The organism is Pseudomonas sp. UBA6699 (assembly GCF_002454615.1).
Classification (GTDB): domain Bacteria; phylum Pseudomonadota; class Gammaproteobacteria; order Pseudomonadales; family Pseudomonadaceae; genus Aquipseudomonas; species Aquipseudomonas juntendi.
Genome location: NZ_DKJF01000010.1, coordinates 1 through 55,528 on the forward strand (window position 1 = coordinate 1; position 55,528 = coordinate 55,528).

At 62.6% G+C, this 55,528-nt stretch carries 53 protein-coding genes and 1 pseudogene (1 of these 54 cut by a window edge); 29 read left to right on the plus strand and 25 right to left on the minus strand.

Annotated features, from left to right (window positions below; all coding sequences use genetic code 11):
* Positions 1 to 405 precede the first annotated feature (405 nt).
* Positions 406 to 1,302, plus strand: coding sequence for a formate/nitrite transporter family protein (locus B3361_RS01450; RefSeq protein ID WP_154211879.1), 897 nt, complete (start codon positions 406 to 408; stop codon positions 1,300 to 1,302).
* A gap of 2 nt (positions 1,303 to 1,304) precedes the next feature.
* Here the strand turns inward: B3361_RS01450 and B3361_RS01455 are convergent, their stop codons facing one another.
* Entirely contained in the window at positions 1,305 to 2,396 is a 1,092-nt protein-coding gene (locus tag B3361_RS01455; RefSeq protein WP_286920043.1) for an MBL fold metallo-hydrolase, read from the minus strand.
* A 129-nt stretch (positions 2,397 to 2,525) separates the two neighbouring features.
* On the opposite strand from B3361_RS01455, the gene B3361_RS01460 reads away from it, so the two are divergent.
* A complete protein-coding gene (locus tag B3361_RS01460) occupies positions 2,526 to 3,599 on the plus strand; it encodes a diguanylate cyclase (RefSeq protein WP_033690737.1) in 1,074 nt (357 codons plus the stop codon).
* 51 nt (positions 3,600 to 3,650) lie between these two features.
* Positions 3,651 to 6,215 carry a bifunctional diguanylate cyclase/phosphodiesterase gene (locus tag B3361_RS01465; protein ID WP_154211878.1) on the plus strand — a complete coding sequence of 855 codons (2,565 nt, stop codon included), beginning with the start codon at positions 3,651 to 3,653 and terminating at the stop codon, positions 6,213 to 6,215.
* 70 nt (positions 6,216 to 6,285) lie between these two features.
* Here the strand turns inward: B3361_RS01465 and B3361_RS01470 are convergent, their stop codons facing one another.
* Positions 6,286 to 6,615, minus strand: a complete 330-nt coding sequence (locus B3361_RS01470) for a DUF2025 family protein (RefSeq protein ID WP_029885164.1) — start codon at positions 6,613 to 6,615, stop codon at positions 6,286 to 6,288.
* 125 nt (positions 6,616 to 6,740) lie between these two features.
* Positions 6,741 to 6,968, minus strand: a pseudogene (locus B3361_RS01475) (LysR substrate-binding domain-containing protein); the annotation flags it as partial.
* A 23-nt stretch (positions 6,969 to 6,991) separates the two neighbouring features.
* Between B3361_RS01475 and B3361_RS01480 the strand changes: the two are divergent.
* Positions 6,992 to 7,750 (plus strand): SDR family NAD(P)-dependent oxidoreductase, encoded by a 759-nt coding sequence (locus B3361_RS01480; RefSeq protein ID WP_029885162.1) that lies wholly within the window; start codon positions 6,992 to 6,994, stop codon positions 7,748 to 7,750.
* Positions 7,751 to 7,772: 22 nt separating this feature from the next.
* On the opposite strand, the gene B3361_RS01485 is transcribed toward B3361_RS01480, so the two are convergent.
* The 7 genes from B3361_RS01485 to B3361_RS01515 all read right to left on the minus strand — a co-directional run bounded on the left by B3361_RS01485 (position 7,773) and on the right by B3361_RS01515 (position 12,638).
* The gene (locus B3361_RS01485) at positions 7,773 to 8,630 is read right to left on the minus strand and encodes an HlyD family secretion protein (RefSeq protein ID WP_054904089.1); all 858 of its coding nucleotides are present in this window, start codon (positions 8,628 to 8,630) and stop codon (positions 7,773 to 7,775) included.
* A gap of 12 nt (positions 8,631 to 8,642) precedes the next feature.
* Entirely contained in the window at positions 8,643 to 8,849 is a 207-nt protein-coding gene (locus B3361_RS01490) for a DUF1656 domain-containing protein (protein ID WP_009684629.1), read from the minus strand.
* A complete protein-coding gene (locus B3361_RS01495; protein WP_178126198.1) occupies positions 8,836 to 10,824 on the minus strand; it encodes an FUSC family protein in 1,989 nt (662 codons plus the stop codon). The genes B3361_RS01490 and B3361_RS01495 overlap by 14 nt, the downstream gene beginning before the upstream one ends.
* A gap of 244 nt (positions 10,825 to 11,068) precedes the next feature.
* Positions 11,069 to 11,185, minus strand: coding sequence for a cytochrome c oxidase subunit CcoM (gene ccoM, locus B3361_RS01500; protein ID WP_003254862.1), 117 nt, complete (start codon positions 11,183 to 11,185; stop codon positions 11,069 to 11,071).
* Positions 11,186 to 11,320: 135 nt separating this feature from the next.
* Entirely contained in the window at positions 11,321 to 11,482 is a 162-nt protein-coding gene (locus B3361_RS01505) for a hypothetical protein (RefSeq protein ID WP_009684626.1), read from the minus strand.
* Positions 11,483 to 11,549: 67 nt separating this feature from the next.
* A complete protein-coding gene (locus B3361_RS01510) occupies positions 11,550 to 11,879 on the minus strand; it encodes a hypothetical protein (protein ID WP_029885159.1) in 330 nt (109 codons plus the stop codon).
* Positions 11,880 to 11,942: 63 nt separating this feature from the next.
* Entirely contained in the window at positions 11,943 to 12,638 is a 696-nt protein-coding gene (locus tag B3361_RS01515) for a M949_RS01915 family surface polysaccharide biosynthesis protein (RefSeq protein WP_054904087.1), read from the minus strand.
* 151 nt (positions 12,639 to 12,789) lie between these two features.
* On the opposite strand from B3361_RS01515, the gene rapA reads away from it, so the two are divergent.
* Together rapA and B3361_RS01525 are read left to right on the plus strand one after the other, a co-directional pair.
* Positions 12,790 to 15,636, plus strand: a complete 2,847-nt coding sequence (gene rapA, locus B3361_RS01520) for an RNA polymerase-associated protein RapA (RefSeq protein ID WP_054904086.1) — start codon at positions 12,790 to 12,792, stop codon at positions 15,634 to 15,636.
* 266 nt (positions 15,637 to 15,902) lie between these two features.
* Positions 15,903 to 18,167 carry a putative bifunctional diguanylate cyclase/phosphodiesterase gene (locus B3361_RS01525; protein ID WP_286920044.1) on the plus strand — a complete coding sequence of 755 codons (2,265 nt, stop codon included), beginning with the start codon at positions 15,903 to 15,905 and terminating at the stop codon, positions 18,165 to 18,167.
* On the opposite strand, the gene B3361_RS01530 is transcribed toward B3361_RS01525, so the two are convergent.
* Both B3361_RS01530 and B3361_RS01535 read right to left on the minus strand, forming a co-directional pair.
* On the minus strand, positions 18,067 to 18,954 hold the full coding sequence (locus B3361_RS01530) for an NAD(P)-dependent oxidoreductase (protein WP_054904084.1): 888 nt from the start codon (positions 18,952 to 18,954) through the stop codon (positions 18,067 to 18,069). The two genes, B3361_RS01525 and B3361_RS01530, sit on opposite strands and share 101 nt — an antisense overlap.
* A 165-nt stretch (positions 18,955 to 19,119) precedes the next feature.
* On the minus strand, positions 19,120 to 19,431 hold the full coding sequence (locus tag B3361_RS01535; protein WP_009684620.1) for a DUF2288 domain-containing protein: 312 nt from the start codon (positions 19,429 to 19,431) through the stop codon (positions 19,120 to 19,122).
* A gap of 359 nt (positions 19,432 to 19,790) precedes the next feature.
* On the opposite strand from B3361_RS01535, the gene B3361_RS01540 reads away from it, so the two are divergent.
* The 7 genes from B3361_RS01540 (at position 19,791) to B3361_RS01570 (ending at position 27,329) form a co-directional block, all read left to right on the plus strand.
* Positions 19,791 to 20,906: a branched-chain amino acid ABC transporter substrate-binding protein gene (locus B3361_RS01540; protein WP_009684619.1), complete on the plus strand. Its 1,116-nt coding sequence runs from the start codon at positions 19,791 to 19,793 to the stop codon at positions 20,904 to 20,906.
* Positions 20,907 to 21,091: 185 nt separating this feature from the next.
* On the plus strand, positions 21,092 to 22,015 hold the full coding sequence (gene livH / locus B3361_RS01545; protein WP_008097482.1) for a high-affinity branched-chain amino acid ABC transporter permease LivH: 924 nt from the start codon (positions 21,092 to 21,094) through the stop codon (positions 22,013 to 22,015).
* A complete protein-coding gene (locus tag B3361_RS01550; RefSeq protein WP_009684618.1) occupies positions 22,012 to 23,268 on the plus strand; it encodes a high-affinity branched-chain amino acid ABC transporter permease LivM in 1,257 nt (418 codons plus the stop codon). The genes livH and B3361_RS01550 overlap by 4 nt, the downstream gene beginning before the upstream one ends.
* Positions 23,265 to 24,032, plus strand: coding sequence for a high-affinity branched-chain amino acid ABC transporter ATP-binding protein LivG (gene livG, locus B3361_RS01555; RefSeq protein WP_009684617.1), 768 nt, complete (start codon positions 23,265 to 23,267; stop codon positions 24,030 to 24,032). Before B3361_RS01550 ends, livG begins: the two co-directional genes overlap by 4 nt.
* Positions 24,033 to 24,734, plus strand: a complete 702-nt coding sequence (locus tag B3361_RS01560; RefSeq protein ID WP_054904083.1) for an ABC transporter ATP-binding protein — start codon at positions 24,033 to 24,035, stop codon at positions 24,732 to 24,734.
* A 209-nt stretch (positions 24,735 to 24,943) separates the two neighbouring features.
* Positions 24,944 to 25,618, plus strand: a complete 675-nt coding sequence (locus B3361_RS01565) for a COG3650 family protein (RefSeq protein WP_154211086.1) — start codon at positions 24,944 to 24,946, stop codon at positions 25,616 to 25,618.
* A 103-nt stretch (positions 25,619 to 25,721) separates the two neighbouring features.
* Positions 25,722 to 27,329, plus strand: a complete 1,608-nt coding sequence (locus tag B3361_RS01570; protein WP_009684614.1) for an NAD(P)/FAD-dependent oxidoreductase — start codon at positions 25,722 to 25,724, stop codon at positions 27,327 to 27,329.
* Between the two features lie 111 nt (positions 27,330 to 27,440).
* On the opposite strand, the gene B3361_RS01575 is transcribed toward B3361_RS01570, so the two are convergent.
* Positions 27,441 to 27,905: a glycine zipper 2TM domain-containing protein gene (locus B3361_RS01575; RefSeq protein ID WP_009684613.1), complete on the minus strand. Its 465-nt coding sequence runs from the start codon at positions 27,903 to 27,905 to the stop codon at positions 27,441 to 27,443.
* 146 nt (positions 27,906 to 28,051) lie between these two features.
* Here B3361_RS01575 and B3361_RS01580 point away from each other — a divergent pair, with 146 nt between their 5' ends.
* The gene (locus B3361_RS01580) at positions 28,052 to 28,291 is read left to right on the plus strand and encodes a hypothetical protein (RefSeq protein WP_054904081.1); all 240 of its coding nucleotides are present in this window, start codon (positions 28,052 to 28,054) and stop codon (positions 28,289 to 28,291) included.
* A gap of 112 nt (positions 28,292 to 28,403) precedes the next feature.
* Here the strand turns inward: B3361_RS01580 and pdxH are convergent, their stop codons facing one another.
* From pdxH to dinG, 5 genes are all read right to left on the minus strand, one after another.
* Positions 28,404 to 29,051: a pyridoxamine 5'-phosphate oxidase gene (pdxH, locus tag B3361_RS01585; protein WP_009684611.1), complete on the minus strand. Its 648-nt coding sequence runs from the start codon at positions 29,049 to 29,051 to the stop codon at positions 28,404 to 28,406.
* 18 nt (positions 29,052 to 29,069) lie between these two features.
* Positions 29,070 to 30,047 carry an OmpA family protein gene (locus B3361_RS01590; protein WP_054904080.1) on the minus strand — a complete coding sequence of 326 codons (978 nt, stop codon included), beginning with the start codon at positions 30,045 to 30,047 and terminating at the stop codon, positions 29,070 to 29,072.
* A gap of 99 nt (positions 30,048 to 30,146) precedes the next feature.
* The gene (locus B3361_RS01595; RefSeq protein WP_029887506.1) at positions 30,147 to 31,292 is read right to left on the minus strand and encodes an EstA family serine hydrolase; all 1,146 of its coding nucleotides are present in this window, start codon (positions 31,290 to 31,292) and stop codon (positions 30,147 to 30,149) included.
* A gap of 118 nt (positions 31,293 to 31,410) precedes the next feature.
* A complete protein-coding gene (locus tag B3361_RS01600) occupies positions 31,411 to 33,648 on the minus strand; it encodes a beta-galactosidase (RefSeq protein ID WP_054904079.1) in 2,238 nt (745 codons plus the stop codon).
* A gap of 79 nt (positions 33,649 to 33,727) precedes the next feature.
* Positions 33,728 to 35,872: an ATP-dependent DNA helicase DinG gene (gene dinG, locus B3361_RS01605; protein WP_029887504.1), complete on the minus strand. Its 2,145-nt coding sequence runs from the start codon at positions 35,870 to 35,872 to the stop codon at positions 33,728 to 33,730.
* A gap of 98 nt (positions 35,873 to 35,970) precedes the next feature.
* On the opposite strand from dinG, the gene B3361_RS01610 reads away from it, so the two are divergent.
* Entirely contained in the window at positions 35,971 to 36,435 is a 465-nt protein-coding gene (locus B3361_RS01610) for a CopD family protein (protein ID WP_029887503.1), read from the plus strand.
* Positions 36,436 to 36,526: 91 nt separating this feature from the next.
* On the opposite strand, the gene B3361_RS01615 is transcribed toward B3361_RS01610, so the two are convergent.
* From B3361_RS01615 to B3361_RS01625, 3 genes are all read right to left on the minus strand, one after another.
* The gene (locus B3361_RS01615; RefSeq protein ID WP_029887502.1) at positions 36,527 to 37,285 is read right to left on the minus strand and encodes a collagen-like triple helix repeat-containing protein; all 759 of its coding nucleotides are present in this window, start codon (positions 37,283 to 37,285) and stop codon (positions 36,527 to 36,529) included.
* Positions 37,278 to 37,553, minus strand: coding sequence for a DUF1145 domain-containing protein (locus B3361_RS01620; protein WP_009684602.1), 276 nt, complete (start codon positions 37,551 to 37,553; stop codon positions 37,278 to 37,280). The genes B3361_RS01615 and B3361_RS01620 overlap by 8 nt, the downstream gene beginning before the upstream one ends.
* A gap of 212 nt (positions 37,554 to 37,765) precedes the next feature.
* Positions 37,766 to 38,461: an OmpA family protein gene (locus tag B3361_RS01625; protein ID WP_009684601.1), complete on the minus strand. Its 696-nt coding sequence runs from the start codon at positions 38,459 to 38,461 to the stop codon at positions 37,766 to 37,768.
* A gap of 159 nt (positions 38,462 to 38,620) precedes the next feature.
* On the opposite strand from B3361_RS01625, the gene B3361_RS01630 reads away from it, so the two are divergent.
* From B3361_RS01630 to B3361_RS01680, 11 genes are all read left to right on the plus strand, one after another.
* Positions 38,621 to 39,115, plus strand: coding sequence for a DUF6231 family protein (locus tag B3361_RS01630; protein WP_054904078.1), 495 nt, complete (start codon positions 38,621 to 38,623; stop codon positions 39,113 to 39,115).
* 227 nt (positions 39,116 to 39,342) lie between these two features.
* The gene (locus tag B3361_RS01635; protein WP_174713060.1) at positions 39,343 to 40,617 is read left to right on the plus strand and encodes a site-specific integrase; all 1,275 of its coding nucleotides are present in this window, start codon (positions 39,343 to 39,345) and stop codon (positions 40,615 to 40,617) included.
* 54 nt (positions 40,618 to 40,671) lie between these two features.
* On the plus strand, positions 40,672 to 41,118 hold the full coding sequence (locus B3361_RS01640) for a BRO-N domain-containing protein (RefSeq protein WP_174713059.1): 447 nt from the start codon (positions 40,672 to 40,674) through the stop codon (positions 41,116 to 41,118).
* A 70-nt stretch (positions 41,119 to 41,188) separates the two neighbouring features.
* Complete coding sequence (locus B3361_RS01645) at positions 41,189 to 41,698, plus strand: HNH endonuclease (protein WP_174713058.1); 510 nt, start codon at positions 41,189 to 41,191, stop codon at positions 41,696 to 41,698.
* 490 nt (positions 41,699 to 42,188) lie between these two features.
* Complete coding sequence (locus tag B3361_RS01650) at positions 42,189 to 42,479, plus strand: hypothetical protein (RefSeq protein ID WP_286920046.1); 291 nt, start codon at positions 42,189 to 42,191, stop codon at positions 42,477 to 42,479.
* 200 nt (positions 42,480 to 42,679) lie between these two features.
* The gene (locus B3361_RS01655; RefSeq protein WP_034112190.1) at positions 42,680 to 43,081 is read left to right on the plus strand and encodes a hypothetical protein; all 402 of its coding nucleotides are present in this window, start codon (positions 42,680 to 42,682) and stop codon (positions 43,079 to 43,081) included.
* Positions 43,082 to 43,131: 50 nt separating this feature from the next.
* Positions 43,132 to 44,139, plus strand: a complete 1,008-nt coding sequence (locus B3361_RS01660; RefSeq protein ID WP_182369116.1) for a hypothetical protein — start codon at positions 43,132 to 43,134, stop codon at positions 44,137 to 44,139.
* Between the two features lie 249 nt (positions 44,140 to 44,388).
* Complete coding sequence (locus B3361_RS01665; protein WP_061304825.1) at positions 44,389 to 44,919, plus strand: hypothetical protein; 531 nt, start codon at positions 44,389 to 44,391, stop codon at positions 44,917 to 44,919.
* A 659-nt stretch (positions 44,920 to 45,578) separates the two neighbouring features.
* The gene (locus B3361_RS01670) at positions 45,579 to 46,061 is read left to right on the plus strand and encodes a YchJ family protein (protein ID WP_009684592.1); all 483 of its coding nucleotides are present in this window, start codon (positions 45,579 to 45,581) and stop codon (positions 46,059 to 46,061) included.
* Positions 46,058 to 46,534, plus strand: coding sequence for an LEA type 2 family protein (locus tag B3361_RS01675; RefSeq protein WP_009684591.1), 477 nt, complete (start codon positions 46,058 to 46,060; stop codon positions 46,532 to 46,534). Before B3361_RS01670 ends, B3361_RS01675 begins: the two co-directional genes overlap by 4 nt.
* Before the next feature lie 7 nt (positions 46,535 to 46,541).
* The gene (locus B3361_RS01680) at positions 46,542 to 46,739 is read left to right on the plus strand and encodes an SEC-C metal-binding domain-containing protein (protein ID WP_009684590.1); all 198 of its coding nucleotides are present in this window, start codon (positions 46,542 to 46,544) and stop codon (positions 46,737 to 46,739) included.
* 84 nt (positions 46,740 to 46,823) lie between these two features.
* On the opposite strand, the gene B3361_RS01685 is transcribed toward B3361_RS01680, so the two are convergent.
* The 4 genes from B3361_RS01685 to B3361_RS01700 are packed head-to-tail and all read right to left on the minus strand — an operon-like array spanning position 46,824 to position 50,420.
* Complete coding sequence (locus B3361_RS01685) at positions 46,824 to 47,726, minus strand: pyridoxal-phosphate dependent enzyme (protein ID WP_054904068.1); 903 nt, start codon at positions 47,724 to 47,726, stop codon at positions 46,824 to 46,826.
* A complete protein-coding gene (locus B3361_RS01690) occupies positions 47,723 to 48,934 on the minus strand; it encodes an MFS transporter (RefSeq protein WP_054904067.1) in 1,212 nt (403 codons plus the stop codon). Before B3361_RS01690 ends, B3361_RS01685 begins: the two co-directional genes overlap by 4 nt.
* Positions 48,931 to 49,719, minus strand: coding sequence for an alanyl-tRNA editing protein (locus B3361_RS01695; RefSeq protein WP_054904066.1), 789 nt, complete (start codon positions 49,717 to 49,719; stop codon positions 48,931 to 48,933). Before B3361_RS01695 ends, B3361_RS01690 begins: the two co-directional genes overlap by 4 nt.
* A complete protein-coding gene (locus B3361_RS01700) occupies positions 49,716 to 50,420 on the minus strand; it encodes a serine O-acetyltransferase (protein ID WP_054904065.1) in 705 nt (234 codons plus the stop codon). Before B3361_RS01700 ends, B3361_RS01695 begins: the two co-directional genes overlap by 4 nt.
* A 180-nt stretch (positions 50,421 to 50,600) precedes the next feature.
* Here B3361_RS01700 and B3361_RS01705 point away from each other — a divergent pair, with 180 nt between their 5' ends.
* The 3 genes from B3361_RS01705 to B3361_RS01715 all read left to right on the plus strand — a co-directional run.
* A complete protein-coding gene (locus tag B3361_RS01705; protein WP_054904064.1) occupies positions 50,601 to 51,941 on the plus strand; it encodes a PLP-dependent aminotransferase family protein in 1,341 nt (446 codons plus the stop codon).
* Between the two features lie 103 nt (positions 51,942 to 52,044).
* On the plus strand, positions 52,045 to 54,486 hold the full coding sequence (locus tag B3361_RS01710; protein WP_054904063.1) for a penicillin acylase family protein: 2,442 nt from the start codon (positions 52,045 to 52,047) through the stop codon (positions 54,484 to 54,486).
* A gap of 108 nt (positions 54,487 to 54,594) precedes the next feature.
* Positions 54,595 to 55,528, plus strand: partial view of a ligase-associated DNA damage response exonuclease gene (locus B3361_RS01715; RefSeq protein ID WP_009684579.1) — the 5' portion only. It continues 83 nt past the right edge of the window; 934 of the gene's 1,017 nt are visible here — the first part of the coding sequence; it begins with the start codon at positions 54,595 to 54,597; its stop codon lies off the right edge, out of view.

Sequence of the window (55,528 nt, forward strand, 5' to 3'; positions counted from 1 at the left end):
TGACTATGTGATTTCTCGCATGGTCACTTGTGATGCTGATAATCTTTTTGACTATCAGTCCGTACTCACAAGCACCCACACGAATTGCTTGATTCGATTTGTTAAAGAGCGGTTGGTTAAGAGCGTTTCGTCTCAACCGAGGCGCGCATTCTACGCCTTCCTCATTTGCTGTCAAGCGTTTATTTTGAAGTTTTTTACCGCTGCTTTCTTTCGAAAGCCAACAACTTCAACAACTTACCGCTTGCCTCGAAGCGTTGATCGCTGCGAGGAGGCGAATAATACGCGCTTTGAATTCAGAGTCAACACCTTGTTCCAAAAACTTTTCTCAGCCGTTTCGCCTGCCCCCCGGCAACTAATGAAATCGCCACGAATCTGTAGAGAACCCCACCACGGAGCGAAACGGCCATGAGTGTCGAGCAAAGCGAGAAAACCCCAGGGCTTTCGGCAGATGAAGAGCAGGAAGTCAGCCACAACCAACCGCCACGAGCGGCAGTGCTGCACGAGACCATTCGCTACCAGGGCGATCAGGAACTGGAACGGACCCTCGCCGCCTTGTGGTGGTCGGCTGTCGCCGCCGGTTTGTCGATGGGCTTGTCCCTGATGGCCATGGGACTGTTCTATGCCCGCCTGCCAGAAGGTGAAAGCGCCCAGGTAGTCGCCAGCATCGGCTACAGCGCCGGCTTCCTTGCCGTGATCCTGGCCCGCCAGCAACTGTTTACCGAGAACACCCTGACTGCGGTGCTGCCGGTCATGACCAGCCCTACCCTTGCCAACTTCGGCCGCCTTCTGCGGCTTTGGGGCGTAGTGCTGCTGGGCAACCTGGCGGGTACCCTGCTGGTGGCCTGGGTGATGCTCGAGCTGCCGATCTTCGACAGCAAGACCGACATGGCGTTTCTGGAGATCGGCCACAAGGTCATGAGCAACGACATCAGCCAGATGTTCGCCAAGGGCATCGTCTCGGGCTGGATGATCGCCACCATGGTATGGATGATCCCCTCGATGGAGAACGCCAAGATCTGGATCATCCTGATGATCACCTACCTGATGGCCATTGGCGACTTCACCCATATAGTAGTGGGCTCGGTCGAGGTGTCCTACCTGGTGTGGGCCGGCGAAGAAACCTGGCGCAGCTTCTGGCTGGAGTTTGCCTTGCCGACACTGGCCGGCAACATCATCGGCGGTAGTTTCATTTTCGCGCTCATCAGCCACGCTCAGGTGCGCAGTGACAGTGGCAAGGCACCCTCGCGGCTGTTGGAGCACGAGCGGGCGCAACGCCAGCGCGGCAAAGACGACACCAAGTGACACTAGCGCGCCGCAACGCTTCGCTCATACTTCAGGCTGCGCTGGCGCACCGGGCGGGGCTGCCACCAGTTCTGCCCGGCATGCGGCGAGTCGAGGCTCACCCGCTCGCCCATCTGCGGCGTACTGAGCCGTACCTGGGCCTGGTTTGCCAACGCCAGGATGCGCTCGAAGGGTTCCTGCCAGCCGTGGGTGGACAAGTCGAACGTGCCATTATGGATCGGCAGCAACCAGCGCCCGCGTAAATCCAGGTGGGCCTGCAGGCTCTGCTCTGGCTGCATGTGCACATCAGGCCAGGCGAGATTGTAGGCGCCGGTCTCGACCAGGGTCAGGTCAAACGGCCCAAAGCGCTCGCCAATCAGCTTGAACCCGTTGAAATAGCCCGTATCGCCACTGAAGAACACCCGCACGCCTTGGTCGATGATCACCCACGACGCCCACAAGGTGCGATTGCTGTCCAACAGCCCACGCCCGGAGAAGTGCTGGGCCGGGGTAGCAATGAAACGCACACCCTGCACTTCGCTTTCCTGCCACCAGTCCAGCTGACGCACCTTCGCTGGCGCAACGCCCCAACTGATCAGCAGCTCACCCACGCCAAGCGGGGCCAGGAAAACCCCGGTACGCGAGGCAAGCTGGCGGATTGCCTGCTCGTCGAGGTGATCGAAATGGTCGTGCGACAACACCACCGCCGCCAGTGGCGGCAGCTGGTCAAGCCCCAGCGGGGGCGCATGGAACCGCTGCGGGCCGGCCCACTGCACCGGTGAGGCGCGTTCGGCGAATACCGGGTCGGTAATGAAGAAGCGCCCCCGCAACTTCAGCAATACCGTGGAATGGCCCAGCCGCCACAAACTGCGGTCTGGCGCATCGAGCACCTGCTGGCGGGTCATCGGTTGCAGGCTGACCGGCGTGGTTGGCCGGGTATTCGGCGGTTTGCGCAGGAACAGGTACTTCAGACCGATGCGCAGCTTCTTCAGCACGCCATCTTTCGGTAGCTGCGCCTGATTGTGAAAACGCCCGTCACGCTGGGGCGCCGGGTCACCGGCAGCATTGGCCAAAGGAACCATCAGCAACACTCCTAGCAACAGGAAAGTCCGCATGTTACCCCACAGTGATCGCATCAACCGTGAATTGGCTTGTAAGGTCATTTTTCAGTGGGACGACACTGTTCGACAATATTCATGCGATTTATGCGATAAACGGTACCCCGGTAGAAGAACATGAGCATGATGCACAACCGCAGCGGCAAAGGCCTTTCGTTCGTCAAGCGCATCTACCCGCCACGTGTGGTGGGCATGGGCATCGGCCTGTTCAGCGTCATGGCTGGCGTGGCTCCGCAATCCCCGCCCACCTGGGTGTGGGGCCTGATGCTGTTCAATGGCCTGTTGTGGCCCCACGTCGCCTACTTGTGGGCGAGCCGGTCGGCAACCCCGTACCGGGCCGAGCAACGCAACCTGTTGCTGGACTCGCTGCTGGGCGGTTTCTGGGCCGCCGCCATGCACTTCAACCCGCTGCCGACCGTGACCGTGCTGTCGATGATGACCATGAACAACGTGGCCGCCGGGGGCCGGCAATTGGTGCTCAAAGGGGCTGTTGCGCAACTGGCCGGGATTCTGGTCGGCACCCTCCTGCTCGCCCCAGGCCTGCAATTGAATGCCACTGCACTGCAGATATACGCCTGCCTGCCCATGCTGACGCTGTACCCCCTGGCCCTGGGCTGGGTGTGCTACCGGCTGGCAATCCAGCTGGGCGACCATAAACGCCGGCTCAGCGCCCTGAGCCTCACGGATAGCCTCACCGGGTTGCTCAACCACGGCGCCTGGAAAGACCTGTTGCTCGTCAAATACCAAAAATGCAAACAGCAAAAGGCACACGCGGTGATCGCCTTGATCGACATCGATCATTTCAAGACCATCAACGACACCTTTGGCCACGTGGTTGGCGACTGCGTACTGCGCCAGCTCAGCGCCGAGCTGCGCCGCAACCTGCGCGAGTGCGACCAGGCCGGGCGCTACGGTGGCGACGAATTCTGCGTGATCCTGCCGGGTACCAGCGAAGCCCAGGCCTGCCAGATCATGGAACGCCTGCGTGAGCAGGTTTCCGGGTATCGCAACGCGCAGCTCCCTCACCTGCGCATCAGCCTGAGTATTGGCCTGTCGCCTTTCAATGCCAGCCTGGAGTCACCGGAACATTGGCTGCAAGAGGCAGACAAGGCGCTATACACTGCCAAGCACGCTGGCCGCGACCGGGTGAATTTTGCCGGTGGCGCAGCTACCGCACTGAAGCTGGCCTATCCTGATTGAACCTGCTGCCTCACTGCCTGGCAGGAGGTTTCCTGAAGGAGCCGCTCGCGCATGGCCAGGACTGCCAACCTCCTACCCGCCAGCCCTACCCCACGTTTCCAAGTGCGTAACCTGATCGCCGGCTTCAGCACCGTTTACGGTCTGGCTTGCATGGTCATTCTCGGCGCACTGTTCAACATCGCCGCAACCCTCGACCAGCAAGAGCGCGAACGCAGCGCCTTCCATGCCAATCAAGCGCTGGAGCAACGGTTACTGGCGTCGCGCCAATTCCTGTCCAGTTATGCCGTATGGGAGGACGCCTTGCAGCACTTGTCTGGCGAAGCCGACTGGCAGTGGGCCTATGATGAAAAGAACATAGGTGAATCGCTGTACAGCGCCAGCGGCTATGAAGGCGTGTTCGTCGTGGAAAACGGCCGCACCACCTATGCCCTGTTCAAAGGCCAGCCCAGCCCCGCAGGCGTAGGCACGTACATAGATGCCCCTGTCCAGCCGATCATCGACCAGGCCCGAGCGGCGGCCATTGCCCGCGATCAGATCACCCGCTTCGTGCTGTTCAATGGCTGGCCGGCCGTGCTCACCGCCGCGGCCATACGGCCAGATCGCGATGTCACTGAAGGCGAAGTGAGCCAGGCGCCGGTCTTGCTGTTCGTCGACCAGCTGACCGAGGCCAAACTGGCGCAGCTGGGGAAGCGTGCAGGCCTGGCCGGCATACGCGTTGAGAAGGAAGACGCACAAGCCCACCACCACCTGCGCATCAACCTGGGCGACACCGGCTACCATCTGTCGTGGAACAGCGTGTTGCCTGGGCGCCAGCTGCTAGGGGCGGTATTGCCTGCCCTGCTCAGCGCCCTGCTGATCCTTGGGCTGGTCATGCTCTACCTGTGCCGCCATGCGTGGCGCAGCTCCCGGGCCATCGGCTTGACGCTTGCCCACCTGCAGCATAGCAACCTGGCGCTGGAGGCCAGCGAGCAACGTTTTCGCGCGGTGGCCGAGTCGGCATCGGACTGGATCTGGGAGACCGATCGGCACCACCGCCTGACCTACTTGTCGCAACGCTTTGCCAGCGTGACGGGCTACCCGGTCGAAGACTGGCTCGGCCAACCGCTCAACCAGTTGCTGGCCTGCGACACCACGCCCTTGTCGCCCTGGCTGGATGCCCTGGCTACCGCTGACCCACAGCAGCTGGCCAATCTGCGCTGCACCTACCGCGACCAGAATGGCCAGAACCGCTATTGTCGGATTTCCGCCCGCGCCATCTGGCACCAGGACACGGCCGTGGGTTTGCGCGGCACTGCCAGCGATATCACCGACGAAGTCGACGCCCATGCGCGTATTCAGCACCTGTCCTTGCACGACCCACTGACCGGCCTGGCCAACCGCAACAAACTGGCCCGGCACCTGGAACAGGCCCTGCTGCGCGGCACAGACTCACCGCCGTTGACCCTGTTGCTGCTTGACCTGGACAACTTCAAGCCGATCAACGACTCACTCGGCTATGCGGCTGGCGATGCGGTACTGCAGGAAGTGGCAGCCCGCCTGCGCGACACCACCCGCGACGGTGACCTGGTGGCGCGGTTGGGCGGGGACGAGTTCATCGTGGTACTTGGCGGCATGGACAACCGCCAGGAGATCGACCGCTTCTGCGCGCGCCTGATCGGCTTGCTGCAACAACCGGTCATGTTCGACAGCCAACCCCTGCACATTGGCGCCAGCATCGGCATCGCCCAGACCCGCACCCAGGGCTTCGACGCCGGCGAGCTGATTCGCTGTGCCGACATTGCCCTGTACCAGGCCAAGGCAGACGGCAAGAGCACCTGGCGCTACTTCGCCAGCGAAATGAACCAGCAGATCCAGTACCGGCGGCAACTGGAGAACGACCTGCGCCGCGCCCTGCGCAACCAGGAGTTCGAGTTTTACTATCAGCCGCGCTACCGCCTCAGCGACCTGCGCGTGGTCGCGGTCGAGGCGCTGATACGCTGGCAGCACCCCCAGGAAGGGCTGCTGGGGCCGGATACCTTCATCCCGCTGGCCGAACAGAGCGATATCATTGTCGCGCTGGGCCGCTGGGTGCTGCACGAGGCCTGCCGCACCGCCCTTGACTGGCCTGCAGACATCCTGGTGTCGGTCAACCTGTCACCGGCGCAGTTCCTGCGCAGCGATGTGGTACAAGACGTGCGGGAAATCCTGCTGGGCACGGCATTCCCGGCGCAACGCCTGGAACTGGAGATCACCGAGAACGTGATGCTCAACGACATCGAGGGCGCGCTGGGGACCATGCTGTCGCTCAAAGAACTGGGCGTGTGCCTGAACATGGACGACTTCGGTACCGGCTATTCATCGCTGGGTTACCTGCGAACGTATCCTTTCGACAGCCTCAAGATCGACAAGCGCTTCATCAGTGGCCTGAGCACCAACGGCGGCAGCGACCGTGCGGTGGTCCAGGCCATCATCAACCTGGGCAAGGCAATGGGGCTGACCGTGACGGCCGAGGGCGTGGAAACCGAACAGCAACTAGCCATGCTGCGAATGGACCGCTGCCATGAAGTACAGGGCTATTACCTGAGCCGGCCACTGGATACCGCGGCCATGCGGGCGTTGTTGCAGCGCCCCCGGTAGGCGCGGGTCGAGCCGCCCCTGCACGGTTGCGCGGCAACGCCTCGATCAACCCAACGGGCGCGAGCGGGCCTCAGCCAGTAGGCTGCACACGCCGCTCGGCGATGATTTCCGGCAAGTCGCCGCGGCGCAGGTAGATGCGCAGCGGCTCTGCGATGTTCAAGCGGTCATCCACGTGCTGGTCCAGCAACAGTGCCAGGCGCTCCCGGCACAGGGCCATGCGCTGCCCCTGCTCGGGGCGCCAGACAAACTCGCTGCAGGGGGTGATGCTGGCGTCAGCGACATCCATACCGAACGCGTCTTCGGAAAAACGCACGATATGAACGCCGCGCTTGTCATGAAAGCCGACGAAGCCTTTGAGCTGGTCAGCTGCGTTGCAGATGTCCTGGGAAGTAATGGCCATGGCGTAACCTCGTGATGAAATCGGAAGATACGCACGCTGGGCAGCACAGGGTCGCCTCTGCCGGGCGCCTCGCCAGTCCAAGCCTAATGCAAGCAGCCGTGCGTGCGCCATGACCCGGCTCAACTTCACGCCGTAGCATCGACCTCGCTGCGAAGCACCTCTGCCAGCCATTGCATGAACGCTTGCACCCGGCGGGGGACATGCCGTTGCCGCGCATACAGCAGTGACACGGGCATGGCCGGCGCCTGCCAGGCCGGCAGCAGTGCGACCAGTTCGCCGCGCTGCAGGTGTTCGGCCACCCCCACCGCCGGTACCTGTATCAGCCCCAGCCCGGCCAGGCAGGCTGCCGAGTAGGGCCCATCACGAGGTTCTTACCATGACCCGCAAGATTGCCCTGATCACCGGCGCAAGCCGCGGCCTTGGCCGTAACACCGCCGAGCATCTGGCCGCCCGTGGCATCCACATCATCGGCACCTACAACAGCAAGGCGCAAGAAGCACAGGCCGTGGCGGCCACGCTGGAGCAGGCAGGTGTGAAGGCGACCATGCTGCAACTGGATGTGGGTGACGCCAGCAGCTTTGCCGGCTTTGCCGAGCGGCTGGCGGCTGCCTTGCAGCAGCACCACGGTCGCCAGCGTTTCGACTTTCTGGTGAACAATGCCGGCATCGGATTGAACGTGCCGTATACCGAAACCAGCGAGGCGCAGTTCGACCAACTGCTGAACATTCAGCTCAAAGGCCCGTTCTTCCTCACCCAACGCCTGTTGCCACTGCTGGTCGATAACGGCCGGATAATCAACATTTCGACCGGGCTGGCACGGTTTGCCCTACCAGGGTACGCCGCCTATGCCGCCATGAAAGGCGCGATGGAAGTGCTGACCCGCTACCAGGCCAAGGAACTGGGCGCCCGGGGCATTCGCGTGAACATCCTGGCGCCGGGGGCCATCGAGACCGATTTTGGCGGGGGCGTAGTGCGGGACAACCCGCAGGTGAATGACTACATTGCAGGCAACACCGCGCTGGGACGGGTGGGTTTGCCGGATGACATCGGCGCGGCGATCGCCTTGTTGCTGGAAGACGGTAATGGCTGGATCACCGGGCAGCGCCTGGAGGTTTCGGGCGGCATGTTCCTGTAGTGGCGGGTGCATGGGCCCAGGCTCACGGCTCATGCACTTGCACACTCGCAGTCATCCCCGCACTCAGGGTCACGCCGTCCGGCACCTGGTCCAGGCGGATTCTCACCGGTATCCGCTGGGCCAGGCGCACCCAGTTGAAGGTCGGCTCAACCTCCGGCAGCAGCTGGCTGTCCGGGTTGCTGTTGCTGTCGGTGATGCCGCGGCTGATGCTTTCTACATGCCCCTGCATGGGTTCACCCGCACCCATCAGCCAGACCTTTACCGCGTCACCCACGCGAATGCGCGGCAGCTTGGTTTCCTCGAAGTAGGCCTGGATATAGAACGTCGAATCGTCCACCAAGGCCATCACCGACTGGCCGGTGTTCACGTAGTTGCCTTCGGCCAGGCGCAGGTTGGTGATATGCCCGCTGCGCGGCGCACGCACTTCACTGCGCGCCAGGTTGATTTTCGCCACCTGCAGCTGCGCCTGGGCTTCCTGCAACTCGCCACGGGCGATGGCAGCATTGATCTGCGCGTTCTCCCGGAGTTCGGCACTGATCGCCTCGGGCCCCAAGGCGGTACGCCGGGCTGCTTCACTCTCGCGCAGGCGCAGCTGCTGGGCGCGGGTTTGCGTCACCGCACTGGCCTGGTCGAACGCGGCCTGGAAGCGCTCGCGGTCGATGCTCATCAACAGCTCACCCGCCTTGACCTGCTGGTTGTCATGCACCTTGAGCTGGCGCACCCAGCCGGAAACGTCAGGTGCAATCACCACCACATCGGCGCGCACACGGGCATCCCGGGTCCAGGGGGTAAGCATGTAGTACTGCCACAGTTGGTAGCCGGCCAACACGGCCAGGGCCACCACACACAGGGTTACAAGAGTACGTACGGCCGCACGCATCGAAACACTCCTTTAAAAAGCTCCCAGCAGGCGTACCACCAGGAACAGCACACAAACGAAAACCGCCGCATCGAACAGCGCTTCATGCCAGATCCAGCGCGCCAACGGTGTGGCCTGCACCAGCAGGCGCAGCAGGCCGGTAAGCACCAGCGCCAGCAACACATAAAGCAAAAACGGGCTGAGCAGCACGCCCCCCACTTCCCATTCACGCAACCCCATGGGCTTCCTCCTGCCAGCGGCACCACTTGCCCCAGCTTTTCTGCAATTGCAGCACCGCGCCCTCGGCCAACCGCAGCGGGTCGCTCGCAGGCTGGCGGTGCAACGCAGCAATGAACCGTTCGCTGGCACTGTCCAGCTGTTGCCCGCGCCCGGCGGCAGGCCCTTTGGCCAGTACCGCCTCCACTTGCTGCAGGTACTCCCGCTCGGCGCCGCCCAGTGGCGCCTGCGCGACCGCCAGGCACATGCGCAGGTGCACCAGTTCATCACCGATATCCAGCCCGTGCAGGCCATCGTCCCAGCGCTTGCGCTCGCCCTCGGGCAACTCGCTGGCATGCCGCGCCAACTGCATCAGGCGGTCGGCCATGCGCCCGCCGAACCAGGTATCGGCCCCGCGCAGGTCACGCCGGGTCAGGCGCACCAGGTCACTCTGGGTTGCAGCACGCAGGCGCCGCCCAAGCCAGGCCGGGTGACGGAACACCAACAAGCGAAACGCCATGACCGCTGCCGACACCCCTACCAGCATGGCCAAGGCACTGTTGAGCATGGTCGCCACGCTGAACTGCATGGCATTCACCGGCGACACCAGTACGATGAAGTGCAGGCAATAAGAGGTGGCAGTGGCGCCGGTACGCGGGTGGGCCATGCCCAGCGCGCCGAACAACAGCGGCACGCCCATGCCCAGGCAAAGCAGCGCGAAGCTGCTCCATTGCGGCAGCAGAATCTGCCCGACCAGGAACGCTGCCGGTATGGCCAGGCAGATCCCGCGCAGGAAACTCAAGCCAATCTGCGCGCCATTCTCGCGGCTGGCGAACAGGCTGCAGACCACACAGGTCAGCACCAGGCCGCCCGGTGCCGAAGGCCAGGCGGTGGCCAGCCAGAAAGCGCTCATCACCAGAAACGCCAGTGCGCTACGCGAACCGAACAGCAAGGCCAGCGACCAATCGCGGTGCACGGCCAGGCCTTGGCCGACATCCTTCGGCGCCGTGCCCGTTTCCACAGCCTCCAGCGCCTGGCCGGCGGCCATTGCGTAATCCAGCAGCAGGGCCATGCGCGCCAGGCAGTAATGCTCAACCGAACTTATATGCTCATCGTGCGCGGCATCCCAGACGCGCTGGCGCAGCAACAACAGGCTGGGCTGGTCGGGCTTGTCCAGCAGCGCCCGAACTTCAGACAACCAGGGGGCCAGGTGTTCCGCCTGCTGCTCATCCAGTTGCCGCCACTGCCGGCGCACCGACCGGGAAATACGCAGCAGCACCATCAGCTTCTGGCTTAGCCCCCGAATGGCACGGGCACGCTGACGCCCGCGGGTGCCTTCGAACCAGGCATGCTCGCGCTGGCTGTCGATGGCAACGATGCGCCCCAGGCTCTCCAGCAAGCCCCTGCGTGCATCGTCCTCGCCACCCAGCATCGCACTGGCGGCCTGCAGACCGTTCTGCCAGGCCTGACGCGCCTGGCCGCCAAGCTGCTGCTCGACCCGCATCGGCCAGAGCAAGGCACTGCTGGCCGTGGCGCAGAAAATACCCAGGCTGATCTCGGTGCAGCGGGCCACCGCCTGGTCGAACACCTGCAGCGGGTGGTCGATGGCCGGCAAGGTGATGATCGCTGCCGTGTAGCCGGCCAGCACGAAGGCATAGGCCCAGGCACTGCGCAACTGGGTAGAGGCGGCGGTGCACAAGGCCAGCCACAAGGCCAGGGCAATCAGAAACAGCCCCGGGGTCTGGGCGAACAGGCCCAGCAGCACCACCGCCATGACCGTACCGACAAAGGTCCCGGCCAACCGCGCCAGGCCTTTCTGCACCACCATGCCAGACAGCGGCTGGGCAACGATAAACGCCGTCATCAATGCCCAGGACGGCTGCTCCAGGCCCCAACGCATTGCCAGCCACAACGCCAGGCCACCACCGAGCAGGGTTTTGATGGCGAACTTGATGGCGAGGGGGGTGGGGGCGAACAGGGCCTGAAGCGTGATGGGCACTGGGCGAACCTTGCGGGGAGGGTAGTAGTGAAAAGATAGACAATGGCGCAGAGAATAAAGTGAAAATGAATAATTAGCTAGCTACTCATCTTCATTGCAATCCAACTGCTGGGCCAGCGCACGCCACGCTGCGCGATAGCTGGCTTGAGCCCTGCGGCCCAGCAGGCAACACGCAAATGCCAGGCAAAAAAAATGGGCGACCGAAGTCGCCCTAAATGCCTTGCGTGCTCGTGTACCCGGAAGGTCAGCGCGGCTTGCGCTTGTTCGAGTCCTTCCAGATGAAAATGCCCAGACCGGCAAAGAAAGCAACCATCAGCCCGACCGTTACCACACCGGCGATAACCACATTGTCGAAGAACATGCTGGCCTCCCCACTCGTTTGCCGTTGTCCGATGGGAGAACGTTAACCAATGTCGGGCGAGGGAAAATTGATCAGGGTCAATGGTGCCCGGGCCCGGGCACACGAGGCAGGTGCAGGGTTGACCTGCGTCAAGTTTCAGCGCTTCTTCGGCTTGCCCTTGGGCTTCTTTTTCTTGCCGGTGTTCAACGGCAGGGCTTGTTCGAATGCATTGCGCATCTCGTTCAGGCGCTTTTCCTTGAGGTCATGCACGCGCTTGGCGCGTTCAGCATCGAAATCGATAAGGTTGTCTTGGCTCATGGGTGGGCTCGACGATCAACGGAGACTTGCATGATGAAGCCCGACGCAGGCGCTGACCAGCCCCGTGTCAGACTTCGATGTCCACCAGCAGCCCTTGGCGGTTGGGCTCGTCCATCAATGGCACGACCGGGACAGTATTGTCGGCGTTGACCTCGTCGCCAGGCTCGGGGTTGTAGCGCCCTTCCCCACGCTGCTGGCGCCGTTGCTGCTGGCGGCGCTGCTCATCACGCAACAGCAGTGCCTGCTCCTGTGGATCACGCTGCTGCTTGAGGTCGATGGCAGTTTCGCCGGACGCAGGCTGCGCCGGTACCACCGGCTTGATGTCGGGGGTAGGTTTGACCGGGTCCTGTTGCGAGGTCACCGGGGCGGCACTGAGCGGTATGATCGGCGGCAGCATGGGCGTTCTCCTATGCCCGCTGTATCGGCAGGCGCGGCATTACCTTGATCTCAGGCCCAGCCTTTACTCCACAACATCGTCAGGCTCGTCGTCACTGGGCGGGCTGGCTTCGCTCCAGGGGCGCTTGTAGACCTGCTGCCAGACCGCATCCATGTGGTCACGCAACACTTGCGGGGCGTTCTTGAGCGAAGCGCTGTCGGTGCGCTCGCCCCCCACCGGGTCCTCGCCTGCGGGGCTGATCAGCGACTGCCCGGTAATGGTGTAGCTGGCCTGCCCTTCACGCATTTCGATGGCGATGTCGTGGGGGTCGATACCCCCGCCGCAAAAGGCGTGACTGGCAACTGTCACTTCGGCCACGCCATCTTTGTTCAGGTCGCTGACGTCACTGACATCCGTATAGAAGTCGACATCCAGGTCCAGGCCGGGGCACGTGGTTTCCTGCTCGATCTGCCAGCGGGCCTTGAACGCATCGCTTTGCGCCGTGCGCCCGTACAAGGTGGCCTTGAGCACCACCTTGTCGACCTCCTGCTCGCTTTCCGGGTCGCTGGCCTGGCCATCGCTGCGGCTCAATACCAGCAGCCCTTCGCCATCGCGGTCGCGAAAATGCACGCTCTTGATCGGCGCCTGCACGCCCAGCACTTCAAGCTGATCGGTGGGAATGGGGGCCAAAGGCTCGAAGGTTTTCTGCTCGCAGGCACTGAGCAGCAACAGGCTGCCCAGGGCGATGAAAGCGCTGATCCAGCTGTGCTTGGCAGACATGTTGGTGCGTGGCCCTCGTCGGCGGTGCGGTACAGAGCGGTGAAACGGCTAGACTGATGGCTTTCGGCACCATTAGGTGCGCTCGGCACTTTGGTCTCACCGGCCGATCCGTTAACATAATCGGCTTTTTCATCGCGGGAGTTCAGGCAGTATGGCGCAGCAGTATCAACCGGGGCAACGCTGGATCAGCGACAGCGAAGCAGAGCTCGGCCTGGGTACCATCCTGGCGCAGGATGGCCGCCTGTTGACCGTGCTCTACCCGGCCACTGGCGACACGCGCCAGTATTCCCTGCGCAATGCGCCGCTGACTCGCGTGCGCTTCGCGCCAGGTGACCAGATCACCCACTTCGAAGGCTGGAAGCTGACCGTACGCGAGGTCGAGGACATCGACGGGCTGATGGTCTACCACGGCCTCGACGGGCAGAACCAGCCGCGCACCTTGCCGGAAACCCAGCTGTCGAACTTCATTCAGTTCCGCCTGGCCAGCGACCGCCTGTTTGCCGGGCAGATCGACCCTTTGGCGTGGTTCAGCCTGCGCTACAACACACTGCAGCACACCAGCAAGCAGATGCAGTCGGCGCTGTGGGGGCTGGGCGGTTGCCGCGCTCAGCCAATCGCTCACCAGTTGCACATTGCCCGCGAAGTCGCCGACCGCAGCGCGCCGCGGGTACTGCTGGCCGACGAAGTGGGCCTGGGCAAGACCATCGAGGCTGGCCTGGTCATTCACCGCCAGTTGCTGACGGGCCGGGCCAGCCGAGTACTGATCCTGGTGCCGGAGAACCTTCAGCACCAGTGGCTGGTAGAAATGCGCCGGCGCTTCAACTTGCAGGTGGCGCTGTTCGACGCCGAACGTTTCATCGAAAGCGACGCCAGCAACCCGTTCGATGACGCCCAGTTGGCACTGGTGGCCCTGGAGTGGCTGGTAGAGGACGAGAAGGCCCAGGATGCGCTGTTTGCCGCCGGCTGGGACCTGATGGTTGTCGATGAGGCTCACCACCTGGTCTGGCACGAGGACCAGGTCAGCGCCGAATACGCCCTGGTCGAGCAACTGGCCCAGGTGATTCCTGGCGTACTGCTGCTTACCGCTACCCCCGAACAGCTTGGCCAGGACAGCCACTTCGCTCGCCTGCGCCTGCTCGACCCCAACCGTTTCCACGACCTGGCCGCCTTCCGCGCCGAAAGCGATCACTACCGCCCGGTCGCCGAAGCCGTGCAAGAGCTGCTCGACGAAGGCCGCCTGTCGCCGAAGGCACACGCCACCATCCAGGGCTTCCTGGGGGCTGAGGGCGAAGCGCTGCTGGCCGCGGTCAGCGATGGCGATACCCAGGCCAGCGCGCGGCTGATCCGTGAGCTGCTCGACCGCCACGGCACCGGCCGAGTGCTGTTCCGTAACACCCGCGCGGCGGTCCAGGGCTTCCCGGAGCGCCAACTGCACCCTTACCCGGTGGCCATGCCCGAGCAATACCGCGAGCTGCCGCCAGGCGAGAAAGCCGAGCTGTACCCGGAGGTCGCCTTCCAGGCACAGGGTGACAGCACCGACGACGAGCGCTGGTGGCGTTTCGACCCAAGGGTCGACTGGTTGATCGACACCCTGAAAATGCTCAAGCGCACCAAGGTGCTGGTCATCTGTGCCCACGCCGAAACCGCCATGGACCTGGAAGACGCCCTGCGCGTGCGCTCCGGCATTCCGGCCTCGGTGTTCCATGAGGGCATGAGCATTCTGGAGCGCGACCGGGCAGCCGCCTACTTTGCCGATGAGGAGTTCGGCGCCCAGGTGCTGATCTGCTCCGAGATCGGCAGCGAAGGCCGCAACTTCCAGTTTTCGCACCACTTGGTGATGTTCGACCTGCCGGCCCACCCGGACCTGCTGGAACAACGTATCGGCCGTCTGGACCGTATCGGCCAGAAGCACACCATCCAGTTGCATGTTCCCTACCTGCAGGGCAGCCCGCAGGAACGCCTGTTCCAGTGGTACCACGAAGCGCTCAACGCGTTCCTCAACACCTGCCCGACCGGCAACGCCCTGCAGCACCAGTTCGGCCCACGCCTGCTGCCGCTGCTCGAAGGCGGCGACAGCAAGGCCTGGGACAGCCTGGTGGCCGACGCCCGTCACGAACGCGAGCGCCTGGAAGCCGAACTGCACACCGGCCGCGATCGCTTGCTGGAGCTGAACTCGGGCGGCGCGGGTGAAGGCGAGGCGCTGGTTGAAGCCATCCTCGAGCAGGACGACCAGTTCGCCCTGCCGATCTACATGGAAACGCTGTTCGACGCCTTTGGCATCGACAGCGAAGACCACTCCGAGAACGCCCTCATCCTCAAGCCGAGCGAAAAAATGCTCGACGCCAGCTTTCCGCTGGGCGACGACGAAGGTGTGACCATTACCTACGACCGCGCCCAGGCGCTGTCGCGCGAAGACATGCAGTTCCTGACCTGGGAACACCCGATGGTGCAAGGCGGCATGGACCTGGTGCTGTCTGGCTCCATGGGCAATACGGCCGTCGCCCTGATCAAGAACAAGGCGCTCAAGCCCGGTACCGTGCTGCTCGAACTGCTGTTCGTCAGCGAGGTGGTGGCACCGCGAAGCTTGCAACTGGGGCGTTACCTGCCCCCTGCGGCACTGCGCTGCCTGCTCGATGCCAACGGCAACGACCTGGCCTCGCGCGTGGCCTTCGAAACGCTCAACGACCAGCTTGAAAGCGTGCCACGGGCCAGTGCCAACAAGTTTGTCCAGGCGCAGCGCGACGTGTTGGCCAAGCGCATCAGCGGTGGCGAAGAGAAGATCCTGCCGACCCACGTCGAGCGTGTGGCCGAAGCCCAACGCCGCCTGGCAGCGGAGGCCGACGAAGAACTGGCGCGCCTGCTCGCCTTGCAAGCGGTGAACCCAAGCGTGCGTGACAGCGAAATCGACGCCCTGCGCAAGCAGCGCGAAGAGGGCCTGGCAATGCTGGAAAAAGCTGCCCTGCGCCTGGAAGCCATTCGTGTACTAGTCGCCGGCTGACGCCATACCAGCACCCCTCCCCCTGGGCAGCGCAGGTACCCGCGAAAACCGGCGTAGCCGGTGCCTGGCATCGTGCCAGGCACATAGCGGGCACGCTGCCCTTGGGTGGGGGCCATATTTCCGACAGCGATTAGGTTGATAACCAAATCGTAGAAATCAATGTGCCATTATCCAGGAAGGCTTAAACACTTGTTCCTATACTGCCTCTGGGCAGTCTGCACAGGGTTGTAGCGCAGACGAGTGAAAACTCGATCGAGAGGCATTCCATGGAGTGGCTGGGCCTGCAACTGTTCGCCGACTTGCCGGCAACCGGACGTATCCTGCTCGATTGTCGGCATGAGCCGCTGCTGGTTCTACTCGCCTACGTAGTAGCCTGCGCAGCCTGTTTCGCCACCCTCGACATGGCCGAGCGCCAGTCCCACAGCGAGGACCCTACCGCCCACCGGCAATGGAACGTACTTGGCGCCTGCTGCCTGGCCGGCGGCATATCGGCCATGCATTTCATCAGCATGCTGGCCTTTCAGGCATCCGTCGAAGTGCACTACGACCTGCCGTTGACCATCCTTTCCCTGCTCATTGCCCTGGCGGTTGCCTGGCTGGCCATGCGCAGCCTCGATCGCAAGGACATGCGCACGCCACACATCGTCCAAAGCGCGGTACTGATCGGCATGGGTATCGTCCTCATGCACTTTGTCGGCATGGCCGCGATGCAAACCGGCGCCCGGCAGTACTACCAGACCGGCCCGCTGCTGGGTGCTGCCATCATCGCCCCGCTCACCAGCCTGCTGGCATTGTACCTGGCGCGCAACTTTCGCAATGGCAGCGGCACCCTGTACCAGGCCGCGAAGTACGGCGCCAGCCTGCTGATCGCCGCGGGCATGGTGGCTTCCCATTTCACGGCGATGTCGGCGATGACCCTGGTCATCCCCAGCGATACCGCACTGCGCTTGCCGTCTGGGGATAACAGCCTGCAACTGGCGCTGGGCATCGGTTTCATCACCTTGCTGATCAGCGGTGCCAGCATCAGTGCGGCCCTGGCCGACAAGAAGCTGCAAAGCAAGGAGCATGACTTGCGCCGGGTCAGCGTGCTGCTCAGCGAACTGGACCAGGCCCGCGCGTCACTGCAGCAGGCAGCGCACTACGATGCACTGACCAACCTGGTCAACCGCCGTGGTTTCAACCAACTGTTCGCCGAACGCCTGGCCGAGCACCTGGCCAGCGAAAGCCGCCTGGCGGTGATGTTCCTGGATATCGACCATTTCAAACGCATCAATGACAGCCTTGGCCACCACGCTGGCGATGAATTGCTCAAGGTCATTGCCAACCATATCAAGGCCGCGACCCGCAGCCAGGACCTGGTGGCACGCTTTGGTGGCGATGAGTTCTGCGTGGTCACCAGCCTCAACAGCCGCGACGAAGCCCGCCACCTGGCCCAGCGCATCATGCAACGCATGAAAGACCCCATCGAGCTTTGCGGCAGGCGCATGGTGATGACCACCAGTATTGGGGTGAGTATCTTTCCGGATGATGGCAGCAGCGCCGAAGAGCTGCTCAAGCATGCGGACCTGGCCCTTTACCAGTCCAAGGACAACGGCCGCAACAGCCTGAATTTTTTCAATGACAGTCTCAAGGCACGCGCCTCGATTGCCCTGCAACTGGAAGAAGAGTTGCGACTGGCGCTGCTGGAAGAGCGCGGCCTGTGCGTGCATTACCAGCCGATCTTCGACCAGCGCACTGGGCGGGTGGCCAAGCTGGAAGCCCTCGTACGCTGGCAGCACCCCCAGCATGGGCTGCTTGGGCCCGACCGGTTCATCGGCATAGCCGAAACCAACGGCCTGATCGTCGACCTCGACTTGTGGGTGTTGCGGCACGCCTGCGCCGACCTGGCCCTGCTGCAGCGCGGCGGCCACGGCGACCTCAAGGTAACGGTCAACTGCTCGGCGGTGACCCTCAGCCATGACGAACTGCCCAACGAGGTGGAGACGGCCTTGTTCCACGCCGGGGTCTCAGCGCACCAGCTGGAGCTGGAAGTGACCGAAAACGCCTTGATGGGGGATATCCAGCGCACGGTCAACCTGCTGAAACGGGTCCGCGCCCTGGGCGTCGCCCTGTCGATCGACGACTTCGGCACCGGCTACTCGTCCTTGGCCTACCTCAAGCACCTGCCCCTGGATGTGCTGAAGATCGACCGCACCTTCCTGCAAGGCGTGCCGGCCAGCCAGAAAGACCGTGAAATTGTCCAGGCAATCATCGTGATGGCGCATACCCTGCACTTGCAAGTGGTCAGCGAAGGCGTGGAAACCGAGGAACAGCGAGCGTTTCTCGCAGACCACGCCTGCGACTACCTGCAAGGCTTTCTGCTCGGGCGGCCAATGCCCTGGGCCGAGCTGCAGCCCATGTTGGGCCGGCTGCAGCGCACCCTCGTGGTGTTTACCCCTTGCTGCGATACAGCGTTACCAGGGTCGCCGGATCTTTATGCAGGTACCCCTGGCTACCGTGCAGGCGCATCAGTTGCGCGGCGAGGCCACTGAGCGGTGTTGCCGAACCTTGCTCGCGCGCGAACTTGACCGCGCCGTCCAGGTCCTTGAGCAAGGTGCGCACGTGCCATTTGACCGGCTCGAAGCGGCTCTCGGCCATTTGCGGTGCCAGGATCTGCAACGGCCTGGAATCGGCAAAACCACCGGCCAGCGCCTCGGCCAGCAGCGTGGCGTCCACCCCGGCCTGCTCGGCCAGGGCCACCACTTCGGCAATCACCAGCGCATTGCAGGCGACGATCATCTGGTTGCACGCCTTGGTCACCTGGCCTGCGCCCACCGCCCCCATGTGCGTGACACGCTGGCCCAGCACCTCAAGTACCGGCTGAGCGCGCTGCAGGTCCGCCGCTTCGCCACCGACCATGATCGCAAGCGTGCCAGTTTCGGCACCCGCGGTGCCGCCTGACACCGGCGCATCGAGCCAGGCCATGCCGCACAGCGCTGCCAGCTCGGCCGCCATTTCTCGGGTGGCAGTAGGCTCCAGGCTCGAGAAGTCGATCAGCAACTGGCCACCACGGCCACCCTCGGCAACGCCTTGCTCGCCAAACACCACCTCACGCACCACCGCCGTGTCGGCCAGGCACAACAACACCATGTCGCTGTCGCGGCACAGTTCGGCCGGGCTGCCAGCCAGACGGCCCCCCGCGGCGACCAGCGCGGCGCACTTGTCCGGGCTACGGTTCCAGACCGTCAGCGGATAGCCCGCAGCCAGCAACCGGCGGCACATGGGCAAGCCCATCAGGCCAATGCCGGCAAAACCAAGCGAAGGTAGTGCAGTGTTCATCAATGACTCCCGTCAGATTCGATATCGAGCTGGTGTGCGGGGCAACCTCATTACGCATCCCGTAAACTGTTACCGCCACGCCGAATTGTTACTTACCTCTACCCGCCCTGAGCAGCAGCGAGCACCAAAACGAGGCCGGTGCGCATTTTTACGCACCAAAAAAGATCACGCTTGGTCAGCACGCTTCGCCTGGATCACGATGAACGGTGACACCACCACCGCCCATATCTCTGGATCGCGGGTTTGCAGGTCCAGGGCCTGCTCTGCCGAGACGGGCCCCACAGTGCCATCACTACGCCATTTGGCGAAGATTTCACTGCGGTTCTCGGCCATCGCCTCAGCCACAGCGATCAGATCCAGGCTGGGGTCGACCCAAATCAGGTCACCCTTTGCCCAGAAACGCTCCAGCGCTTTCCACTCGATGATTGCAGTCTCGCCAAGCAATTTGGCATAGAGGGTGCTTGTTTGATCGGTCATGGGTGGTATCCGCAAAAATCGCCAATAAAAAAGGCCGGCATTTTTGCAGAAAAACCCGGTTTCAAATATGTAATTTGGTCGATTAGCCCCGAACTTGTGGGCTGAAAGCGCAGATACAGGCAGTTTGATGGCGCCTTTCTGTATCTTTCTTTCGATCAAGCGACAACCCAGGAAGCAGGCACTTTTTGACCGCTTTTCAAGCGATCCGACAGCGCTCTACACTGTACCGGTACAGTTCCGGGACATGTTCCGGGGGAAAGGTGGGCTTGCGCGTTGGCATGGCCACGCCGCAAATCCCGCCCGGTCTGTAGCCCTGGCCGCCAGGACTATAAGAATTACAACAGAATGAGTGGAGCACTATGATCAAGATTTCCAAGCTGTTCGCCGCGATGGTACTGGCCGGGGTAGCCAGCCATTCGTTTGCCGCCGATACCATCAAGATCGGCATCGCCGGCCCCAAGACCGGCCCTGTGACCCAGTACGGCGACATGCAGTTCATCGGCGCCAAGCAAGCTATCAAGGATATCAACGCCGCTGGTGGCGTCGATGGCAAAATGCTTGAAGCCAAGGAATACGACGACGCTTGCGACCCCAAACAGGCCGTGGCAGTCGCCAACAAGGTGGTCAACGACGGCGTCAAGTTCGTCATCGGCCACCTGTGCTCCAGCTCCACCCAGCCGGCATCGGACATCTACGAAGACGAAGGCGTGATCATGATCACCCCGGCCGCCACTTCGCCGGAAATCACTGCCCGTGGCTACAAGCTGATCTTCCGCACCATCGGCCTGGACAGCGCTCAGGGCCCGGCGGCCGGCAACTACATCGCCGACTTCGTCAAACCGAAAGTGGTGGCGGTACTGCACGACAAGCAACAGTACGGTGAAGGCATCGCCACCGCGGTCAAGCAGACCCTGGAGAAAAAAGGCACCAAGGTCGCCGTGTTCGAGGGCCTCAACGCGGGTGACAAGGACTTCTCCTCGATCATCCAGAAGCTCAAGCAGAACAACGTTGACTTCGTCTACTACGGTGGCTACCACCCAGAGCTGGGCCTGATCCTGCGCCAGGCTCAGGAAAAAGGCCTGAAAGCCAAGTTCATGGGCCCGGAAGGCGTGGGCAACGACTCCATCTCGCAGATCGCCCAGAACGCCTCCGAAGGCCTGCTGGTCACCCTGCCGAAGTCGTTCGACGCCGACCCTGCGAACAAGAAGATCGTCGACGCCATCAAGGCTGACGGCAAGGACCCAAGCGGCCCGTTCGTATTCCCTGCCTACTCGGCTGTGGAACTGATCGCCCAAGGCATCAAGGCCGCCAAGTCCGAAGACACCGACAAGGTGGCCGAGGCCATCCACGCCGGCACCTTCAAAACCCCGACCGGCGAGCTGTCCTACGACGCCAAAGGCGACCTGAAAGACTTCAAGTTCGTGGTCTACGAATGGCACTTCGGCAAGCCGAAGACCGAAGTCTCCCCTCAGTAACTGCGTGACTAATAGCTGACCTAGAAGCCCACTGTGCGAGCAGTGGGCTTTGTTTTACGAGGTTCATGGGCCTGGCCCCCGCGATCCGGGGGCGGGCTCACCTGAAAATCTTAAAACCGTCACCCGCGGTTTCCTGGCCTTGCCCTCGCCAGCGAAATGCAAATCAGGTTTTTAGGAGCGCTGTAATGCCTGAGATCTACCATTTCTTCCAACAACTGGTTAATGGATTGACCATCGGCAGCACCTATGCCTTGATCGCCATCGGTTACACGATGGTGTACGGCATCATCGGCATGATCAACTTCGCCCACGGCGAGGTGTACATGATCGGTTCGTATGTGGCCTTCATCGCCCTGGCGGGCCTGGCCATGATGGGCATCCACTCGCTGCCCATCCTGATGACCGTTGCCTTCGTCGCGACGATCTTCGTCACCAGTGCCTACGGTTACAGCATCGAACGGGTTGCCTACCGCCCCCTGCGCAACAGCAACCGCCTGATCCCGCTGATTTCCGCCATCGGTATGTCGATCTTCCTGCAGAACACGGTCTTGCTGTCGCAAGATTCCAAGGACAAGTCCATCCCCAACCTGATCCCCGGCAGCTTCTCGTTCGGGCCAGGTGGCGCGGAGGAGGTCCTGATCAGCTACATGCAGATCCTGGTGTTCGTGGTCACCCTGGTGGCCATGACCCTGCTCACACTGTTCATCTCCCGTTCCCGCCTGGGTCGCGCCTGCCGCGCCTGCGCCGAGGACATTAAGATGGCCAACCTGCTGGGCATCAACACCAACAACATCATCGCCCTCACCTTCGTCATCGGTGCCGCCCTGGCAGCCGTGGCGGCCGTGCTGCTGAGCATGCAGTACGGGGTGATCAACCCCAACGCCGGTTTCCTGGTGGGCCTGAAGGCCTTCACGGCGGCGGTACTGGGTGGCATCGGCAGCATCCCGGGCGCCATGCTCGGCGGGCTGGTGCTGGGCGTGGCCGAAGCGTTCGGCGCCGATATCTTCGGTGACCAGTACAAGGACGTCGTGGCATTCGGCTTGTTGGTTCTTGTCCTGCTATTCCGGCCGACCGGCATCCTGGGCCGCCCGGAGGTTGAAAAAGTATGAACAGAAATCTCAAACAGGCGTTCTTCAGCGCCTTGCTGGTCTGGGCCGTGGCCTTCCCGGTGCTGGGCCTGAAACTGAGCATCGACGGCATCAGCCTGGTGGTGCACAGCCAAGGCACGTTCACCATCAGCATCATTGCCGTGTGTTCGCTACTGATGTTCCTGCGGGTACTGTTCGACCGGCAGTGGAGTGCGGTGATGGGCCGCCGCTCGGACCGCAAACTGATCCCACCGGCAGTCAGCAACTACCTGACCCTGCCGAAAACCCAGCGCTACGTGATCATGGGCCTGATCGTCGCCGCATTGGTGTGGCCGTTCTTCGGTTCACGCGGCGCGGTCGACATTGCCACGCTGATCCTGATCTACGTGTTGCTGGGCCTGGGCCTGAACATCGTGGTTGGCCTGGCGGGCCTGCTCGACCTGGGTTACGTGGGTTTCTACGCCGTCGGCGCCTACAGCTACGCCATGCTGTCGCATTACCTGGGGTGGAGCTTCTGGGTATGCCTGCCGATCGCCGGCCTGATGGCTGCCACCTTCGGCTTCCTGCTCGGCTTCCCGGTGCTGCGCCTGCGCGGCGACTACCTGGCGATCGTGACGCTCGGCTTCGGCGAGATCATCCGCCTGTTCCTGCGTAACCTCACCGACTGGACCGGCGGCCCCAACGGCATCAGCAACATCCCCAAGCCGGAGTTCTTCGGCCTGACCTTCGAACGGCGTGCCGCCGAGGGTATGCAGACCTTCCATGAGTTCTTCGGCTTGCCGTACAACTCGATCAACAAGGTCATCTTCCTCTACCTGGTGGCCCTGCTGCTGGCCCTGCTGGCACTGTTCGTCATCAACCGCCTGCTGCGCATGCCGATCGGCCGCGCCTGGGAAGCCCTGCGCGAAGACGAGATCGCCTGCCGTGCACTGGGCCTCAACCCGACGGTGATCAAGCTTTCGGCGTTCACCCTGGGTGCCTGCTTCGCCGGTTTCGCCGGCAGCTTCTTCGCTGCCCGCCAAGGCCTGGTGACGCCCGAGTCGTTCACCTTCATCGAGTCGGCGATCATCCTCGCCATCGTCGTGCTCGGCGGCATGGGCTCACAACTGGGCGTGATCCTCGCGGCCATCGTGATGATCCTGCTGCCAGAGCTGATGCGAGAGTTCAGCGAATACCGGATGCTGATGTTCGGTGCGCTGATGGTGTTGATGATGATCTGGCGTCCGCAAGGCCTGCTGCCTATGCAACGTCCACACATGGAGCTGCGTCGATGAGCCGCGAAATTCTGCAAGTCAGCGGCCTGAGCATGCGCTTCGGCGGCTTGTTGGCGGTCAACGGCGTGGGCCTGACCGTCAAGGAAAAACAGGTGGTGGCACTGATCGGGCCGAACGGCGCCGGCAAGACCACGGTGTTCAACTGCCTTACCGGCTTCTACAAGCCCAGCGGCGGCACCATCCTGCTCGATGGCCAGCCCATCCAGGGCCTGGCCGGGCACCAGATCGCCCGCAAGGGCGTGGTGCGCACCTTCCAGAACGTGCGCTTGTTCAAGGAAATGACCGCGCTGGAAAACCTGCTGATCGCCCAGCACCGTCACCTCAACACCAACTTCTTCGCAGGCCTGTTCAAGACCCCGGGCTTCCGCCGCAGCGAAAAGGAGGCCATGGAGCGCGCGCAGTACTGGCTGGAAAAGGTCAACCTGACCGAGTTCGCCAACCGTACCGCCGGCACCCTCGCCTACGGCCAGCAGCGCCGCCTGGAAATCGCCCGCTGCATGATGACGCAGCCGCGCATCATCATGCTCGACGAGCCGGCAGCTGGCCTGAACCCCAAGGAAACCGAAGACCTCAAGGCCCTGATCGGCTACCTGCGTGAGTCGCACAACGTCACCGTGCTGCTGATCGAGCACGACATGAAGCTGGTGATGAGTATTTCCGACCATATCGTGGTGATCAACCAGGGCACCCCCCTGGCCCACGGCACGCCCGAGGAGATCCGCGACAACCCTGATGTGATCAAAGCCTACCTGGGGGAAGCGTAAATGCTGAAGTTCGAGAACGTTTCCACCTTCTACGGCAAGATCCAGGCACTGCACAGCGTCAACGTGGAGATCAACCAAGGGGAGATCGTCACCCTGATCGGTGCCAACGGGGCCGGCAAGTCGACCCTGCTGATGACCCTGTGCGGCTCACCCCAGGCGCACAGCGGCAGCATCAAGTACCTGGGTGAAGAACTGGTCGGCCAGCCGTCCTCGCACATCATGCGCAAGAGCATTGCGGTGGTACCGGAAGGCCGCCGCGTGTTCGCCCGCCTGACCGTCGAGGAGAACCTGGCCATGGGTGGTTTCTTCACCGACAAAGGCGACTACCAGGCGCAACTGGACAAAGTCCTGCAGTTGTTCCCGCGCCTCAAGGAGCGCTACTCACAGCGTGGCGGCACCATGTCGGGTGGCGAGCAGCAGATGCTCGCCATTGGCCGGGCCCTGATGAGCAAGCCCAAGCTCCTGCTGCTCGACGAACCCTCGTTGGGCCTGGCGCCAATCATCATCCAGCAGATCTTCGACATCATCGAACAGTTGCGCCGCGACGGCGTAACGGTGTTCTTGGTGGAACAGAACGCCAACCAGGCGCTGAAGATTGCCGACCGGGCATACGTGCTGGAAAACGGCCGGGTGGTGATGCACGGTACCGGGGAAGCCTTGTTGACCGACCCGAAGGTGCGCGACGCGTATCTGGGTGGTTGATTGGGGAAAGGGCCTTCACAGGCCCTTTTTTCTGCCTGCAAGGAACGTGTTGTCTGCATCGCCCCCCGTCGCCGGCAAGCCGGCGCCTGCAAGCCACCCGCAATCCTCAGGGCAGTGGGCGCCTGTGCGAGCAACCCTTGACTTGAGATCCACCGCCAGCCTGCGTAACGTGGCCAGCTTTCACGGCAAAGATCCCGGAGCCCCGCCCCATGCGCCTGACCCCCACCCTGCTGCTCACCGCCCTGCTGCCCCTGTTCACCGGCTGCCAACTGATGGCTGACGCCCCCAGCGACCCGAACATCGGCACCACGCGCATGCAGGGCGAACTGCGCGCTGCCGGTGGCCAGCTGCTGTTCAAGCCTTGCAGCGAAAACCGTACCTTCGTGATCAATGACGTTGGCGCCACCGGCATCCTGCAAGAAGCCGCCAACCTGGCCAAGGGTGCCAATGACAAGCTGTTCGCCGATGTGCGCGGCCGCCTCACCGGCAGCAAGCAGGCCAATAGCGACGGCCAGCTGGAAGTGCGTCGCCTGTACCGCCTGGAACCGTCCGCCCGCGCCTGCGAGGACCCCAATTTCAGGCAACTGACCCTGCGCGCCAGCGGCCACGAGCCGGGCTGGGACGTCAAGGCCAGTGGCAAGGGCATGGTGCTCAACCGTGTGGGTCAAGCGCCCCTGCCCCTGCCATTCCTTGAAGAAGAAGTCCCCGGTGGCGGCCTGACCCTGACCAGCGAAGCCAACGGTCAGCATGTGGAACTGTGGGTCGCACCACAACGCTGCGTAGACAGCGCCACTGGGGCCGTTGACCACCTGCGTGCCGAATTGCGCATCGACGGCAAGACCTTGCAAGGCTGCGGCTACTACGGCGGCGCACGCGACAACTGATCACCGGGCGCTTTTATCCTGCCAGTCAAGGCGGCTAACAGCTTATACTTGGCGGTTTGTGTAAAGCCGCCGGCCGCCCATGGCCGGGATACTGGACCCTGCCATGCTACGAATCACCGAACTGAAGCTGCCCCTGGACCACCCCGACGAAGCGCTGCGTGACGCCATCGTCCAGCGCCTGGGCATCCGCGACGAGCAACTGCTCAGCTTCAACCTGTTCAAGCGCAGCTACGATGCGCGCAAGAAGAACAGCGAGCTGCTGTTCATCTACACCATCGACCTGCAAGCCAGCAACGAAGCCGAGCTGCTTGCCAAGTTCGCCGATGATCGCAACATCGGCCCTGCCCCCGACGTGACCTACAAGTTCGTTGGCCAGGCCCCGGCCGGCCTGCAGGAACGTCCGATCGTGGTCGGCTTTGGCCCGTGCGGCATTTTTGCCGGCCTGCTGCTGGCGCAGATGGGCTTCAAGCCGATCATCCTCGAACGCGGCAAGGAAGTGCGCCAGCGCACCAAGGACACTTGGGGCCTGTGGCGCAAGAGCGTGCTCAACCCCGAGTCCAATGTGCAGTTCGGCGAAGGCGGCGCCGGCACCTTCTCGGACGGCAAGCTGTACAGCCAGATCAAGGACCCGCAGCACCACGGCCGCAAAGTGCTGGAAGAGTTCGTCAAGGCCGGTGCGCCCGACGAGATCCTGTACATCAACAAGCCGCACATCGGCACCTTCCGCCTGACCGGCATGGTCGAGCAGATGCGTCAGGACATGATCGCCCTCGGGGCCGAAGTGCGCTTCCAGGAAAAGGTCACCGACCTGCTGATCGAAGATGGCCAGTTGACCGGCGTGGTGCTGGAAAGCGGCGAGCAACTGCACTCGCGCCATGTGGTTCTGGCCCTGGGCCACAGTGCCCGCGACACCTTCCGCATGCTGCATGCCAAAGGCGTGTACATGGAAGCCAAGCCATTCTCGGTGGGCTTTCGCATCGAGCACCCGCAAACGCTCATCGACAAGGCGCGCCTTGGCAAATACGCCGGTCACCCGAAACTGGGGGCTGCCGACTACAAACTGGTGTACCACGCCAGTAACGGCCGTTCGGTATACAGCTTCTGCATGTGCCCGGGCGGCACCGTGGTCGCCGCAACCAGCGAACCGGGCCGGGTAGTCACCAACGGCATGAGCCAGTACTCGCGTAACGAGCGCAACGCCAACTCCGGCATCGTCGTCGGCATCGACCCCGAACGCGACTACCCAGGCAGCCCGCTGGCCGGTATCGAACTGCAGGAACGCCTGGAGGCCCATGCCTACGTGATGGGGGGCAGCAATTACCAGGCGCCGGCACAGCTGGTGGGTGACTTCGTTGCGGGGCGGCCGTCGACCGCGCTGGGCAGTGTCGAGCCATCCTACAAGCCGGGCGTGACCCTGGGCGATCTGGCACCAAGCCTACCGGCGTTCGCCATCGAGGCGATCCGCGAGGCACTGCCGGCATTCGACCGGCAGATCAAGGGCTACAACCTGCCTGATGCGGTGTTGACCGGGATCGAAACCCGGACCTCCTCGCCGCTGCGCATCACCCGCGGTGAGGACTATCAAAGCCTGAACCTCAAGGGGCTGTTCCCGGCCGGCGAAGGCGCAGGTTATGCCGGCGGCATCCTGTCGGCAGGGGTCGACGGCATTCGCATTGCCGAAGCGGTAGCGCGGGACATGCTGGGCCTTTGACGGGGGTCAGCCGAACCGTGGTTCGCGTACCCCGGCTCTGCCATCAGCCTGAAGCATAAAAAAACCCCGGCTGGCAGTCGCCAGTCGGGGTTTTGTTTGGCTGCGCTACGCTCAGTGCGAAACGCGGCTGGTGCCGTCAACAGTCATGATGCGCACACGGTCGCCCACACGGAAGATTTCGTTTTCCTGCACGGCCTGGACATAGGCACGCATGCTGCCGTCGTCTTCACGCACAGTGATCTCGACACCCTGGGTACGGGTCAGGCCTTCTTCGGCAGCGGAACCCGCCAGGCCACCGGCAACGGCACCGATGACTGCGGCAACGATGCTGCCACGGCCACCGCCGACGGCGCTGCCCGCCACACCACCGACAATGGCGCCTGCGCCGCCACCGATCGGGGTCTTGGTACCCTCGATCTTGACCGGGCGCAGGGATTCGATAGTGCCCATCCGTACGGTTTGCACGCGGCGGGCCTCATCACGGGAGTAGCTATCGCCGGTCAGGCTCGAGGCACAGCCCCCTAGCAGCAGCGACATGGTGGTAAAGGTTGCCACCAGCAAAGCGGATTTACGCATGGGTAAAATCTCCATAAGTCAGGTGCTTATTAGACGCTGCACATTGACGGCTGTCACGGTACAAACGCAATAAAGTTGTTTTCATTCAGCCGGGGTACAGCCAGCGCGGCTGTGCCATGGCGCTTCAATTGAGACCAAGGATAGCCATGGATTACTTCATCGTCGTGGTGACCACCGTTGCGGGGCTTTATTTCCACGGGTGGCTGTACGTGCGCATGCGCCGCTGGATGGACCGCGACCTGGCGTTGTCGCTGGCAGGGGCTGATCCGCACAAACGCGCGTTCATGCTGCAGAGGCTGGAGCAGGCGCGGCTGGCGAAGGTGAAGCGCAGGGAACTGGCAGGCTGGCTGCAACGGGAGGCGGTGGAGTATTCAAGGTCACGTTGAAAGACCGACCATGCCCTGATCCCACCTGTGGGAGCCCGGCTTGCCGGCGATGGGTCGCAAGGCCATGCCCTGTCGCGGTGTCGCGACATGGCATGGCAAGCCCTGGAAAATCTCAGGGCGCCAACCGCTCCCGCAGCCACTGCCCATCGACCCGCCGGTAGTTGAGGCGGTCATGCAAACGGCTCGCCCGCCCCTGCCAGAACTCGACCCGCTCAGGCAGCAAGCGATAGCCACCCCAATGTTCCGGACAATGTGGCTGTGTATCGGAAAACCGCGCTTCGGTGGCCTTCACCAGCCCCTCCAGCTCTTCACGCCCGGCAATCACCCGGCTCTGCGGTGATGCCCAGGCCCCCAGGCGGCTGCCCAGTGGGCGCACTTGGTAATAGTCGTCCGACTCCTTGGCCGACACCTTCACCACCCGCCCCTCGATACGCACCTGGCGCTCCAGCGCCGGCCAGAAAAAGGTCATGGCTGCAAACGGGTTGGCTTGCAGGTGCTGGCCTTTGGCACTGTCGTAATTGGTGAAAAAGGTGAAACCCTGCTCATCGAGCCCCTTGAGCAACAGTACCCGGCAATGCGGACGGCCCTCGCCGTCCACCGTGGCCAAGGTCATGGCGTTGGCTTCCACCGGCGCCTGCTCGGTTTTGACCGCGTCGGCGAACCACTGGTGAAACAGGGCGAACGGCTCGCCCGGCGCCTGGGCTTCTGCCAGGCCATCACGGGTGTAGTCGCGGCGCATATCGGCCAGGGATTGGGTCATTGCTGCGTTCCTTGACGATCAGTTGGTCTTCGCAGGGCTATTGGCAGCTACTTTCTTGTCGGTGGTAGCTTTCTTGGCGACAGGCTTGGCTGGCGCGGCTTTTTTCTTGGCCGTGGTTTTGGCAGGCGCCTTGGCCTTGGCCACGGGCTTTTTCGCTGCGGGCTTGGCAGCCGGCTTGCTGGTGGCCGGCTTGGCGGCAGGCGCCTTGGCATCCTGCACGGCCACCATTGCAGCCGGCGCCGGTGCCGGAGCAGCCTGTTGGTACTTGGCCAGCAGCGCGACCATGGTGTTTTGCGGGGTCAGCAGCATTTCCACGCGGCGGTTGAGGGCACGGCCCTCGGGGCTGTCATTGGCAGCACGCGGCATTACCGAACCCATACCCTTGAGGGTCAGGCGGTCACGCTGCAGGCCGCTGAGGCGGAAAATAGCCGAAACCGACGCGGCGCGTTCCAGGCTGAGCTTCTGGTTGGCAGCAGCGGCACCGCTGGTGTCGGCATGGCCCAATACCAGTACGGCGGTCTTAGGGTCGCCTTCAACCGTTTTGGCAACCCGGGTGATCGGGCCAAGCGACATGGGCAGCAGCATGTTAGGGCGGTCTGGGTTGTACGAGCTGTCCACCGGCAGGGTCACGGCCAACACGTTGTCGCGGCGCTCCAGTTCCAGCTTGCTGTCCTTGATGGCTTCGCGCAGCTTCGGCTCGTACTCGTCCAGCCAGGCCTGGGTCGCCTGCTGGTCGATTTTAGGCACCACAGGGCCCTTGGCTTGCTGGTCGTCACCGCCGAACGGCCACCACCAGCGGCTGGTGCTTTCCGACTTGGCATCGGCCTTGGCCACATTGTCTGTGACGGCTGCCTTCACTTCCTGCTCGGCGACCTTGTCCGAACCGAAAGGCCACCAGCTGGAACCACCTTCCTTGGAGCCCTCCGGGGAGTGGCTGGCGCAACCGGTAACGGCGGTCAGACACAGGGCGAGTGCTAAGGTTTTATGTGAAGACATCAGCGATACACCATGAAATAGAAAGATATTTTGCCTAGGCACTTCAGGCGTTGGCATTGAGGATAGTCAAAGGGCGGAAGCAATACCCGCATTACCCGATCAAAGGCAACCGGCAAGCACACGGACCAGTTTTTGCGCCCGCGGGTCCATGAGCACATAAGGCCCGAGGGTATTGACCACGAAGCCGAACGCGACATCATGTTCCGGGTCGGCGAACCCCACAGAACCCCCGGCCCCAGGGTGGCCAAAGGCGCGGGGCCCCAGGCCGAAAGTGGCGTTGGCCACCTCCGGCTGATCGAGCATGCAGCCCAGACCGAAGCGGGTCTGGGTGAGCAAGGTGCGGTCCTGGCCAAGGCTGTGTTCGCGGGTCAGTTCGTCGAGCAATTCGGACTCGAGCAGGCTGCCGTCCAGCAACCCGGCATAAAACCCCGCCAGGCTGCGTGCGTTGCCGTGGCCGTTGGCCGCCGGCTGCTGCATGCGCCGCCATTCTGGCTTGTTGGTGCTGGTCAGGATCGCCGGGGGGTTGGTAAAGGCACGGGTGGACAAGGCCTCGGGCTCGCGCAGGGTCACCTGCAGCAAGCGCTGCGCCGCGGCGTCGCCGGGGTTGCCTTTGCCGCGGGCAATATGCGCCACGCGGTGAAACGCTTCGTCGGCCAGGCCAACATGAAAATCCAGCCCTAGCGGGCGAGCGGTACGCGCCACGATCGAGTCACCCGGGGCCCGACCGTCGGCCCGGCGAATCAGTTCGCCGATCAGCCAGCCGTAGGTGATGGCGGCATACCCGTGTTCCGTGCCAGGCGCCCACCACGGCGTTTCGGCCGCCAGGGCATCGACCATGACCTGCCAGTCATACAAGGCTTCGGCCGGCAGCAGCGCGCGTAGGGCGGGCAAACCCGCACGGTGGCTGAGCAGTTGGCGCAGGGTGATCGCTTGCTTACCGGCCTGGGCAAACTCGGGCCAGTAGTTGGCCACCGGTGCATCGAGTGCCAGCTTGCCCTCGCCGACCAGCTGCAGTGCGGTCACCGCGGTGAAGGTCTTGGTACAGGAAAACAGGTTGGCGATGGTGTCGCTGTGCCACGCCTGCTGGCCGTCCTTGTCTGCACTGCCGGCCCACAGGTCGACCACGGTTTCGCCCCCCACCTGGATGCACAGCGCGGCGCCACGCTCCTGGGGATCATCGAACAGCGCGGCAAAAGCCTCGCGCACGGCTTCGAACTTCAGCTCATAGTGACCCTGGATCTGCACCCGCTGCTCTCCGTGTGACGATAGTCAAAAAGGTCTGCATTGTTTCAGTAGTTGGGCGTTTTGCAAACTGGCTTGAGCCCGGCGGTCGCGATGCCCAGTGCACCGCACCCACCTGTAATCATGGCGCCGGCTTCTTCTCCAGGCCGGTGCGCAGTTGCGCCATGGCCTGGGCGTTGGCCTTGCGCACGGCATCGATAAAACCGGGGTACGGTACATCGGTGATCGCCACCAGCCCCAAGTGGCCGTTCTCGCCATCGAGCAGGCGACCGCTGGCCGGCTGGTCGAGGTACTGGAACCAGTGCGCGCCCACGATCATGGGTTGTTGCAAGGCGGCAGTGAGGAAATTGGCATAGGCCGGGCCGCGGTCTTCTTCTCGCGCCAGCTCCAGTGGCCCCGGCCAGAACGGGCCGCGATCACGCGAACCGAACTGGAATTCAGACACCAGCACCGGCTTGTCCAGCTCGGCCAGGCGGGCGAAATCGTAGCCGTCCTGCGGCTTGAGCGTATAAAAGTTGAAACTGAGTACATCGCAGAACTCGGCGCAGGCGTTGACCGCCTCTGGCGTACTCACGGCATAACGGCCCCCCAGCAACAGGTGGTTGGGTGCATGCCATTTCAAGGCATCGGAAATGGTCTTGAAGTAGGTTTCGGCGAACACCTGCTGGAAGTGCTGGTAGTCCCGCTCGATTTCCGGGTGCTCCGGGCTGGGCAGCGGTGCCTCGAAGCCTGGATCCTCCATCAGTTCCCAGGCGTTCAGCTCGATGCCCCAGGCCTTGGACAACCCCTCCTGGTTGCGGTACTTGTCACGCAACTGCTTGAGGAAGGCGCGCTTGGCAGGCACGTCGGTGGTCAGGCGCAATGTGCCGTAGGCCAGGCCATAACGGGCCTTGGGCTCGCTACCCGGTGCGGCCCAGGCCAGCTCGTTATCGGCAAAGTAGCCGATCAGCCAGGGATCGTCACGGTGATCACGGGCAGCAATGGCCACGGCGCGTTCGGTGGCCATGGCAAAGCGCGGGTCGAACGGGTCGGGCATGCGGCCCCACCAGTCCATGCCGGTGCTGATGCTGGCGTAATCGCCAACGATCGACAGCGGCAGGGTGTAGGGCATGCGCCTGGCCTGGCCGAGGGCAGGCTCGCTCCAGTTGCCCAGCGTGTTGAAACCCCAGGCCTGCAAACGGTCGAGCGCATGCGCCTGCCAACGGCCAGTGTCCACTACCAGCGGTGGGCAAGCGGCCGGCTGCGCTGTTGCCGCCGGCGGGCAGGGCTTGCCATAGGCCCGCTGCAGGTTGGCTGCATAGAAGTCGAACCAGCGCCCTTTCTTGAAATTGCGCCCCTGCGAGGACGCATTGCCGTCGTCGTTGTTGCCTTCACCGTAGAACGCTCCGAGGGCGTCGCCCTCTCCCGGCAGTGCCTTGAACATGGCCTCACGCCCGGCGGTGTAGGTACGCCCGCCGTCGGCGGCCACGGCATTGACACCCAGCGAATAGAACGGGTGGCCATCAGGGGTAATCAGGTACCAGCGGCCATCACGCTTTTCGGTACGGAAAAAACCCTCGGCAGCAAAGGCCGGCCCCGCCAGCAGGCCGCCATAGGCATCCAACTGCTGCTTGCCGCGCTCGGCCAGCCAAGCCTTGAGTTGCTGCTGTTCACGGGTGGCGGCTGCCTTGAGCTGTTCGTCGTTGGCCACCTTTTCCGGCCAGCTGCCACGCGTGGACTGCCCATAGGCATCGATCAGTTCACGGTACGCCGCCTGATGGGCCTGGTCGTCATCCTGAATGCCCACCCGTTCGATCAGCAGGTTCTGGGCGACCTTGGGGCCGGGAATGCTCAAGCTGACCGAGGCCACCTGCTTGAGGTCTACAGCGCCGGCGCTGCTGGTCAGCAGCAGCCGCTGGCCGCCGTGCAGCCAGGGCATGGGGGGGCCTGCGCGCATGCCCTGGCTCAACGGCGAGCTGGCGGTCAGCGGCACCATCACGGTTTGCGCCGGGCCGGCCGGCAAATCGATACGGCTGGTCAGGGTGCGCCCATCGCTGCCTTGCACCGTGACATCCACGGTCAGCGCCCAGTCCATGGCACTTTGCAGGCGCAAGGTAAGAAACTTGCCGCTGGACCAGTCCCACACACCACTTTGCGGGCTCAGGCGCAAGGTCGGCCGCTGCGCCGGGTTGAACACCACACGCCGCAGCACCTCGCCTTCGGCCGTCTGCTCTGCGTTGTACTGCGGCATACCGGCATCCTCGGTCGCCACGTTGACCACCGAGGCCGGGCGCACGAAGCTGAACAGCGTCTGCTGCCCGGCCCATACGGACGAGCTGAACAACAGGGCGAAAACAGCGGGCAGGGTACGGCGGACCATAAGGCTGGGGCTCTCCTTCAGGGCCGTCATGGCCCAGGACTGAGTAATGGACAGCGCGCCGAAGCAAGTGCTCCGGCGATCAGGAAATCTCCCGCCGGAACGGCGGCAGCGCATTGAGAATAGCCTTGCCATAGCGCTGGGTGACCAGGCGCCGGTCAAGCAAGGTGATGATGCCGCGGTCCTGTTCAGTACGCAGCAACCGACCGCAGGCCTGGATCAGCTTGAGCGAGGCGTCGGGCACGGCGATTTCCATGAACGGGTTGCCGCCGCGGGCCTCGATCCATTCGGCCAGGGCAGCTTCGACCGGGTCGTCGGGCACCGAGAACGGAATCTTGGCGATGACCACGTGCTCGCAATAGGCCCCCGGCAAGTCGACCCCTTCGGCAAAGCTGGCCAGGCCGAACAGCACGCTGTGCTGGCCATCGTCGACCCGGGCCTTGTGCTTGTTGAGGGTTTCCTGCTTGGACAGGTTGCCCTGGATCAGCACCAGTTTGCGCCAGTCCCGGTCCAGGCCGTCGAACACATCCTGCATTTGCTTGCGTGACGAGAACAGCACCAGCGCACCCCGGGCCCCTTCGACGATACCCGGCAGCTCACGGATGATCGCCGCCGTATGCGCGGTAGCGTCGCGCGGGTCGGCTTGCAGGTCAGGCACCCGCAGCAGGCCGGCATCGCCATGCACGAACGGGCTGGGCACCACACAGGTGACGGCATCGCGCGGTAACCCCGAGCGCATGCGGAAGCGGTCGAACTTGCCCAGCGCGGTCAGTGTGGCCGAGGTCACCAGCGCGCCATGGGCCACGCTCCACAGGCTGCGGCGCAACATTTCGGCAGCGAGGATGGGGCTGGCGTTGACTTCGATGTCGAACAACGCCCCGCTTTCAGCCAGGGTGAGCCAGCGCGCCATCGGCGGGCTGTCTTCCGGGTCTTCGGCGGTAAAGGCCGTCCACAGCTCCCAGTTGCCCTGGGCACGGGTGACGAGGCTGCCGAACAGTGGGTACCACTCTTCCGCCTGGTGGCTGGCGATACCGATGCTGACCTCGCCGTCCATGCCCTCCTTGAGCAGGTCGGCCAGCCGCGTGAAGAGATCATTGAGCCGGGCAAAGCCCTTTTTCAGCTCGATGCCGACCTCGCGGATCTGCTCCGGTACCACGCCACCTTCGAAGCGGTAACGCGGCCGTTCTCGGCCTTCGGTGTCCTCGCTCGGGCGGAAGTCGGCGACCTGTTCGCACAGGGTGAACATGAACTGCTGTTGGGTGCGGACTTCCCGCGCCAGCTCCGGCACCTGCTCGATGTATTTGCCCAGGTCCCCCGGCAGCGGGTGCTGGGCCAGCAGTTTGGTCAGGTTCTTGGCAGTCTGCTCCAGCCAGTCGGCGGTGGAGCGAAGCCGCGAGTAATGGGCGAAATGGCCGATGGCCTTGTCTGGCAGGTGGTGGCCTTCGTCGAATACATACAGGGTATCGCGCGGATCGGGCAATACCGCGCCGCCGCCCAGGGCCAGGTCGGCCAGTACCATGTCGTGGTTGGTGACGATCACATCGACCTTGCCCATCCCCTCACGGGCCTTGTAGAACACGCACTGCTGGAAGTTCGGGCAGTGGCGACCGGTGCACTGGCTGTGGTCGGTGGTCAGCCGGGCCCAGTCCTGGTCCTCCAGGGCCTCGGGCCAGCTGTCACGGTCACCGTCCCAGCGGTTGCCGGCGAGCTTTTCAATCATGCTGTTGAACAGCTTCTGGCTGCGTTCATCGACTTCGATGTGGAAGCCTTCTTCTTCGAACAGCTGGGCAGTGGCCGACTGGGCATGGCCTTCCTGCAGCAGGATGTCGAGTTTCGACAGGCACAGATAGCGGCCACGGCCCTTGGCCAGGGCGAAGCTGAAGTTCAGCCCGCTGCTGCGCATCAGGTCGGGCAGGTCCTTGATGACGATCTGCTCCTGCAGGGCCACGGTCGCGGTGGCGATCACCAGGCGTTTGCCGGCGGCCTTGGCGGCCGGAATCGCGGCCAACGCATAGGCGACCGTCTTACCGGTACCGGTGCCCGCCTCCACCGCCACCACGGCAGGCTCGCCGGCACGGCGACCTTCATCGTCGCAGGGAATGTCGCCAAGCACCTTGGCCACTTCGGCGATCATCAGGCGTTGGCCATAGCGCGGCTTGAGGCTCTTGGCTTCGAGAAAACGCGTATAGGCGCCCTGGATGGTGGCTTTGAGTTCGTTGCTGATCATGGTCTGCAGACGCCCGTAGGGCTGGATATATTTTCAGTGTTTCGCATGGGGCGGCTATCATACCCCGCTATTGCCTATCGTGCCGCATGGAGATCCGGATGCTCGCCTTTACCCTGCCCTACACACTGCATGTTCTGGCCGCCCTGGTATGGGTTGGCGGCATGTTCTTCGCCTGGCTGGTGCTGCGCCCCGCCACGGTTACAGCCCTTGAGGGGCCTGCGCGCCTGCGCTTGTGGGTGGAAGTTTTCCGACGCTTCTTCGTCTGGGTCTGGCTGGCGGTGGCGATCTTGGCGATAAGTGGTATCGGCATGTTGCACCTGCGCTTCAGCGGGTTCGAGACTGCGCCGAAGTACGTTCACGTGATGATCGGCGGCGGGATCGCCATGTTCGCCTTGTTCATGCGCATCCAGGCCTTGCTGTTGCCAGAGTTGAAAGCGGCGGTACAGGCGCAGGACTGGCCCACGGGTGCGGCGGTGCTGGCCCGCATTCGGCGAATGGTGGGCATCAACCTGTTGCTGGGGCTGGCCGTGGTCGCGGTGGCCAGTTCGCGGCTGGTGATCTGATTGCAGGCAGCCCTTCGCCTGGCGGGCTGCCTGCGCGGCCGGTGGGTGGGGCCCATGGCGACAACGCCGCACCCAGGCCCCTGCGCACGGTTCAGAGGCGCTGCAGGATCAGCTCGCCCGCCGCCCCCGCCAAGCCTGGCTGGCCAGGCTGCCCCGGTCGGCCATTGGCACCGGCATCGGTGCGGTACACCAGGCAACCCTTGCTCGCCCCACCTTTGCCGGCCTTGCCAGGCTCACCGGGTTTGCCCGGCGCCCCGCCATCGAGGCGCACGACGATGTGCTCCTGGGCAAAGCCTTGCGGCAAGCTCAGGCGTATGCGCCCACCTGCTGCACCATCATGGCCGTTGCCGCCATCATCGCCATTGGCCCCGCGGCTGGCCTGGCCCCAGGTGCAGCCGCCGGCCTGGCCATTGCCGCCGTCGAGCCCAGCGTAGCCCGGTGCACCGGCGCCGCCCCGGGCGTCGATGACCAGCTGCTGGGCATCCAGCTCCGCCAGTACCAGGTCCAGGCTACGACCGGGGCGGGCTGCCCGCTGGTAGCTGCCCGCAGCGCCGGTGGCACTGAACTCGCTGCCCTCGCCCAGGCGCGCGCTACGCACGTCGATCAGCAACGGCTGCTCGCCAGGGGCCACGACGATCCGCGCATCACGCCCCAGCTCCAACTGGTCGACCTTCAATTGCGCCAGCGACGCAGGCAGCATCAGGGTGGCAGCATCGGCAACACGCAAATGCTCAAGGTGTACACTGGCCGACTTGCTCGGCAGGCGCAGCATGGAATTGGCAGCAACCTCCAGGCTTTCGGCGTGGGCAAAGGGGGCAGCCAAGAGGGCAAGCAGTATCAGATTACGCATTTCGCAGCGCCTCCTGCGCACGGGGAATGGACATGACGTGGAATATCCCCGTCAACAGAATTTGCAGGCGATCGAACCAACGGTGGCTGCGCCCGCGCAAGCTGCCATTGAAGAACAGAATTTCCAGCAGATGCAGGCTGAGCACAACGATGCCCAGGGCATTGATCAGCAGATTGAAAGGCAACGGCTGGGGCAGCAACTGGTTGAACAACACCACGCCCCAGAATGCGACTGTCAGGACCTTGCCCAGGCCCAGGATGAACTTCATACCCCGCCCCCATTGATTGTTGTTATGGCGTGCCGGCCGGTTCGCACCGGCCGTGCGCTCCACATTAACTGCAATGCCAAGGCAGGCGCCAGCACCCGTCAGCTGAGGTGCAGTTCCACCCGTCGGTTGCGCGCGCGCCTTTCCTCGGTTTCATTGTCGGCGGCGCTGAGAAAGCGCCCGTGCCACTGCCCAAGGCACGGGCGCACGCCGAGCTAGCGCTGGATCTTGATCTCGGTACGGCGGTTCATGGCACGCCCTTCGGCCGTGGCATTGTCGGCCACCGGCTGGGTTTCACCGGCACCTACCACCGAAACGAAGCTGCTGCGCGGTACACCACTCTGCACCAGGTAGTCGGTCACCGAGTGGGCACGGCGCTCGGACAGTTTCTGGTTGTAGCTGTCGGAGCCGACACTGTCGGTATGGCCGCTGACACTCAGGCGGGCAGAGGGCGCTTCCTGTTTCAGCCGCGTGGCAATCGTGTTGAGGCGCTCCTTGTCAGTGGCAGTCAGGCGTGCAGAGTCGAATTCGAAGTGCACATCACGAATGACGATGACTTCTTCCTTCTCCACCACCACCACTTCCTCGACCACCGCCGGCGCAGCTGGCGGGCAACCGTTGGCATCGACCTGCACACCCCGTGGGGTGCCCGGGCACTTGTCGCGGCTGTCCGGCACGCCATCGCCATCTTCGTCGCCATCACCATGGGCCCAGCAATAACCTGCCGCCAGGCCGCCGCCCAGCAACGCGCCCCAGCCAGCCCAGCTGGAACTTTCGATAGCGCCCAGCGCGGCGCCACCGACACCCCCGACGGCGGCACATTTAGGCCAGTCGGTTTTTTGCAAACCTGCACAACCAGTCAACACACTGGTGAGCAGTACCAGGGGTAACGCTGTGCGTACTATGCTCATTTCATTGCTTCTCCTAGGGGGAATCGGCATAAGGCCGATCTCTGGGAGTAAAGACCGCGCATTCCAATGCTGCCAGCAATTAGCCACGACGCGGTCACATACCTCTATGCCCGCACGCTGCAGCCGGCTAGTCTTGGACGACTTGAACGAGGATTGGCAATGACCGCAGGTTTTTCCCAACGTACTCCGCAGCAGGCCCTGGCGGCCCTGCTCGAACGCTTCATCCCGCAACGCCTGCTGTTGGTGGGCACCCGCTTCCCGGCGCTGGACGCCTTTGCCCAAGCGCACCCGCAGGTGACCATCGCTACCGCTGCGCCAGGGCCACTGCCTGCCGAACTGGCAGCCCAGCGTTTCGACCTGGCCTTGCTGGTGGACTGCCTGGAACACCTGCCCAAGCGAACCGGCCTGGAGTTGCTGGGCGGCATTCGCAACCTCAATGCCAGCCGGGTTGCCGTGCTGGCCGACCTGGCGGCGTGCAGCTGGCAGGACACCGACTTTTTCGCCCTGGCATTGTCAGCCAGCGAGAAATTCTGCCGCGATGAGCAGGTGTTGAGCCTGTTCACCTATGATCTGCATGATTACAAGCAGGTCCCGGACTGGCTCAACGCCAGGTTCTGGGCCAACCCGGAAATGTTTGGGAAGTACTGGTGGTAAACCCATGAATATCAAGGGCTTACCTCACCATGACCACCAGCATTGCTATGCCCGAGCAGGGCCAACTGTCACCAGCCTGTAACCAGCCTTGTCACCAACGACCATCTCAGGCCCTTTCGGTCTGGCACTACAGACGGTCAGGAATCTATTACCTGAGGGTTCGCCCTCGGGGATGCTCAACCCGTAGTCTCGCCATCTCTCTCCGTTCCACCGATAGGCCAACCGCTATGCAGTTCTCAAAGGACATCCTCAAGACACTGGCTGTCTTCCACCTCGACCGCCCTGAGGCTTCGTGGGAGGACCTCAAGGAACGCCTCAAGGAGATCGCTGAGGATGCCCTACAGGGCCATAGCGAGGACTCACGGGGCCTCTACATGGAAATCTATGACCAGATGAGCCACCACCTCGCTGAGGCTGCCTCGCTGGGTCGATTCAATATGAACCAACACCGGGCCATCGGCACCGGGCAACGAGTGCTCAGGGCTGCTCAGGAGCGTCTTGAGGGTCGTCCTCAGGAACTCACGGAGATCATTGGGGAGCTGTCTTGTAGCACGTCTGTAGCCCCTTCCGTGTCCCTATCTGTAAATGCGTCCTCGACAAACCCGATTACCTTCGAGGTCCTCGCTGAGATGTTCCTGAAGGAACGCCAAGGCAACGTGACAGGTGACACACATAAGGCAGTGACATCGAACTGTAGGACCCTCTCATCGCTTCTCGGAGACCTCGACATCAGGACCCACACACGGGCTGACATGGTGGCGCTCAAAGAGAGAGTCATGGAGGGCCGAAAGCCTCTGACTGTCAACAAGCTACTGGGCCAGTTATCGACCGTCATGGACTGGGCAAAGAACAACGGCTATATCGAACGCTCCTATGACAAGGACCTGAAGATTGAGAGGGGCGCTGAAAGCGAGCGTAGACCGTTCTCCCGTGAGGAAGTGGCGACCATCATGGACCACGCTAATACCTTGCCTGTGACCGACTGGAAGCGCTGGGCGCTGTCTCTGGGAGTCCTCACAGGTGCCCGTATTGGCGAGCTGTACCAACTGACTCAGGACGACATAAAGCAAGTGGACGGGATTACCGTCATCGACATCAACAAGGACGAGAAGGGAAAGACCCTGAAAAATGACTTCTCCATCCGGCAAGTCCCTCTGGTCGATGGGGCCTATGGGTTCTCCCTAAAGACCTTCCTTGAGTGGGTCGCATCGGAACCCGGCAAGCTGTTCAAGGCGAAGGCTCACTATTTCAACAAGCCGCTCAATGAGGCCCTACGTGAGCCTCTGGGATTGAAGGCAGGCAGTGACCAGTCGTTCCACTCGCTGAGGCATTCTCTGTCAGGTCTGCTGAAGGCCGCTGCGACCCCTGAGGTCATCGCTCAGAGCATCACCGGGCACAGCTCAGGGAACATCACTTACGACCTCTACGCGGGGTCTCAGAGGGTTCCTGTGGGGACGCTCCATGAGGCACTGGTGAAGGCGTTTACACTGGCCGCTAAGTAAGGCGATGAAGGGTCTACCACTTGTTGGTAGGCCTGCTTTGAGAAACGCAACTTCATGGGCATCGAGCTGGATGTCCTCGTGGGTCACCCTGAGCATGACTTGCTGTTCGTGGCGACTCAGGTAGCCCGAGCGGCTGGCTTGAAACACCCAGCTGAGTCAATCCGCAACGCAAGGCAGGGGTTTGGGGCGGGGCACCAACTCTCGACACTGATCCAAGAAAACTGCATCAGTCTCCCAACAGACATTCACGGTCGCCGCCTTCGCTCCAATACGGTGATCTTCACTGAGTCTGAGCTGTACGCAATGCTGCTCCGTGGTCACGCTCCCCAGTCTGAGCCGTTCCGCAAGTGGGTCACCGAGGAAGTCCTCCCGAGCATCCGCAAGACCGGTCGCTATGACGCCTCCGAGTCCACCGACCCAATCGCTGCGGGCATCATGGACGAACTGAAGCTGCTCCGTGGTGAACTGGTGGAACTGAAGGGCACAATATGTAGTATCTGATTGGTGAGGCCGAACACCACATATAGACCCTCACTATGGCACACCCACACAGCCATAGGAGGTCAACACCATGTCCAGCTACACCGCGATGCCATCCCTCGAATCCCTTCAAGAAATCTACAAGATCGACCCGGCGAGTCCCTCGGGTCTCTCCCGCATCAAGGCCACCCGTGGTCGAAACGGTCGAGTCGGCCCAGTCGTGAGCATGGGCAGCGACGGCTACTATCGAATGAAGTTTGACGGCCAGTTCTACCGGACCCATCGAGTCATCTTCTTTATGCACACCGGCATCGACCCTGCCGAGCTTGTTGTCGATCACATTGACGGCAACAAGTTGAATAACAAGGTTGAGAACCTGCGCACCTGTACCCAGCAGGAGAACCTTTGGAACTCCAAGTGCCGTAAGAAAGCCGATGGACTTCCCAAGGGTATCTTCCAGCAGGGAAGTCAATTCGGCGTCAGGCTTTCTATTGGAGACGACAAGCCCGGCGTGGTCTGGTTTGCAAATGTCCGAGCGGCTACCAGATATGTAGATCAGATTCGCAAGCGCTACCACGGCGAATATGCACGCAACGCTTAATTCGCTCAGTCTTTCTCCAGCGTGTCAATAGGGAGGACAAATACCCTCACTATGGCAGTAGGCAGAGAACAGCAAGAAAAAATCTCTCGCCACCTACCGGTTCCTCGAGGACCGATCAGCGACGACCAAGCGACAAGAGACCAGCCACCATTGCGGTGATGCGAGCCAGCGCCAACAGTCCCCGATAAGCAGACCCCAGCGTCTGGCTCCAGTAGGAAGGAGCACAGCTTGATATTGTCGATCCATGAAGCGATGCCCACAAAGGACACCGTTGGAGAGACCGTGCATGGAATTGGGGCCGCCATGCATCGCTCAAGTTGTACGGGGGCCTTTTACTTAAAGATTACTCTTTGAGTAACTCTATTATTATTATCTTTAAATCAATCTAACAATAAGAACTTAAAGATAATCTAATAGATTCCTCTGAGTTAGGGATTGGTCTTGCGACCATAACATCCCTGTTCGATCAGTCACCTCAAAGGAGGTCCATATGAAATTCCACCTTGTACTTGACGGCATCCCACAAGGACGCCAAGAGACCCTGTTGTCTATTGAGGCAGCTATGCCCACTGGTCGCCATCGCCTCGCTGTCTTCAATCTCAAGAACATCGGTCTACGGACCAGTAAAGGATATGAGAGCTGCCTTGAGTATGTGTCGGGCAAGCTGGGAGCGTTCCTCATGGGTCCCCTTGAAGAAACCCTAACGGCTACCGGTCTCGACCTGCTCCGTTTCTACCATGTCATTTGTGGCGTGCCTGTGGTCCTCACAGCCCGTCATTGACCGTCGCCACGGTCCTCTCAAAGATGCCCTTCAGGCTTGCCATGTCCTGAATCAGCGTCATCAACACCAATACCACTTGAAACCCAGAACCTTTTGATCGTCCTTGAAGATGCCCGCGAAGGCTTTCTCCTTGGCCGTCTGGTCGTGCGCGTCTATGGCGCAAGGACGAATCAAAGGGTCCCCAATAGGAGAACCCAACCATGAAAATCACCATCACCAAAGTCCTGAAGAACGAAGTCACCGTGTCGGGCCAGACCCTTAACCGTGAGTACGTCGAGAACATCATGTTGCCCATGCTGGTCGCCCAATGCGGGACCGTTAAGGGCCAGCAATTCGAGATCGTTAAGGCGTTCGATGAGGCCGGTCTGTCACTCCAAGCGATTCCTGTAGTTGCCCGAGAGTACCGCCAAGACCAGCACCAGAAGGCCCAAGAGAAGGCTCAGAGAGAGGCTGAGGCCCGTTGGCATCAAGAGCGCTGCCGTGAGTACACACCTCGTGAGATCGCCCAAGCGAAGGCCGATAAGGAAGCCCGAGCCGCTGCCATTCGTGAGCATGGTGCCCGTATCCGTGCCGCCTCCCGTGCCAATAGCGCTGGCTGGTAACAGCACCTCGACACACAACCACTTCATTCATCTATTCAGGAGAAACAACCATGACTAAGCCATTCCAGTACACCAAACCTTCGACCTACACTACCGCCATCACCGATGAGCACACTGGGTCGATTCGATTCAACACTGCTGATGTTCGCCCAGAGACCCAAGCGGCCACCGATGTGTCCGTCTATGTGGAGGCCCTTGTGGAGGCCGCTGAGGACTATTTGAACGGCGATGAGTGGCGAGAGGCTGCCATGGAGGCCACCCCTTGTGAGTTCCGTCCGGCTGGCTCTGAGGCCACTGGGCAACAGATCATCACCATGGCCGACCGCTCCGTCACCTTCGACCCGCGCAAGAACTGGGACAACCAGACCATCGACAAGGGTGAAGTCCTGGCCGGTTCTGTGATCTTCACTGAGGCCACCGACACGGCATTGGTCATCAGCCACCGTGCCACCATCCTCGACCACAATCTGATGGCAGGCTTCACCGTCCAGTCCATGGAGCAAACCGCTGACAAGATGCTCCGTGACATCGAGCACAGCGCAGCCGGTAAGGTCGCTGCCATCTTGGCGACTGCCCCAAGCACTGAGAGCTTCACCGAGGGCAAGCCTACGGGCAAGCCTGTCGAGATCGCTGAGGACCTCATCGACATCCTGACGACCCACGTTAACCAGACTGTGGGCACCTCGTTGAGTGACTTCGTGATCCTGCTCCCAGTGTCGCTGGTGGCTGTCCTTGAGCGTGCTGCTCAGCGTGCTGGTCTGGGTTCTATCGAGGAACTCATTGGCGCAGGCGTACAGCCGTACACCGGGACTGACCATGGCATCTTCATGTTGCCCAAGCTGTTCACCTCGCTGAGCTACCGTGAGCGCCAAGACGGCAGCGTGTGGCGCATCGAAGCGACCCGCAATCCGAACGCCCAAGGCTGGGACCTTGAGATCATGGCTGTGGTGGACATCATCGCCAATGGCATGGTCAAGGTGAAACTGACTACCGATGGTCTCCAGACCGTCCAAGTGCCGTTCCCGCTGGTCACCAATGTGAAGCTGACCGCCGAGTGATCCAGTAAGTAGCCCCGTAAGGCCGGACCTAAAGAGGGACCGGCAGGGGCACCGCTTCAACGAGCTGAAATCTCAGCCCGTCTTTGTGCATCCAGAAAATGGACGCGCAAACCAATACTGCCCGTCGCTGGGCACACCTAAACGAAAGTCTTCCTGTTTGTTCCTTCATGCCACCGGCAGAACCCTTGGTCGGGTCTTTCGGCTGCCCGTGGGAGCGAACTTGAGGGAGCAAACAAGAGGAAAAGACCAATGAGCATCGACATCAAACACAAGCATTCCGGTCACGTCATCATCATCGAAGGCCACGCCTTCAAGGCAAACGACCGGGGCCAATGGGACCTGACAGACATCTGGCGAACCCTGAAGCTGCCAAAGGGCAAGCAACCGGGCCAATGGAACAACTTGAAGGAAGGCCAATACATGAGGGAAATGGGTTTTTCCCATTCCGCTAAGGCTGGTGCAGTTACAGTGACCCACGCCAACAAACGAGCAGCTCTTGCCTATGCGGGCTGGGTCTCTCGTGAGTTCGAGACGATGGTCTATGACGCCTTCGAGGCGATCCTTGAGATGCCGGAGGTAGCTGCACTGGTGGCCGACAAGATGGCCTCACTGGGCAATGACCATGGTGCAAACATCCTCAAGCGCATGACCTTCAACGACAAGTGCGATTGGAAAGCAATGAAGGCTCCCCACAAGAATACTCAAAGGGGCCTAAAGGCTGCCGTCAGAAAAGGCCATTTGACACTTCAGCGAGCTGGCGAGCTTGGACTTAGAATCTAAGCAGGAATAAATACTTTCGTAACCAGAAGCTAAGGGTCTATGCTTGTGGAATAACTCGAATCTCAAGGACCTACGATGAGTGTCACGCTATGTTACACCTACAAGGGCAAGCGAGTCGTCACTAAGGTTCCTGTTGAGTCTCTGACCCCACATGCAGCGCTATGCTATGCATTACTTCAATCAGGTGCTTCTGATGACCAATCTCAAAAGAGCTGGCCGCATTCCTATGAGCGCCTCCTTGAAGTAGCTCAACATCACGAACTCACAGACGTTCGTTTTCACAAGTCATTTTAATCTCTATAGGAGAACCCCATGGACCACCTACAGGCCCTCTACTGGGTCTGTCTGGCCGTTCAACTGGGGTTCTGGTTGTGGACTCACAGGCCCCCTTGAGAATCTGACAGAAAAATCTGAAAGGTCACCATTACAAGACTTCCCGCGCAGGTTCCCCCATAGGCCCTCGCGTGGGTGCCCGTGGGCGCGTTAAGGACCCCAGTTAACTCGCCCTTGCGGTCTCGCTGCCTGTCACCAACACTGTCACCAGCTTTGTCACCAAACTCCTTGAGGTCCTCTATGAAGCCCGCTACGCTTGACCTGCCACCATGCCCCACTCAGTTCTGGGCCAACCCGGAAAACTTTGGCAAGTACTGGTGGTGATGATGAGTGTCTCGGTCTGCCCTTGTGGCAGTGGCAACCTGCTTGATGCCTGCTGTGGGCATTACCATGCCGGTACCCCCGCACCCGATGCCCAGACGCTGATGCGCTCACGCTACAGTGCCTACGTGCTGGGCCTGGTCGACTACCTGGTCGCCACCACCCTGCCCGCCCAACAGGCCCAGCTGGACCGCGCCGGCATGGCCGCCTGGAGCGCCCAGAGCACCTGGCTGGGGCTGGAAGTGGAAAGCGCGCAGGTGCTGGGCGGCCAGCCCGAGCATGCCTTTGTCACGTTCACCGCACGCTGGCACGACCCGGACGGCGACCACCAGCACCGCGAGTGCTCGGCATTCGTCCAGCACGCCGGGCGCTGGTACTTCATAGACCCCACGGTCGCGTTGAAGGCCGGGCGCAATGACCCCTGCCCATGCGCCAGCGGGCAGAAGTTCAAGAAATGCTGCGCCAGTTACATGGGGAACCGAGCATGATCGAACGCGCCCGTCTGCTGCTGCTCGGTTCGCTGCTGGCATTGCTGACGGGCTGCGCCAGTTGGAGCGCAGACGACTGGCGCCCGCCTGAAGTGCACCTGGTCGAGGTCGAAACGGTCAAGGCCAGGTTGCTGCAGCAGGAATTCGTACTGCACCTGGAGGTCATCAACCCCAACGACAGCCGTCTGTTCATTCGCAGCCTGGCCTATGCCGTGCGGCTCAATGACCTGCTGCTGGTGCAGGATGAAACCAGCCTGTGGCGAAGCGTAGGCGGCCACGACCGGCGGACCTTCAAGATCACCGCACGCACCAACCTCTGGCGGCAACTCAAGCCACTGGCCAAGCTGCTGAAAAGTGGGCAGCCGCTGCATTACACCCTGCAGGGCGACCTGGCCACTGGCCTGCTGATTCACCGGGACCTGCACTTATCGCGCAGTGGTGAGATAATCCCCGGCGATCACATCCCGGAGTAACCCTGCAATGTCCCAGCAACCCCACGTTCATGGCCCTGACTGCAACCACGACCATGACCATCACCACGACCACGGCCATGTCCACGGCCCACACTGCAACCACGGCCATCAGGAGCCGGTACGCAACGCCCTGAAGGACGTTGGCCGTAACGACCCGTGCCCGTGCGGCAGCGAGAAAAAATTCAAGAAGTGCCACGGCGCCTGATCTAGCGCGTCTGTGGGGGTATGGCCCGCCGCGCCTGCTTCGCGCACCATGCCCCCGGTCCAGCACTGCCCGCCGTGCCTGGCGCTACGCGGCCTTGCGCCGGTTCGCCCCCAGCAAGTCCTGGTACCACAGGCCGGCGTCATAGGCGATGGTCACCAAGGTGGTCCCCGCATAGCGCGGCTGCTGGGCCATGCGCTGGACAACCGCCAGGCAGGCGGCGGCCGTGTTACCGACGAAGACCCCGCTTTGCATGTAGAACCAACGTTGCGCTGCCAACATTTCGGCATGCTGCACCTGGGCCCGTTCGTCCACCAGCGACCAGTCCAGGAATGGCGGGCTGACGCCTACCGCCATGCCTTCGAAGCGGTGATCGGTGAATACGCCAGCCTTGGAGTCACAGCCGTTGGGGTCGACCAGCACTGTCGACACCTCGAAACCGTGATCCTTCAGCCCCAGGGTAATGCCCGTGAAACTGGCGCCCGTGCCCGCGCAGCCAACGAACAGGATGTCCTTGCCGGCGCCCGCGTTGGTCAGTTGCAGCGCCAGTTCACTGGCTGTCTGGTAGCGGTGCGCTTCGATACCCACCGGGTTGTTGAACTGGTCGGTATAGAAGTATGACTTGCCCAGCGCGGCCTGGTTTTCCAGGTGGTGCATCACCACGTCCTTGGGCGTGGCACCGGCCATCAGCATTTCCTTGCCAATCAGCCGGGCGCCGAAGCATTCCAGCAAGTCCCGCTTGGTCTGGCTGAAACTCAGCCCAACCGCCAGCTCGACGGCCACCTGATACGCTTGGCATGCCGCCAGCAAGCCGAAGCCAAAACTGCCGCCGGTTTTTTCGATGACCGTGGTCACCCCAGGGATGATGTCGCCATTGCGCACGGCGTGCTCAACTATGCGCCGGGCAGCGCGGTACTTGTGGCTGCCACCGGGGTTGTTCATTTCCAGCTTGGTGTAGATGCGCTCGCTGACGTTGATGAGTTCGCTCATTTTCGGCTCCCTTCCATGGAAGTCTGCAGGCAGGCCTTGCTCTGCAACAGGCCAACGGTGGCGATCAGCAGGCCGATGCACAGGGCCATGCAGATGGCGTTGGTGCCGTCCCAGCCCACTGTGCTCAACAGCAGCGCGGGGCTGAACGCACCGATGGTGGCGCAGATGGCAATGCCCAGATCGTTCTTGCCCTGCATCTGCATCGCTGCCGGGCTGTTTTGCAGCGACTGCGCCAACAAGGCTCCGCCGCCGACGTAAGTCAGGTTCCAGCCCAGCCCCAGGGCGATCAGCGCCGCGGTCATCATGCTGTAGCTGTGCGACCAGATATTCAGCGCCGAGCAGCCGATCAACAGCGCCAGGCCCGCGCAGATGGTAGTCCGGATGCCCAGGCGCTGGATGATCGCCCCGGTGAAGAATGACGGGGCGAACATGGCGATCACGTGCCACTGGATGGCCAGGCGCACGTCGGTAAAGTCTTCGTGCATATGCTTCATGTGCATCGAGGCCTGGATCATCAGCAGGTTCATGATGCCGTAGCCCAGCGCCGCGACCGCCATTGCCACCAACACGCTGGGGCTCAAAGGCTCGCTGCGGCTGCTGGCCGACGTGGCAGCGCTGCCGGTTGCAGCGGCCAGGCCGGTGTCGTTGGGCAGGCACACTGCAATCAGCAACGACAATAGCGCCAGCCCGATGAACGCGGCATAACACAGCGAGAACAGTGGGTAGCCACCCACGTCACGCAGCCACTCGGTGAGCGTCGGGCCCACCACGGCGGCAATCACGCCCCCGGCCACGACCAGCGACAGGGCTTTTGGCTTGAGGGCCTGGGAAAGGTTGTCGGTGGCGGCAAAACGGTTGAAGTTGGCGAAGGCGATGTAAACACCCAGCGCCGAGTGGCTGAGTACCAGCGTGGCAAAATGCTGGTGCTCCACCGCCAGAAAGCCGCTGACACCAGACACCGCCAGCGGAATGGCCCCCAGCATGAAGGCCTTCTTGCGGCCGATACGGCTCATCAACCTGGAAACCGGGTAGGTTGCCAGCATCAGGCACAGGAACTGGAACCCATACGGTACCGTCGACCATGCGGCGTCGGGGGCCAGTGCGGCGCCAACGATGGCCGCCATGGTCACCGACATCACGGCGGTGGTCAGGTTGATCGACTGGGCGGTGAAGTACAGGTAGGTGCGCCGCGGCAGGGTAGTGTTCATAAGGCATGCTCGTGGTAGGCGCTAAGGTCGATTTCGGCATCCGGGAACACGCAGATCAGGCGTTCCTTGCCTCTGCCCAGCCGTTTGCGCTTCACGCTCAGGCGCCCTATGCGCCTTGGCGAATCGAGGTGGGTGCCACCACACGGAATCTCGATGCCGTTGTAGGTCCACAAGCGTGCGTCTTCCAGCCCCTCGACGGCGTAATGCTCGATGGGCGCGTCGCCACCGATCAGTTCGTTGGCGCGCCGTTCTATCTCGATCACCTCCTCAGCGGTGAAGGCGTCCTCGACCAGAAAGTCGAACCGAGCCGTGTCCTCTTTGATGTGGCAGCCGATGGTCCACTGCTTCAGTTCCTCACGCACGCCGATGGCAGCGGCATACAGGAAGTGGCTGGCACTGTGAGAGAGTGTTAGCCGCTCGCGCCGTTGAATATCGATGCTCACACGGGCGGGCATATCGACAGTCACTTCATCGAGTAAGTGCAAGTCGTCCGGGTGCACGGTGTGAATGATGATGCCGCCCAGTTTCCCGCCTTTGAAACCTTCCAGGCGAATAGGGCTGCCATAGAGTTTCTTGACCCAGACAAAACGCACCTTGCCGATCGGAAGTTCAATGATTCCATAATCAGCTTCCTGGCCACCGCCTTCCGGATAAGCCACGGTACTTTGCAACTCGATACCGTCGCTGTGCACGCGCGTTACTTGCGTATTGGCAGCGGCCAGGTATTGATCCTTGTAATACAGTTTTTCGGTATTGCGCAGAACTTCGTAATTCAGAGCATTCATGACTCGAGTACCACCTGCAATGATGTTTTAACCTGCACCCGGGCGGCGGCAGGGATGTCTTTGGTAACGATGCAGCCCGGCCCGATGAAGGCGCCGTCACCAATGTGGATAGCCCCTAGCACGCTGGCGAACGCGCCGACCTGAACCCGGTCGCCCAGTGTCGGGTGGCGGGGGCTGGAAGGGTTGCCGCTGATGCCGCGGGCCCCCAGGGTGACGCCGCCGAGCACGTAGCAGTCGTCACCGATGGTCGCGGTTTCACCAATGACGGTGCCCATGCCGTGGTCGATGATGAAGCGCGCGCCAATACGGCTGCGGAAGTGGATCTCTGCGCCCGACAGCATCTTGCCGCGGCGCGAGATCATGGCGGCCAGGCACTGCCCACCGGCGCCATATACCGAAGCGCCATGGCGGTACACCCAGTGTGCAAGCCGATAATGCAAAACCGCCGCATAGGACGTATAAGTTCTGGCAATGAATACCAGGTCGCGGCCGGCGGCAGGGTCTTTGCTGGCGAATGCCAACAAGTCGTCATGGGCCTGTTCCGCCACCCGTTCAATAACATCGGTTTGTTTCAGCGCTTCGAATTCTTCAATTGAACAGCACTCCAGTAACGCCGAGGTCACAAGGTTTTTTACAACGTTGAATGACTCCAGTTCTTCAGGCACAGGAAGCCTGGCAATGACGGCTGATTGCATGTCCATAGGGTGCACGGCTCGATATCCAGTTGTCTGGTGTTTACAGACGTTAAACGGGCTGCCAGGGCTGGCAGCCGAAAGTTCCGACGAGGGAATAGTGGCAGGTAATGGCCATGTGCAAACGAACAGTCGACAAGCATTTCCGTTAACTGTTAGGCTTTTTTTTCTAACGGTTGGGAACCTGCCATGAGCACCTGCAGCCTTCATCAATTGCTCAAGCAACGCCTGGATGCAGGGGAATGGTTGCCTGGGCAGCGCATGCCCTCCATTCGCAAGCTCACGGCGGCGGTCGATTTCAGTTACCACGATGTGGTCTCGACCTATGCCCAGCTGGTCAGCGAAGGGGTACTGACCGCCTCGCCAGGGCGCGGCTACTTCGTCGCCAACCGCAGCCGGCAGGCGAACGTGATCCACGAACCCGAGTGCATGGCCGGCGACCCGCTGTTCCGGCTGCTGCAGGGCGGCCAGCACTACACCAAACTTGGCAGCGGCTGGCTGCCCCCGGCGTGGCGCGACACCGAGCTGCTGGCCAAGGCGATTCGGCGCACGGCGCGGCTGGAGCAAAGCTCCCTGGCCGAGTACGGCGATATCCAGGGCTACCTGCCCATGCGCAAACAGCTGTGCGTGCACATGAAACGCCTGACCCGGGTTGAGGTTCGCCCCAACCAGTTGCTGACCACGCTTGGCGCCACCCAGGGCCTGGACCTGGTCGCCCGGTTGCTGATCAAGCCGGGTGACCATGTGTTCGTCGACGAGCCGGGCAACGGCAACCTGATCAAGCTGATACAACTGGCCGGCGGCCAGGTGGTCGGCATCCGCCGAACCCAGGACGGGCCAGACGTAGAAGAGATGCGCAGCTACCTGGCCAGGCACAAGGTCAAGGCGTTTTTCTGCAACAGCACTTTCCACAACCCCACTGGCAGCAACATCAGCCCGCACAACGCCTTCAGCGTGCTGCGCCTGGCCGTGGAACACGAGTTCTACGTGGTGGAGGATGACGTGTATGGCGACTTCAGCCCGGCCGTGCGCCAGACGTTTGCCGAACTGGACAACCTGGACCGGGTCATCTACGTCGGCAGCTTTTCCAAATGCCTGTCGGCGTCGTTACGGGTAGGTTTCATCGCCTGCTCGCAAGACCTGATCGAGCCGCTGACCCGCCTCAAGCTGCTGACCTGCGTGGCGGTGCCGGCGTTTTGCGAGCGTTTCGTCAACACCATCCTGTCGGACGGCACCTACGCCCGGCACATGAAAGATGTGCAGCAGCGGCTGATCCGCCAGCAAGTACAGACACAGCGTTTGCTGCTCGAGCGCGGCTGGCAGTTCGAGATCGCGCCGCAGGGTGGCATGTTCCTCTGGGTCTACCACCCGCAACTGCCCGACCTGCAGCCGTTGATGCGCAAGCTGGAGCAGCACAAGATCCTGCTGATGCCCGGCTCGGCGTTCGCTGTCAGCCGTGATTACCGGCGTTACGCCCGCATCAATTGCACGCATTTTTCCGACGCCCTGGCAGGGCACTTCGAGGTTTGACCCGCCACCGGCAAATAAACCGACCTGGGACCTTGCATGGCGCCTGCGCGCTCACTACCTTAGCGCCTTTGCAAACTCGCCTCGCCCTGCAGGAGCCCTTGCCATGGCCGCCGCCGCCTTTCCTCACTTCCGCCCGCGGTTCACCACCGCTGCCACGCTGCTCGGCCTGCTTGGGCTGGCCGGCTGCCAGACCGGCGGCTACCAGGGCAGCGTGCCACCCGCCAGCGGCGTGCAGCCGCTCAAGGGCCTGGCACAGAACGTCTCGGTGCGGCGCAATGCCATGGGCGCACCGCTGATCGAAAGCAGCAGTTTCCATGACGCCCTTTTCAGCCTGGGCTATGTGCATGCCGGCGACCGCATCGAGCAGATGGTCGCCATGCGCCTGCTGGCCCAAGGCCGCCTGGCGGAACTGGCCGGCAGCGACGCGCTCGACATCGACCGCCTGATGCGCGCCGCCAACCTCAAGCAAAGCGCCGCCCAGCAATACGCCGACGCATCGCCACGGCTCAAGCGCTTTTTCGAGGTGTACGCACGCGGGGTCAATGCCTACCTGTTCCGCTACCGCGACAAGCTGCCAGCGGATTTGGCCAACAGTGGCTATCGCCCCGAATACTGGAAGCCTGAAGATTCGGCGCTGCTTTTCTGCCTGTATGCGTTCAGCCAGTCGGTGAACCTGCAGGAAGAACTCAGCGCCCTGACCCTGGCGCAGAAAGTCGGCAGCGACAAACTGGCCTGGCTGCTGCCCGGTGCACCGGACGAGCCCTTGGCCACAAGCGAAGTCGACAAGCTCAAGGGCCTCAACCTGGCCAGCCAGTTGCCAGGGCTGCCGGCGCTGGCGGCCGCCAGCCAGAAGCTGGCCGACCTCGACCTGCTCGGTAGCCCAGGCTCGGCCAACCTGGCCCTGGGCCCGCAACGCAGCCGCAGCGGCAAAAGCCTGCTGGCCAGTGACAGCCGCGCCGCCTGGGCCCTCAGCCCGGTGCAGATCCACACCAGCAAGTACCAGGTTGCCGGCCTGTCGCTGCCGGGCCTGCCGATCGTGTTGGCCGGCTACAACGGCAAACTGGCCTGGAGCAGCAGCGCAGTCATGGCCGACAACCAGGACCTGTTCCTCGAACGACTGCGCCGCCAGGGCAGCCAGCTGAGCTACCTGGCAGATGGCAAGTGGGTGCCGGCCCGCGCGCGCAGCGAAACCTTCTTCGTGCGCGGCCAGCGGCCACAGCGCGAAGTGATGTATGACACCCGCCACGGCACCCTGCTGGCCCAGCCCGACAACGCCAGCCTGGGCCTGGCCCTGAACTTGCCGCAGTTCAAGGGCGACCGGAGCCTGGATGCGCTCTTCGACCTGACCCGCGCCGGCAACCTCGAGCGCGCCTTCGACAGCACCCGCGAGGTCACTGCGGCCGCCCTCAACTTCGTGTTCGCCGAGCCCGAGCACATCGGTTGGCAGGTCAGCGGGCGCTACCCGAACCGCCGCGAAGGCCAGGGCCTGCTGCCCTCCCCTGGTTGGGACGGGCGCTATGACTGGGACGGCTACGCCGACCCGATGCTGCACCCGTACGACCAGGACCCCACTGCTGGCTGGATCGGCCATGCCAACCAGCGCAGCCAGCCACGCGGCTATGGCATGCAGCTGTCCAGCACCTGGTACTACCCTGAGCGTGCCGAGCGTCTGGCCCAGCTGGCTGGCAATGGCCGCCATGACAGCCGCAGCCTGATGGCCCTGCAGAACGACCAGGTCACGCTAATGGCCAATCAGCTCAAGCAGATGTTCGACGCCCCCGGCATGGCCCAGCCGCTGAAGCAGGCAATCGACGCCCTGCCAGGCGCACAACGCGACAAGGCCCGCGAGGCATTGGCGCGGCTCAAGGCATTCGACGGTCGCCTGAGCCCGGTATCGGCAGACGCCGCGCTGTATGAACTGTTCCTGCAGGAAGTCGCCAGGCAGACTTTCCTCGATGACCTCGGCCCTGCGTCCAGCCCTGCCTGGCAGGCCTTCGTAAGCAACGCGCGGTTGTCGTTCTCGGCACAGGCCGATCACCTGCTGGGGCGCGACGACAGCCCGTTCTGGGACGACCGCAACACCCCGCAGAAAGAAGACAAGCCAGCCATTCTGGCCCGCAGCCTGGCGGCAGCCGTGGATGCCGGCACTGCGCAGCTGGGCGCCGACCGCCGCGCCTGGCAATGGGGCAAGCTGCACCAGTACCACTGGCCGGCGCCGGCCTACCATGGCTTGGGCGATGCCCTCAGCCGTGCGCCGCAAGCCGCAGGTGGCGACTTCACTACCCTCGCGCTCACCCCTTACGCCTGGGGCAGTGACTTCACCACCCGCCTGCCCGCCTCCGCGCGCATGATCGTCGACTTCGGCCAGGCCGAACCGCTGCAGGTGCTGACCAGCAGTGGCCAGTCCGGCAACCCGGCCAGCGCCCATTACAGCGATGGGCTGGATGCCTGGTTCAAAGGGCGCTTCATGAGCTTGCCGCTGCAACAGCAGAACTTCGCGCGAGCGTATGGCAACCAGCGCTTGACGCTGGTGCCGGGCAAGTAGCGTACCCGGGCATGGAAGCCTGTGACCCTTTCCCTTGAAGAAATGGTTCGAACTCCCAAGCTGGTTCCGAGCTCCTAACAAGTACTCTCGGTAACCAGCGCCTACGCCATGGACCTCGTCATCGCCCGCCCCGAAGGCCTGTACTGCCCACCCGGTGATTTCTACATCGACCCGTGGCGGCCCGTGGACCGCGCCGTGATCACCCATGGCCACGGCGACCACGCCCGCACCGGTAACGGCCACTACCTGACCGCCAGCCCGGGCGCCGGCATCCTGCGCAGCCGCTTGGGCCAGCACATCGATTTGCAGACCCTGCCCTACGGTGAGCGCCTGCAGCACCACGGCGTGACCCTGAGCCTGCACCCGGCCGGGCATGTGCTGGGCTCGGCGCAGGTGCGCCTGGAGTACCAGGGCGAAGTCTGGGTGGCCTCCGGCGACTACAAGGTCGAGCCTGATGGCACCTGTACGCCCTTCGAGCCGGTGCCCTGCCACACCTTCATCACCGAGTCGACCTTCGGCTTGCCGATCTATCGCTGGCCAAGCCAAAGCGAGATCTTCGCCGGCATCAATGCCTGGTGGCGGGCCAATTGCGAGCTGGGCAAGGCCAGCGTGCTGTTCTGCTACGCCTTCGGCAAGGCCCAGCGCATTCTGCACGGCCTGGACGCGAGCATCGGCCCGATCCTGGTGCATGGCGCCGTCGAACCGCTCAACCGGGTGTACCGTGAAGCCGGTGTGCATCTGCCCGATACCCGCTATGCCGGCGATATCGCGCGCAACGACCCCATGCTGCGCCGGGCATTGGTCCTGGCGCCTCCGTCAGCCGGCGGCAGCAGCTGGATGCGCCGCTTCGGTGACTACAGCGACGCGTTCGCCAGCGGCTGGATGCTGCTGCGCGGCACGCGCAGGCGCCGCGGTGTGGATCGGGGCTTTGTGCTTTCCGACCATGCCGACTGGCCAGGCCTGCTCTGGGCCATCAGCCAGACCGGTGCCGAACGGGTGATGGTGACCCACGGTTCGGTCAATGTGTTGGTGCGTTACCTCA

What these genes read in the sequence shown, in the direction of transcription:
- livG (WP_009684617.1), top strand. Translation starts at nt 23,265, where the DNA reads ATGAGCCGCGAAATTCTGCAAGTCAGCGGCCTGAGCATGCGCTTCGGC.
- B3361_RS01515 (WP_054904087.1), bottom strand. Translation starts at nt 12,638, where the DNA reads ATGTCTGCCAAGCACAGCTGGATCAGCGCTTTCATCGCCCTGGGCAGC.
- B3361_RS01530 (WP_054904084.1), bottom strand. Translation starts at nt 18,954, where the DNA reads ATGAACACTGCACTACCTTCGCTTGGTTTTGCCGGCATTGGCCTGATG.
- B3361_RS01680 (WP_009684590.1), top strand. Translation starts at nt 46,542, where the DNA reads ATGTCCCAGCAACCCCACGTTCATGGCCCTGACTGCAACCACGACCAT.
- B3361_RS01590 (WP_054904080.1), bottom strand. Translation starts at nt 30,047, where the DNA reads ATGTCTTCACATAAAACCTTAGCACTCGCCCTGTGTCTGACCGCCGTT.
- B3361_RS01650 (WP_286920046.1), top strand. Translation starts at nt 42,189, where the DNA reads ATGAAATTCCACCTTGTACTTGACGGCATCCCACAAGGACGCCAAGAG.
- B3361_RS01690 (WP_054904067.1), bottom strand. Translation starts at nt 48,934, where the DNA reads ATGAACACTACCCTGCCGCGGCGCACCTACCTGTACTTCACCGCCCAG.
- B3361_RS01675 (WP_009684591.1), top strand. Translation starts at nt 46,058, where the DNA reads ATGATCGAACGCGCCCGTCTGCTGCTGCTCGGTTCGCTGCTGGCATTG.
- ccoM (WP_003254862.1), bottom strand. Translation starts at nt 11,185, where the DNA reads ATGTTCTTCGACAATGTGGTTATCGCCGGTGTGGTAACGGTCGGGCTG.
- B3361_RS01575 (WP_009684613.1), bottom strand. Translation starts at nt 27,905, where the DNA reads ATGCGTAAATCCGCTTTGCTGGTGGCAACCTTTACCACCATGTCGCTG.
- B3361_RS01455 (WP_286920043.1), bottom strand. Translation starts at nt 2,396, where the DNA reads ATGCGGACTTTCCTGTTGCTAGGAGTGTTGCTGATGGTTCCTTTGGCC.
- B3361_RS01450 (WP_154211879.1), top strand. Translation starts at nt 406, where the DNA reads ATGAGTGTCGAGCAAAGCGAGAAAACCCCAGGGCTTTCGGCAGATGAA.
- B3361_RS01705 (WP_054904064.1), top strand. Translation starts at nt 50,601, where the DNA reads ATGAGCACCTGCAGCCTTCATCAATTGCTCAAGCAACGCCTGGATGCA.
- B3361_RS01670 (WP_009684592.1), top strand. Translation starts at nt 45,579, where the DNA reads ATGAGTGTCTCGGTCTGCCCTTGTGGCAGTGGCAACCTGCTTGATGCC.
- B3361_RS01660 (WP_182369116.1), top strand. Translation starts at nt 43,132, where the DNA reads ATGACTAAGCCATTCCAGTACACCAAACCTTCGACCTACACTACCGCC.
- B3361_RS01665 (WP_061304825.1), top strand. Translation starts at nt 44,389, where the DNA reads ATGAGCATCGACATCAAACACAAGCATTCCGGTCACGTCATCATCATC.
- B3361_RS01625 (WP_009684601.1), bottom strand. Translation starts at nt 38,461, where the DNA reads ATGAGCATAGTACGCACAGCGTTACCCCTGGTACTGCTCACCAGTGTG.
- B3361_RS01565 (WP_154211086.1), top strand. Translation starts at nt 24,944, where the DNA reads ATGCGCCTGACCCCCACCCTGCTGCTCACCGCCCTGCTGCCCCTGTTC.
- rapA (WP_054904086.1), top strand. Translation starts at nt 12,790, where the DNA reads ATGGCGCAGCAGTATCAACCGGGGCAACGCTGGATCAGCGACAGCGAA.
- B3361_RS01570 (WP_009684614.1), top strand. Translation starts at nt 25,722, where the DNA reads ATGCTACGAATCACCGAACTGAAGCTGCCCCTGGACCACCCCGACGAA.
- livH (WP_008097482.1), top strand. Translation starts at nt 21,092, where the DNA reads ATGCCTGAGATCTACCATTTCTTCCAACAACTGGTTAATGGATTGACC.
- B3361_RS01480 (WP_029885162.1), top strand. Translation starts at nt 6,992, where the DNA reads ATGACCCGCAAGATTGCCCTGATCACCGGCGCAAGCCGCGGCCTTGGC.
- B3361_RS01540 (WP_009684619.1), top strand. Translation starts at nt 19,791, where the DNA reads ATGATCAAGATTTCCAAGCTGTTCGCCGCGATGGTACTGGCCGGGGTA.
- pdxH (WP_009684611.1), bottom strand. Translation starts at nt 29,051, where the DNA reads ATGACCCAATCCCTGGCCGATATGCGCCGCGACTACACCCGTGATGGC.
- B3361_RS01700 (WP_054904065.1), bottom strand. Translation starts at nt 50,420, where the DNA reads ATGGACATGCAATCAGCCGTCATTGCCAGGCTTCCTGTGCCTGAAGAA.
- B3361_RS01470 (WP_029885164.1), bottom strand. Translation starts at nt 6,615, where the DNA reads ATGGCCATTACTTCCCAGGACATCTGCAACGCAGCTGACCAGCTCAAA.
- B3361_RS01695 (WP_054904066.1), bottom strand. Translation starts at nt 49,719, where the DNA reads ATGAATGCTCTGAATTACGAAGTTCTGCGCAATACCGAAAAACTGTAT.
- B3361_RS01630 (WP_054904078.1), top strand. Translation starts at nt 38,621, where the DNA reads ATGACCGCAGGTTTTTCCCAACGTACTCCGCAGCAGGCCCTGGCGGCC.
- B3361_RS01580 (WP_054904081.1), top strand. Translation starts at nt 28,052, where the DNA reads ATGGATTACTTCATCGTCGTGGTGACCACCGTTGCGGGGCTTTATTTC.
- B3361_RS01550 (WP_009684618.1), top strand. Translation starts at nt 22,012, where the DNA reads ATGAACAGAAATCTCAAACAGGCGTTCTTCAGCGCCTTGCTGGTCTGG.
- B3361_RS01560 (WP_054904083.1), top strand. Translation starts at nt 24,033, where the DNA reads ATGCTGAAGTTCGAGAACGTTTCCACCTTCTACGGCAAGATCCAGGCA.
- B3361_RS01490 (WP_009684629.1), bottom strand. Translation starts at nt 8,849, where the DNA reads ATGGGGTTGCGTGAATGGGAAGTGGGGGGCGTGCTGCTCAGCCCGTTT.
- dinG (WP_029887504.1), bottom strand. Translation starts at nt 35,872, where the DNA reads ATGATCAGCAACGAACTCAAAGCCACCATCCAGGGCGCCTATACGCGT.
- B3361_RS01615 (WP_029887502.1), bottom strand. Translation starts at nt 37,285, where the DNA reads ATGCGTAATCTGATACTGCTTGCCCTCTTGGCTGCCCCCTTTGCCCAC.
- B3361_RS01510 (WP_029885159.1), bottom strand. Translation starts at nt 11,879, where the DNA reads ATGCTGCCGCCGATCATACCGCTCAGTGCCGCCCCGGTGACCTCGCAA.
- B3361_RS01525 (WP_286920044.1), top strand. Translation starts at nt 15,903, where the DNA reads ATGGAGTGGCTGGGCCTGCAACTGTTCGCCGACTTGCCGGCAACCGGA.
- B3361_RS01635 (WP_174713060.1), top strand. Translation starts at nt 39,343, where the DNA reads ATGCAGTTCTCAAAGGACATCCTCAAGACACTGGCTGTCTTCCACCTC.
- B3361_RS01460 (WP_033690737.1), top strand. Translation starts at nt 2,526, where the DNA reads ATGCACAACCGCAGCGGCAAAGGCCTTTCGTTCGTCAAGCGCATCTAC.
- B3361_RS01640 (WP_174713059.1), top strand. Translation starts at nt 40,672, where the DNA reads ATGGGCATCGAGCTGGATGTCCTCGTGGGTCACCCTGAGCATGACTTG.
- B3361_RS01485 (WP_054904089.1), bottom strand. Translation starts at nt 8,630, where the DNA reads ATGCGTGCGGCCGTACGTACTCTTGTAACCCTGTGTGTGGTGGCCCTG.
- B3361_RS01535 (WP_009684620.1), bottom strand. Translation starts at nt 19,431, where the DNA reads ATGACCGATCAAACAAGCACCCTCTATGCCAAATTGCTTGGCGAGACT.
- B3361_RS01685 (WP_054904068.1), bottom strand. Translation starts at nt 47,726, where the DNA reads ATGAGCGAACTCATCAACGTCAGCGAGCGCATCTACACCAAGCTGGAA.
- B3361_RS01710 (WP_054904063.1), top strand. Translation starts at nt 52,045, where the DNA reads ATGGCCGCCGCCGCCTTTCCTCACTTCCGCCCGCGGTTCACCACCGCT.
- B3361_RS01600 (WP_054904079.1), bottom strand. Translation starts at nt 33,648, where the DNA reads ATGGTCCGCCGTACCCTGCCCGCTGTTTTCGCCCTGTTGTTCAGCTCG.
- B3361_RS01655 (WP_034112190.1), top strand. Translation starts at nt 42,680, where the DNA reads ATGAAAATCACCATCACCAAAGTCCTGAAGAACGAAGTCACCGTGTCG.
- B3361_RS01645 (WP_174713058.1), top strand. Translation starts at nt 41,189, where the DNA reads ATGTCCAGCTACACCGCGATGCCATCCCTCGAATCCCTTCAAGAAATC.
- B3361_RS01610 (WP_029887503.1), top strand. Translation starts at nt 35,971, where the DNA reads ATGCTCGCCTTTACCCTGCCCTACACACTGCATGTTCTGGCCGCCCTG.
- B3361_RS01465 (WP_154211878.1), top strand. Translation starts at nt 3,651, where the DNA reads ATGGCCAGGACTGCCAACCTCCTACCCGCCAGCCCTACCCCACGTTTC.
- B3361_RS01620 (WP_009684602.1), bottom strand. Translation starts at nt 37,553, where the DNA reads ATGAAGTTCATCCTGGGCCTGGGCAAGGTCCTGACAGTCGCATTCTGG.
- B3361_RS01505 (WP_009684626.1), bottom strand. Translation starts at nt 11,482, where the DNA reads ATGAGCCAAGACAACCTTATCGATTTCGATGCTGAACGCGCCAAGCGC.